General features: G+C 69.2%; 35 protein-coding genes (1 of these 35 only partly in view). 18 read left to right on the top strand and 17 right to left on the bottom strand.

The features are described 5' to 3' along the window. Positions 1-276 precede the first annotated feature (276 nt). The 7 genes from C5F75_RS13145 to C5F75_RS13110 all read left to right on the top strand — a co-directional run bounded on the left by C5F75_RS13145 (position 277) and on the right by C5F75_RS13110 (position 8,659). Positions 277-1,509, top strand: a complete 1,233-nt coding sequence (locus C5F75_RS13145) for an aspartate aminotransferase family protein (protein WP_059573962.1) — start codon at positions 277-279, stop codon at positions 1,507-1,509. A gap of 30 nt (positions 1,510-1,539) precedes the next feature. Then, positions 1,540-2,607 carry an arginine/ornithine succinyltransferase subunit alpha gene (gene aruF, locus C5F75_RS13140; RefSeq protein ID WP_059573961.1) on the top strand — a complete coding sequence of 356 codons (1,068 nt, stop codon included), beginning with the start codon at positions 1,540-1,542 and terminating at the stop codon, positions 2,605-2,607. Next, a complete protein-coding gene (gene astA, locus C5F75_RS13135) occupies positions 2,604-3,635 on the top strand; it encodes an arginine N-succinyltransferase (RefSeq protein WP_059573960.1) in 1,032 nt (343 codons plus the stop codon). The genes aruF and astA overlap by 4 nt, the downstream gene beginning before the upstream one ends. 7 nt (positions 3,636-3,642) lie before the next feature. Next, complete coding sequence (gene astD, locus C5F75_RS13130; RefSeq protein ID WP_059573959.1) at positions 3,643-5,106, top strand: succinylglutamate-semialdehyde dehydrogenase; 1,464 nt, start codon at positions 3,643-3,645, stop codon at positions 5,104-5,106. 14 nt (positions 5,107-5,120) lie between these two features. Beyond that, on the top strand, positions 5,121-6,461 hold the full coding sequence (gene astB, locus C5F75_RS13125) for an N-succinylarginine dihydrolase (protein ID WP_059573958.1): 1,341 nt from the start codon (positions 5,121-5,123) through the stop codon (positions 6,459-6,461). 7 nt (positions 6,462-6,468) lie between these two features. Further along, positions 6,469-7,512: a succinylglutamate desuccinylase gene (gene astE / locus C5F75_RS13120; RefSeq protein ID WP_059573957.1), complete on the top strand. Its 1,044-nt coding sequence runs from the start codon at positions 6,469-6,471 to the stop codon at positions 7,510-7,512. Positions 7,513-7,864: 352 nt separating this feature from the next. Then, positions 7,865-8,659: an ABC transporter substrate-binding protein gene (locus C5F75_RS13110; protein ID WP_059573956.1), complete on the top strand. Its 795-nt coding sequence runs from the start codon at positions 7,865-7,867 to the stop codon at positions 8,657-8,659. A 90-nt stretch (positions 8,660-8,749) separates the two neighbouring features. Here C5F75_RS13110 and C5F75_RS13105 read toward each other — a convergent pair whose 3' ends face one another. Together C5F75_RS13105 and cdpA are read right to left on the bottom strand one after the other, a co-directional pair. Further along, complete coding sequence (locus C5F75_RS13105; RefSeq protein WP_059573955.1) at positions 8,750-10,261, bottom strand: HDOD domain-containing protein; 1,512 nt, start codon at positions 10,259-10,261, stop codon at positions 8,750-8,752. Between the two features lie 27 nt (positions 10,262-10,288). Continuing rightward, the gene (cdpA, locus tag C5F75_RS13100) at positions 10,289-12,031 is read right to left on the bottom strand and encodes a cyclic di-GMP phosphodiesterase CdpA (RefSeq protein ID WP_196485201.1); all 1,743 of its coding nucleotides are present in this window, start codon (positions 12,029-12,031) and stop codon (positions 10,289-10,291) included. Positions 12,032-12,309: 278 nt separating this feature from the next. Between cdpA and C5F75_RS13095 the strand changes: the two genes are divergently transcribed. Then, on the top strand, positions 12,310-12,858 hold the full coding sequence (locus C5F75_RS13095) for a peroxiredoxin (protein WP_059573953.1): 549 nt from the start codon (positions 12,310-12,312) through the stop codon (positions 12,856-12,858). An 85-nt stretch (positions 12,859-12,943) separates the two neighbouring features. On the opposite strand, the gene C5F75_RS13090 is transcribed toward C5F75_RS13095, so the two are convergent. Then, positions 12,944-13,573, bottom strand: coding sequence for an SDR family oxidoreductase (locus C5F75_RS13090; RefSeq protein WP_099316228.1), 630 nt, complete (start codon positions 13,571-13,573; stop codon positions 12,944-12,946). Positions 13,574-13,900: 327 nt separating this feature from the next. Between C5F75_RS13090 and C5F75_RS13085 the strand changes: the two genes are divergently transcribed. Next, complete coding sequence (locus tag C5F75_RS13085; RefSeq protein ID WP_104012338.1) at positions 13,901-15,379, top strand: NYN domain-containing protein; 1,479 nt, start codon at positions 13,901-13,903, stop codon at positions 15,377-15,379. Positions 15,380-15,523: 144 nt separating this feature from the next. Here C5F75_RS13085 and C5F75_RS13080 read toward each other — a convergent pair whose 3' ends face one another. From C5F75_RS13080 to C5F75_RS13045, 8 genes are all read right to left on the bottom strand, one after another. Next, positions 15,524-15,907, bottom strand: a complete 384-nt coding sequence (locus C5F75_RS13080; protein WP_059573950.1) for a VOC family protein — start codon at positions 15,905-15,907, stop codon at positions 15,524-15,526. A gap of 155 nt (positions 15,908-16,062) precedes the next feature. Continuing rightward, on the bottom strand, positions 16,063-19,371 hold the full coding sequence (locus C5F75_RS13075) for an efflux RND transporter permease subunit (protein ID WP_104012337.1): 3,309 nt from the start codon (positions 19,369-19,371) through the stop codon (positions 16,063-16,065). A gap of 3 nt (positions 19,372-19,374) precedes the next feature. Then, positions 19,375-22,488 carry an MdtB/MuxB family multidrug efflux RND transporter permease subunit gene (locus tag C5F75_RS13070; protein ID WP_059644053.1) on the bottom strand — a complete coding sequence of 1,038 codons (3,114 nt, stop codon included), beginning with the start codon at positions 22,486-22,488 and terminating at the stop codon, positions 19,375-19,377. 15 nt (positions 22,489-22,503) lie between these two features. Next, positions 22,504-23,874 carry an MdtA/MuxA family multidrug efflux RND transporter periplasmic adaptor subunit gene (locus tag C5F75_RS13065; protein ID WP_060965788.1) on the bottom strand — a complete coding sequence of 457 codons (1,371 nt, stop codon included), beginning with the start codon at positions 23,872-23,874 and terminating at the stop codon, positions 22,504-22,506. Positions 23,875-24,128: 254 nt separating this feature from the next. Continuing rightward, positions 24,129-24,953, bottom strand: coding sequence for an IclR family transcriptional regulator (locus C5F75_RS13060; protein ID WP_059573946.1), 825 nt, complete (start codon positions 24,951-24,953; stop codon positions 24,129-24,131). Between the two features lie 682 nt (positions 24,954-25,635). Continuing rightward, positions 25,636-27,594 carry a PhoX family protein gene (locus C5F75_RS13055; protein ID WP_060313376.1) on the bottom strand — a complete coding sequence of 653 codons (1,959 nt, stop codon included), beginning with the start codon at positions 27,592-27,594 and terminating at the stop codon, positions 25,636-25,638. A gap of 157 nt (positions 27,595-27,751) precedes the next feature. Further along, positions 27,752-28,945 carry an ammonium transporter gene (locus C5F75_RS13050; protein WP_060313379.1) on the bottom strand — a complete coding sequence of 398 codons (1,194 nt, stop codon included), beginning with the start codon at positions 28,943-28,945 and terminating at the stop codon, positions 27,752-27,754. A gap of 254 nt (positions 28,946-29,199) precedes the next feature. Next, positions 29,200-29,535 (bottom strand): hypothetical protein, encoded by a 336-nt coding sequence (locus C5F75_RS13045; RefSeq protein ID WP_059573943.1) that lies wholly within the window; start codon positions 29,533-29,535, stop codon positions 29,200-29,202. 197 nt (positions 29,536-29,732) lie between these two features. On the opposite strand from C5F75_RS13045, the gene C5F75_RS13040 reads away from it, so the two are divergent. The 4 genes from C5F75_RS13040 to C5F75_RS13025 all read left to right on the top strand — a co-directional run bounded on the left by C5F75_RS13040 (position 29,733) and on the right by C5F75_RS13025 (position 32,190). After that, positions 29,733-30,161 (top strand): hypothetical protein, encoded by a 429-nt coding sequence (locus C5F75_RS13040; protein WP_104012336.1) that lies wholly within the window; start codon positions 29,733-29,735, stop codon positions 30,159-30,161. Between the two features lie 90 nt (positions 30,162-30,251). Then, the gene (locus tag C5F75_RS13035; RefSeq protein ID WP_059573941.1) at positions 30,252-30,707 is read left to right on the top strand and encodes an Rrf2 family transcriptional regulator; all 456 of its coding nucleotides are present in this window, start codon (positions 30,252-30,254) and stop codon (positions 30,705-30,707) included. A gap of 132 nt (positions 30,708-30,839) precedes the next feature. Further along, positions 30,840-31,481: an NAD(P)-dependent oxidoreductase gene (locus tag C5F75_RS13030; protein WP_104012335.1), complete on the top strand. Its 642-nt coding sequence runs from the start codon at positions 30,840-30,842 to the stop codon at positions 31,479-31,481. A gap of 238 nt (positions 31,482-31,719) precedes the next feature. Beyond that, a complete protein-coding gene (locus tag C5F75_RS13025) occupies positions 31,720-32,190 on the top strand; it encodes an Lrp/AsnC family transcriptional regulator (RefSeq protein WP_059573939.1) in 471 nt (156 codons plus the stop codon). Between the two features lie 30 nt (positions 32,191-32,220). Here C5F75_RS13025 and C5F75_RS13020 read toward each other — a convergent pair whose 3' ends face one another. From C5F75_RS13020 to C5F75_RS13010, 3 genes are read right to left on the bottom strand one after another with little or no spacing between them, the layout of a single operon-like run. Continuing rightward, the gene (locus C5F75_RS13020; RefSeq protein WP_104012334.1) at positions 32,221-32,994 is read right to left on the bottom strand and encodes an ABC transporter ATP-binding protein; all 774 of its coding nucleotides are present in this window, start codon (positions 32,992-32,994) and stop codon (positions 32,221-32,223) included. A gap of 4 nt (positions 32,995-32,998) precedes the next feature. Further along, a complete protein-coding gene (locus C5F75_RS13015) occupies positions 32,999-34,693 on the bottom strand; it encodes an ABC transporter permease (protein WP_104012333.1) in 1,695 nt (564 codons plus the stop codon). Continuing rightward, the gene (locus C5F75_RS13010; protein WP_104012341.1) at positions 34,683-35,726 is read right to left on the bottom strand and encodes a Fe(3+) ABC transporter substrate-binding protein; all 1,044 of its coding nucleotides are present in this window, start codon (positions 35,724-35,726) and stop codon (positions 34,683-34,685) included. The genes C5F75_RS13015 and C5F75_RS13010 overlap by 11 nt, the downstream gene beginning before the upstream one ends. Positions 35,727-35,969: 243 nt before the next feature. Here C5F75_RS13010 and C5F75_RS13005 point away from each other — a divergent pair, with 243 nt between their 5' ends. Further along, positions 35,970-36,131 carry a hypothetical protein gene (locus tag C5F75_RS13005; protein ID WP_006476417.1) on the top strand — a complete coding sequence of 54 codons (162 nt, stop codon included), beginning with the start codon at positions 35,970-35,972 and terminating at the stop codon, positions 36,129-36,131. 207 nt (positions 36,132-36,338) lie between these two features. Here C5F75_RS13005 and C5F75_RS12995 read toward each other — a convergent pair whose 3' ends face one another. Further along, positions 36,339-38,630, bottom strand: coding sequence for an FUSC family protein (locus C5F75_RS12995; RefSeq protein WP_059573934.1), 2,292 nt, complete (start codon positions 38,628-38,630; stop codon positions 36,339-36,341). A 182-nt stretch (positions 38,631-38,812) separates the two neighbouring features. Here C5F75_RS12995 and recC point away from each other — a divergent pair, with 182 nt between their 5' ends. From recC to arfB, 4 genes are read left to right on the top strand one after another with little or no spacing between them, the layout of a single operon-like run. After that, the gene (gene recC / locus C5F75_RS12990) at positions 38,813-42,151 is read left to right on the top strand and encodes an exodeoxyribonuclease V subunit gamma (RefSeq protein WP_059573933.1); all 3,339 of its coding nucleotides are present in this window, start codon (positions 38,813-38,815) and stop codon (positions 42,149-42,151) included. Then, entirely contained in the window at positions 42,148-45,855 is a 3,708-nt protein-coding gene (gene recB / locus C5F75_RS12985; protein WP_059573932.1) for an exodeoxyribonuclease V subunit beta, read from the top strand. The genes recC and recB overlap by 4 nt, the downstream gene beginning before the upstream one ends. Next, positions 45,852-48,158 carry an AAA family ATPase gene (locus C5F75_RS12980; protein ID WP_059573931.1) on the top strand — a complete coding sequence of 769 codons (2,307 nt, stop codon included), beginning with the start codon at positions 45,852-45,854 and terminating at the stop codon, positions 48,156-48,158. The genes recB and C5F75_RS12980 overlap by 4 nt, the downstream gene beginning before the upstream one ends. Then, positions 48,155-48,559, top strand: coding sequence for an alternative ribosome rescue aminoacyl-tRNA hydrolase ArfB (gene arfB, locus C5F75_RS12975; protein WP_059573930.1), 405 nt, complete (start codon positions 48,155-48,157; stop codon positions 48,557-48,559). The genes C5F75_RS12980 and arfB overlap by 4 nt, the downstream gene beginning before the upstream one ends. A 52-nt stretch (positions 48,560-48,611) precedes the next feature. Here arfB and C5F75_RS12970 read toward each other — a convergent pair whose 3' ends face one another. Next, positions 48,612-49,892 (bottom strand): sensor domain-containing phosphodiesterase, encoded by a 1,281-nt coding sequence (locus C5F75_RS12970; protein ID WP_059573929.1) that lies wholly within the window; start codon positions 49,890-49,892, stop codon positions 48,612-48,614. A 500-nt stretch (positions 49,893-50,392) separates the two neighbouring features. Further along, positions 50,393-50,581, bottom strand: the 3' portion of a protein-coding gene (locus tag C5F75_RS12960; RefSeq protein ID WP_059573928.1) for a DMT family transporter. It continues 738 nt past the right edge of the window; only the last 189 of its 927 coding nucleotides appear in the window; the start codon falls outside the window, past its right edge — the gene reads right to left on this strand; its stop codon occupies positions 50,393-50,395.

The following is a 50,581-nucleotide window of genomic DNA, read 5'->3' as shown; positions in this document are numbered from 1 at the left end:
CTTTTCTTTGGCAAGACAAAGAAAAGTGACCGCTGCCCCGCGCAGGGGCGACGCTAATAGACCGACACGATCACAGGAATTTCACGACCCCGGAAGCGCCCCCGAGACAGCGAGAAAAAGCCGCAAAATACCGACCCACATCAACCAACCGACCTGCCCGGAAGGGCAAAACCCAAACCTTCCGATAGAACCCGTCGCAATTGCGCAAGACGCTTGCGTCGCCCTTACCTAAACTTGATCCTGTTGAACCCTCTTACGAAACCGAAAGGAACGACCATGACGACCTCGACCGTGACCCGCCAGACATTCGACGAAGTGATGGTGCCGGTATTCTCTCCCGCGCCGTTCGTGCCGGACCGTGCAGAGGGCTCGCGCGTATGGGACACGGCCGGCCGTGAATACATCGACTTCGCGTGCGGCATCGCGGTCACGTCACTCGGCCACGGCCACCCGGAACTGCTGAAGGTGCTGGACGAACAAGGCCGCAAGCTCTGGCACATCGGCAACGGCTACACGAACGAGCCGGTCCTGCGCCTCGCGAAGCGCCTCGAATCGCTGACCTTCGCCGACCGCGCATTCTTCGCGAACTCGGGCGCGGAAGCGAACGAAGCCGCGCTGAAACTCGCGCGCCGCGTCGCCTTCGACCGCCACGGCGCTGATAAAGTCGAAATCGTGTCGTTCGTGCAGTCGTTCCACGGCCGCACGTTCTTCACCGTCAGCGTCGGCGGCCAGCCGAAATACTCGGAAGGCTTCGGCCCCGTGCCGGAAGGCATCAAGCACCTGCCGTTCAACGACATCGAAGCCGCGAAGGCCGCGATCGGCCCGAAAACCTGCGCGGTGATCGTCGAGCCGGTGCAGGGCGAAGGCGGCGTGATTCCCGCCGATCCGGCGTTCCTCAAGGCACTGCGCGAAGCGTGTGACGCGAACGACGCACTGCTGATCTTCGACGAAGTGCAAACGGGCGTCGGCCGCACGGGCCAGTTCTACGCCTACATGGACACGGGCGTCACGCCCGACATCCTGACGACCGCGAAAGCGCTCGGCAACGGCTTCCCGATCGGCGCGATGCTGACGACGAACGAACTGGCCGCGCACTTCAAGGTCGGCGTGCACGGCACGACGTACGGCGGCAACCCGCTCGCATCGGCGATCGCCGACAAGGTCGTCGAACTGATCGGCGACCCGGCCCTGCTCGAAGGCGTGCGCGAACGCAGCGTGCGCCTGAAGGGCGCGCTGGAACGCATCAACGCGCGCTTCGGCATCTTCAAGGACATCCGCGGCAAGGGCCTCCTGGTCGGCGCCGAACTCACCGCCGCATTCGACGGCCGCGCGAAGGACTTCGTCACCGCCGCCGCCGAGCAAGGCCTGATCATGCTGATCGCCGGCCCGAACGTGCTGCGCTTCGTGCCGTCGCTTGTGATCCCGTTCGACCTGCTCGACGAAGGCGTGAAGCGCTTCGAGAAGGCAGTCGAGCAGGTGGTCGCGGCCCAGGAAGCCACCGCGCGCTGATCGGCGCCCCCATCGCAGACAGGAACGACGATGCTATTTGTTCGCCCCGGCAAACTCACGGATCTCGATGCGCTCGCGCACATGGCGCGCACCGCGCAGCCGGTCCTGCACTCGCTGCCGCACGACCGCGCGGCGCTCGAAGCGCGTGTGGCGCTCTCGGAAGATTCGTTTCGCGCGGACGTCGACTTCGCCGGCGAGGAGTTCTACCTCTTCGTACTCGAGGATTCGTCGACCGGCAAGCTGCTCGGCACGGCGAGCATCGTGGCCGCGGCCGGCTACTCGGAACCGTTCTACGCGTTCCGTAACGACGCGCTGATCCACGCGTCGCGCGAGCTGCACGTGAACCGCAAGATCCATGCGCTCACGATGTCGCACGAGCTGACCGGCAAGAGCCGGCTCGCGGGCTTCTACGTCGATCCGTCGCTGCGCGGCGACGCGGCCGCGCACCTGATCTCGCGCGCCCGGATGATGTACATCGCCGCGAACCGCCGCCGCTTCACGCCCGAAGTATTCACGCTGCTGCTCGGCGTGAGCGACGGCAACGGCGCATCGCCGTTCTGGGAAGCGGTGGGCCGCAAGTTCTTCGGCCGCGATTTCACCGACGTCGACATCGCATCGGGCGGCCGCAGCCGCACGTTCATCGCCGAAGTGATGCCGGCCTATCCGCTCTACGTGCCGCTGCTGCCGGAAGCCGCACAGCGCGTGCTCGGCGAGCCGAACGAAACGGCGCTGCTCGCATACGACATCCATCTGGAGGAAGGCTTCGAGCCCGACCGCTTCGTCGACATCTTCGACGCGGGCCCGGTATTGACCGCGCAGGTCGATCGCACCGCGTGCGTGAAGCACGGCGCGGAGCGCGTCGTGCGCGAGGCCGCGCATCAGCAGGGCGACGTCGCGTACCTGGTGTCGACGGGCAGCGGCGAATCGTTCCGCTGCGTGCTGGCCGACCTGCCGGGCGAGACGGCCGACGCGCGGGGCGCCGAGGCGCCGCTGGCCGGCGACGTGCGCGCGGCGCTCGACGTGAAGGAAGGCGATGTCGTGCGCTGCGTGCCGCTGCATCGCCGCGACGATGAAGAATCGAAGGGAGACGCAGCATGATCGTCGTTCGTGTCGTACAAACGGGCGACGTCGACGCGCTCGTGTCGCTCGCGCAGGAAACCGGGCCGGGCCTGACCACGTTCAAGCCCGACCGCGACGCGCTCGCCGCGCGCATCGAACGCTCGCGCCGCACGCTGGAGGGCAAGGCGGCGCCGGGCGAAGCCGGCTACTTCTTCGTGATGGAAGATTCGAAGACGGGCGACATCGCGGGCGTGTGCGGGATCGAGACGCAGGTCGGCCTCGAGCAGCCGTTCTACAACTACCGCGTGAGCACGGTCGTGCACGCGAGCCAGGAGCTCGGCGTGTGGACGCGGATGTCCGCGCTGAACATCTCGCACGACCTGACGGGCTACGCGGAAGTGTGCTCGCTGTTCCTGAGCCCGCGCTATCGCACGGGCGGCGTCGGCGGCCTGCTGTCGCGCTCGCGCTTCATGTTCATCGCGCAGTTCCGCGACCGCTTTCCGGAGCGCATCTGCGCGGAACTGCGCGGCCACTTCGACGAGGACGGTACGTCGCCGTTCTGGCGTGCGGTCGGTTCGCACTTCTACCAGATCGATTTCAACGCGGCCGACTACCTCAGCTCGCACGGCCGCAAGTCGTTCCTCGCGGAACTGATGCCGCGCTACCCGGTGTACGTCGACCTGCTGCCGCAGGACGCGCAGGACGCGGTCGGCCTCACGCACCGCGACACGCTGCCGGCCCGCAAGATGCTCGAGGCCGAAGGGCTGCGTTACCAGAATCACGTCGACATCTTCGACGCGGGCCCCGTGCTCGAATGCCACGTCAACGACCTGCGCACGGTGCGCGAGAGCGTCGTCGTGCCGGTCGCGATCGGCGCGCCGGACGCAACCGACAACGTACCGAAGTCGCTCGTGTCGAACACGTCGCTCGACGATTTCCGCGTCGGCGTCGCGCCGGGCGTGGTCGCGAACGGCGCGTTCGTGCTGTCGGCCGACGATGCCGCCGCGCTCGACGTGAAGGCCGGCGATCCGGTTCGCGTGCTGCCGCTCAAAGTCAAACAGGGATAAACGAATCATGACGGAACTCTTCATCGACGGCGCCTGGGTCGCAGGCTCGGGCCCCGTCTTCGCTTCGCGCAACCCGGGCACCGACGCGATCGCATGGCAGGGCGAAAGCGCGTCGGCGGCCGACGTCGACCGTGCGGTCGCGAGCGCGCGCCGCGCGTTCGCCGGCTGGTCGGCGCTCGACTTCGACGCGCGCTGCGACATCGTCAAGCGTTTCGCCGCGCTGCTCACCGAGCGCAAGGAAGCGATCGCGACCGCGATCGGCCGCGAAACCGGCAAGCCGCTGTGGGAAGCGCGCACCGAAGTCGCGTCGATGGCCGCGAAGGTCGCCATCTCGATCCAGGCCTACCAGGAACGCACCGGCGAGAAGCGCCAGGACATGGCCGACGGCGTCGCGGTGCTGCGTCATCGCGCGCACGGCGTCGTGGCCGTGTTCGGCCCGTACAACTTCCCCGGCCACTTGCCGAACGGTCATATCGTGCCGGCGCTGATCGCCGGCAACACGGTCGTGTTCAAGCCGTCCGAACTCGCACCGGGCGTCGCGCGCGCGACGGTCGAGGTGTGGCGCGAAGCCGGGCTGCCGGCCGGCGTGCTGAACCTCGTGCAGGGCGAGAAGGACACCGGCATCGCGCTCGCGAACCATCGGCAGATCGACGGGCTGTTCTTCACCGGCAGCTCGGATACCGGCACGCTGCTGCACAGGCAGTTCGGCGGCCGGCCGGAAATCGTGCTCGCGCTCGAGATGGGCGGCAACAATCCCCTCGTGATCGGCGAGGTCGAGGACATCGACGCGGCCGTGCATCACACGATCCAGTCGGCGTTCCTGTCGGCCGGCCAGCGCTGCACGTGCGCGCGCCGCATCTTCGTGCCGCAGGGCGCGTTCGGCGACCGCTTCCTCGCACGCTTCGCCGACGTCACGTCGAAGATCACCGCCGACGTGTTCGATGCCGATCCGCAGCCGTTCATGGGCGCGGTGATCTCGGCACGCGCGGCCGCGAAGCTGGTCGACGCGCAGGCGCGCCTGGTCGAGCAGGGCGCGAAGCCGATCATCGCGATGGCGCAGCGCGATCCGCGCCTCGGCTTCGTGAATGCGGCGATCGTCGACGTGACGGGCGTCGCGAACCTGCCCGACGAAGAGCACTTCGGCCCGCTCGCGCAGATCGTCCGCTACGCGACGTTCGACGAAGCGATCGAGCGCGCGAACGACACGGCGTTCGGCCTGTCGGCCGGGCTGCTCGCCGACGACGCGAAGGCATGGGAGCACTTCCGCCGCACGATCCGCGCCGGCATCGTCAACTGGAACCGCCCGACCAACGGCGCATCGTCGGCCGCACCGTTCGGCGGCACGGGCCGCTCGGGCAACCATCGCCCGAGCGCGTACTATGCGGCCGACTATTGCGCGTATCCGATGGCGTCGGTGGAAAGCACGCAACTGACCTTGCCCGCGAGCCTGTCGCCGGGCCTGCATTTCTGATCGAGGGAGCGACGATGAACGCACAAGAAGCCAATTTCGACGGACTCGTCGGCCCGACCCACAACTACGCCGGGCTGTCGTTCGGCAACGTGGCGTCGCTGAACAACGAGAAGTCGGCCGCGAACCCGAAGGCGGCCGCGAAGCAGGGGCTGCGCAAGATGAAGCAGCTCGCGGATCTCGGCTTCGCGCAAGGCGTGCTGCCGCCGCAGGAGCGGCCGTCGCTGCGCCTGTTGCGCGAGCTCGGCTTCTCGGGCAAGGACGCGGACGTGATCGCGAAGGCCGCGAAGCAGGCACCCGAACTGCTCGCCGCGGCGAGCTCGGCGTCGGCGATGTGGACCGCGAACGCGGCCACCGTCAGCCCGTCGGCCGACACGAACGACGGCCGCGTGCACTTCACGCCGGCGAACCTGTGCAGCAAGCTGCATCGCGCGATCGAGCATGAGGCGACGCGCCGCACGCTGTCGACGCTGTTCGCGGACCCCGCGCACTTCGCGGTGCATGAAGCGCTGACGGGCACGCCGGCGCTCGGCGACGAAGGCGCGGCGAACCATACGCGCTTCTGCGCCGAGTACGGCAAGCCGGGCGTCGAATTCTTCGTGTACGGCCGCGCGGAATACCGTCGCGGGCCGGAGCCGAAGCGTTTCCCGGCCCGCCAGACGTTCGAGGCGAGCCGCGCGGTCGCGCATCGCCACGGGCTTGCGGAGGAAGCGACGGTCTACGCGCAGCAGGATCCGGACGTGATCGACGCGGGCGTGTTCCACAACGACGTGATCTCGGTCGGCAACCGCGACACGCTGTTCACGCACGAACGCGCGTTCGTCAACAAGCAGGCGATCTACGACACGCTGACCGCCGCGCTCGACGCGCGCGGCGCGCGCCTGAACGTGATCGAGGTGCCGGACGCGGCCGTGAGCGTGAACGATGCCGTCACGTCCTACCTGTTCAACAGCCAGTTGCTGTCGCGCGCGGACGGCTCGCAGGTGCTCGTCGTGCCGCAGGAATGCCGTGAGAACGCGAAGGTCGCCGCCTACCTCGACCATCTCGCGGCCGGCAACGGCCCGATCCGCGACGTGCTCGTGTTCGACCTGCGCGAAAGCATGAAGAACGGCGGCGGCCCCGCTTGCCTGCGCCTGCGCGTCGTGCTGAACGAAGCGGAGCGCGCGGCCGTCACGTCGAACGTGTGGATCAACGACACGCTGTTCGCGTCGCTCGACGCGTGGATCGACAAGCACTATCGCGATCGCCTCGCACCGGAGGACCTCGCCGATCCGGCGCTGCTCGACGAATCGCGCACGGCGCTCGACGAGCTCACGCAGATCCTGCGCGTCGGTTCGCTGTATGACTTCCAGCGCTGAGGCACGGATGCCGGCCGCCGCGCTGCTCGACGATTTTCTCGCGTTCACGCTGGCGGGAGATGCGCCGGCTGAAACGCACGGCGCCTGCGCGGGCGACGCGGTGCGCTGGCAATGGCTCGGCGACGGGCTGATCGCGTTCGAGCCTGCCGCCGCTGACGCCGCGGCGCGCGCGAGCGTGCTCGTGTCGGCCGGCGTGCACGGCGACGAGACCGCGCCGATCGAGCTGCTGTCGATGCTCGTGCGCGATCTCGCGTCGGGCGCGCTGCCGCTCGCGTGCCGGCTGCTCGTCGTGCTCGGCAACGTGCCGGCGATGCGCGCGGGCGAACGCTATCTCGACGACGACCTGAACCGCCTGTTCGGCGGCCGTCACGCGCAGGCGCCCGCGAGCCGCGAAGCGCCGCGCGCCGCGCGGCTCGAAGCGGCGGCATCCGCCTTCTTCGCGGCGGCGCCGGCGGGCGGCGCGCGCTGGCACATCGACATGCATACGGCGATCCGTGCGTCGGTATTCGAGCAGTTCGCGCTGCTGCCGCACACGGGCACGCCGCCCACGCGCGCGATGGTCGAATGGCTCGGCGATGCGCGCATCGCGGCCGTGCTGCTGCACACCGCGAAGGGCAACACGTATTCGCATTTCACGGCCGAGCAGTGCGGTGCGCTCGCGTGCACGCTGGAGCTCGGCAAGGTGCGGCCGTTCGGCCAGAACGACCTCGCGCGTTTCGCGCCGGCCGATCGTGCGGTGCGCAAGCTCGTGTCGGGCGAGCGGCGTGAAGACGCGGCCGAGGGCGGCCGTCCGCCGCTGCCGCGCGTGTTCACCGTGATCGACCAGATCACGAAGCAGAGCGACGCGCTCGAGCTGTTCGTCGCAGCCGACGTCGCGAACTTCACCGCATTCGCACGCGGCACCGTGCTCGCACGGGACGGCGACTACCGCTACACGGTGACGCACGACGAGGAACGGATCGTGTTTCCGAACCCGACCGTGAAGCCCGGGCTGCGCGCGGGCCTGCTCGTGATCGACACGACGCGCGAGACGCTGGCCGCACTCGTCTGATCGAGGCGCGATCGTGCGGGCCGCGGCGACGCGCGGCGCGCATCGTCCCGCGGCCCCTTCATTTTGGCGATGACGCCCGCCCGCCGCGCAGACGGCGAGTGCGTCGCGCTTGCTGGTTTGCGACACCGTCTTGCAAGTTCGGCGGGTCGCGTGGCGGCCGCCGGGCACGCGGCGCAGCATCGCGCGCCGACGCCCGCTCCGCCATGCCGGGCCGCGCGGATTGGTACAATCGCGGCCTTGCGGCTGTTGCGCCGCATCACGGCGCGGCGTCGGCATTGCCGGTGTCATCCGACCCTGCAATGATGGATGCGCCCGTCGTTTCGGAACATTCGAGTATCGAGGAGAACACCTGATGAAGTTGGATTGGCGTAAAGTGGCCGCGCATGCGGTGGTGGCGGCATCGGCGGTGGCGGCAGGCAGCGCGCTTGCCGGGGATCTGAAGGAGATCCGGTTCGGCGTCGAGGCCTCGTACGCCCCGTTCGAATACAAGACGCCCGACGGCAAGCTGACCGGCTTCGACATCGACATCGGCAACGCGGTGTGCGCGAAGCTGAAGACGAAGTGCGTGTGGGTCGAGAACGACTTCGACGGCCTGATCCCGGCGCTGCAGGCGCGCAAGTTCGACGCGATCAACTCGGACATGACGATCACGGACCAGCGCAAGCACGCGATCGCGTTCACCGATCCGATCTACACGATTCCGAACCAGCTGATCGCGAAGCAGGGCAGCGGCCTGCTGCCGACCCCGCAAGCGCTGAAGGGCAAGCGCGTCGGCGTGCTGCAGGGCACGATCCAGGAAGCGTACGCGAAGAAGAAGTGGGCGCCGGCCGGCGTTGAAGTCGTGCCGTACCAGACGCAGGATCTGGCCTATGCCGACCTGAAGTCGGGCCGTCTCGACGCGACCTTCCAGGATTCGGAAGCCGGCTCGAAGGGCTTCCTGACGAAGCCGCAAGGCCAGGGCTTCGGGTTCGCGGGCGGCACGGTCAGCGACGCCGAGATCCTCGGCTCGGGCGTCGGCTTCGGCCTGCGCAAGAACGACGCGGCGCTGAAGACCGCGCTCGATCAGGCGCTGAAGGAACTGAAGGCCGACGGTACGATCGACAACCTCGCGAAGAAGTACTTCAGCGTGCCCGTCACGCTCAAGTAAGCGTTTCGTGCGCGCACGATGTAAAAAAACCGGCCGCCGATGCGGCCGGTTTGCTTTTCGGCAGCGAAAACGGCAGCGGCGGGCCGGCCGTCAGCCCGGCTGCGCGGCGAAGAACCGCCCCAGCTCGCGTGCGAGCTCGTTGAGCACGGCCATCTCCTGCTGCGAGATCTTGCGCGCGGGCTGCGCGCCGGCCCAGTCGCCGTACAGCAGCGCGACGCTCGTCGCGCCGACGCGTACGGGCAGCAGCACGAATGCGCGCGTGTCGTCGAACGCGTCGAGATACCACGCAGGCAGGCGCTTCACCATCTTCGGCTCCCGTGCCTGCTCGATGAAGATGCCGACCGAATTCGTGATCGCGAGATGGAACACGTCCGGCTCGAAGCGCTCGTCGAAGCGCAGCCGGTCGAGCGCCGTATCGACGCCGGGGCCGAAGCCCAGGCGCGCGGCGAACGTGCCGTCGTCGTGACGCACGAACATCACGGTGCGCGTGAACGCGAGGCCGGCCAGCAGGCTTTCCGACGCGAGCGCGAGCACCGGCGTCAGCACGTGCTCGGACGGCAGCGCACGCAGGTCGGCAAGACCGGCTTCGAGGCATGCCTCGGGTTCGGCCTGCGCGCGCGCGATCGCATCGGCGTTCGCGCGCAGCTCGACGATCTCGCGCATCACCGTGTCGCTCGCTTCCTCGCGCGCGAGCCGCTCGGCGATCTCGACGATCGCCTCGGATTCCATGTCGAGCTCAGCGCCGTAGTGCTGCGCGAGCGCCGCGATGCGCGCGTCGCGCTGCGCGCTGGCAGGCATGACGAGCGCGCCGGCGACGTCGGTCGAACAGCGGCTCACCGCGCGCAGCCAGCGGATGCGCTCTGCCGGGCCGTCGTCGGCGGCCGGGCCCGCGTGGCGGGCGTCGCCGTCTTCGTCGTCGAATGCGTCGGCGTGCGCCGCGTGGTCGCCGTCGGCCATCCCCGCGCGGATCACGTCGGGCAGCCGCCAGCGCGCGGCTGCCTCGAGACCGATCTCGTCGAAGCCGACGCCGAGCACGTCGGTGCAGGCGGCCGATTCGTCGCCGTTCAGTTCGGCCGCGCGGCGGCGGATGCGGTCCCACTCGCTGTCGAGATAGCAGACCACCAGCAGCTTGCCGACCTGGCGCATCAGCGTGCAGACGACGGCCTCCTCGCCCGCGCGCAGTTCGGCGCGCTCGGTGAGCTTGCGCGCGACGCAGCCGGACAGCAGCGCGCGGTTCAGCTCCAGCTTCGCGTCGATGCGCCGCGGCGTGCTCTGATGGAAATGGTCGACGAGCTTGAGCCCGACCACGAGATGGCCGACGGCATCCATGCCGAGCACCATCAGCGCGCGGGTCACGGTGGTGATGTTGCCGCCGAACGCCATGTACATCGCGGAGTTCGCGAGCCGCAGCACTTTCTGCGTGAGTGCGAAATCCGACAGCACGACGCGCACGAGCGCGGTGAAGTCGAGATCGTCGTTCTTCATCGCGGCCATCGTCGCGCGCAGCGATTCCGACAGCAGCGGGAAATCGCCCCGTTCGTTCATCCGCGCCCACAGCTTGTCGAGCAGCGCGGTGCGGGGCAGGTGTTCGGTGATTGACATACGGATCCGTCCGGTTCGCCGCGCGCGTCAGGCGGCGGCGTGCAGGTGCAGCTGCTGCGCCGCGAAGCGCCGCGCGAGCTCCTCGGACGGCAGCGCCTGGCAGACGAGCCAGCCCTGGATGTGATTGCAGCCCATCTCCGTCAGCAGCTCGCGCTGCGCCTCGGTCTCGACGCCCTCGGCGACGAGCTCGAGATCGAGTGTCTGCGCGAGGCCGACCACCGCCGACACGATCGCGCGGTCGTTGCGCGACGTCAGCAGGTTCTCGACGAAACTGCGGTCGATCTTCAGCTTCGCGAGCGGGAAGCGCTGCAGATAGGCAAGGCTCGAATAGCCGGTGCCGAAATCGTCGATCGCGAAGCGGATGCCGAGATCGGTCAGCTCCTCGAGCAGCATTTTCGCGTGCGCGGGATCGTGCATCAGCAGGCTTTCGGTGATTTCGAGCACGATACGGCGCGGGTCGATGCCGGTCAGCGCGATCGCCTCGCGCACGCTCTGCGTGAAGCGCGGGTCGCGGAACTGCTGCGGCGACACGTTGACCGCCACGTATTGCAGCGCGAGCCCCTGGCCGTCCCAGGCGACGAGCTGCATGCACGCGGCCTTCAGCACCCAGTTGCCGAGGTAGTTGATCAGGCCGATCGATTCGGCGAGCGGGATGAAGGTGGCCGGCGGCACGAGGCCGTGCACCGGATGGCGCCAGCGGATCAGCGCCTCGACGCCGACCACCGCGCCCGACTGGCTATGGGTGATCGGCTGGAAATGGAGCGAAAACTCGCCGTTGCGCACGCCGTCGTACAGGTCGGCTTCGAGCTTGAGCCGTTCGGCGTCGGCCGGATCGTCGACGGGCGCGTGGAACGCGAGCGCGTTGCCGCCCGAGGCCTTCGCCTGCGCGAGCGCGTGGTCGGCGCGGCGCAGCAGCGGGCTGTGATGCTGCGCCCGATGCGGCGCGGCACGTTCGTCGGGGTAGAGCGCGATGCCGATGCTCGCGGACAGGTGCACGGTCTGCCCCTGGAATACGTACGGCTCGCGCACGGCGGCCTGCAGCCGGCGCGCGAGCGCGTCGGCTGCATGGCTCGCCTGCGTGCGGTCCGGTGCGCCCAGCACGACCGCGAACTTGTCGCTCGCGACGCGCGCGAGCTGCTCGTTCGGCGTGACGAGCGCCTTCAGCCGCTGCGCGGTTTCGCGCAGCAGCGTGTCGCCCGCGTCGTAGCCGAGCGCGCGGTTGATCCGCTGGTAGTCGTCGAGGTCGAGCAGCAGCAGCGCGGCGCAGGTGCCGTCCTCGTCGGCGGTCTGCTGCGCGCGCATCAGCGCCGGCACGAGCGCGGACAGGTTGTCGAGCCCCGTCATCGGGTCATGGTGCATTTCGTACGTCAGGCGTGCCTCGAGCGCGCGCCACGACGACACGTCGAACGCCGCGATCGCGAAGCCGTCGACGCCGTGGTGGCGGCTCTTGAACGCGCGGACCTCGACGTCCAGCGGGTAGGTGAGCGACTTGACGATGCACATCGTCGCCTTCTCGACCTGGCCGGAGCGTGCGGCGCGGGCGAGCAAGCCTTCGAGCGCCGGGGTATCCTGTTCGGCGATCAGGTCGCGCAGCGTCAGCGTATGCAGGTAGTCGCGGTGGTAGCCGATGAAGCGCAGGCTCGCGTCGGACACGTACAGAAAGCGCAGCTCGCGGTCGACATGGGCGAGGAAATCCACCGTGCCGACCGTCTGTTCCAGCCAGTCGCGCACGGAGTCGTCGCGGCGCGGCGCCACGGCGCGCGCGGGCATCAGCGCGCCGCCCGACCGAGCGAAGCGGCGCAGCGTATGCAAGGCGCTGCGCCAGGAGCCCTTGCGTGACGTCTGTTTCCTGTTGGCTTCCATGTTTCTCGCTGACGTGAAGGGCTGGAACCGGTTGTCCGGAAGGAATAACGGCAGACTGGCAGAAATCTTTAACGGGCCGGCCACGCGCGGCGCTGCCGCGGGTCCGGATCATCGATGCGGTGTTCGGCAGGCGAACGCCCACGTGGCCTACATCGAGGCTGACTTTATAAGAAATGAGGACGCAGATGAAGAGAAAACTGTTGCTGGGCGCCATGGCGGCGCTGGTGGCCGGCCATGCGCTGCTGGCGCAGGCGCAACTGAAGCCGGGCGCCGCGGCGCCCGATTTCACGACGCAGGCGTCGCTGGGCGGCAAGACGTATACGTACTCGCTCGCGGACGCGCTGAAGCAGGGGCCGGTCGTGCTGTATTTCTATCCGGCGGCGTTCACGAAGGGCTGCACGATCGAGGCGCATGCGTTCGCGGACGCGGTCGACCGTTACAAGGCTTACGGCGCGACGGTGATCGGCGTGTCGGCCGACAACATCGACACGCTGACGAAGTTCTCGGTGAGCGAATGCCGCAGCAAGTTCCCGGTAGCGGCCGACCCGGACGCGAAGATCATCCGCGAATACGACGCGAAGCTGCCGGCGCTCGACCGGGCGAACCGCGTGTCCTACGTGATTTCGCCGGAAGGGAAGGTTCTCTACGAATACACGAGCCTGTCGCCCGACAAGCACGTCGAGAACACGCTCGCCGCCGTGAAGGCGTGGGCCGACGCGCATCCGAAGCAGTAGGCGGCTGCCCGCGCGCGTGAAAACGGCCCGTCGTGCGGGCCGCGGGCACGGGAACGCCCGGCCTGTGCGTGGCCGCCCGTTGCCGTTACGCGCGCAGCGCCTGCTCGATCGGCACGCCGCCGCCGACGAAGCCGACGATCTTGCGCGAGATGCCGAGCTTGATCGCCTCGATCGCGGCCCATGCAACGTCCTGGCGCGACACGGGCGGCGCGGGATCGAGCCACGTGTCGGTCAGCGCGATCTTGCCGACGCCCGGATCGTCCGTGAGCGGGCCCGGGCGCAGGATCACGTAGTCGACGCCCGACGCGATCACGCGGTCGTCGCCTTCGCGCTTCATCTGCGAATAGTGGCGCAGCGCGTCGGGCCCGTGCTCCGGCCGGTATGCGGACAGCGAGCTGACGACCACGAGCTTCTGCACGTTGAACGCGAGCGCGTAGTCGGCCGCGCGGGCGACCGCGTCGCGGTCGATCTGCTCCTCTTCGGCCGCGCCCTCGGATTCGGCGGAGCCGGCCGCGTAGATCACGTGCGTGATGCCCTGGAAGGCGTGCGAGAAATCGTTCGTCAGATCGGCCTCGACGACCCGTGCGCCCGCCAGCGCATAGCCGTGCCGGCGCACGAGCGCCGTGACCTCGAACTCCGGCTGCTTGAGCAGCAGATCCGCGCAGGCCTGGCCCGTTCGTCCGGTCGCGCCAATCAGCAGTACCTTCGTCGTCATGAAACCGCTCCTTGCTCGATGCGTCATCCGTGCAGATAGGGACGGACGACCGATAACTCAAGTGTAATGTCGAATCGGCCCGGCGGTGGGGGCGTAATAAGGGGCGTACCGGCGCGGGCGTACTGGCTGCGGGCGTACCGGCGTGGGCGACCGGCTGCGGGCGTACCGGCTGCGGGCGTACCGGCTGCGGGCGTACCGGCACGACGCATGCCGGCGTGCATTCATTCGCCCGGATGCGGGAATGACGCGCCGACCGGCTATCATGTGCGCGATGCATTTTTCGCCGCTACGCGTGAATAACGCGTCGGCCCACCGGTTGGAGTACACATGGCATTACCCTTGGACAACGTCAGCATGGCCGTGTTCTGCGACTTCGAGAACGTCGCGCTCGGCGTGCGCGACGCGAAGTACGAGAAATTCGACATCAAGCCCGTGCTGGAGCGCCTGCTGCTGAAAGGCAGCATCGTCGTGAAGAAGGCCTATTGCGACTGGGATCGCTACAAGGGCTTCAAGGCGTCGATGCACGAGGCGAGCTTCGAGCTGATCGAGATTCCGCACGTGCGCCAGTCGGGCAAGAATTCGGCCGACATCCGGCTCGTCGTGGACGCGCTCGACCTCTGCTACACGAAGTCGCACGTCGATACGTTCGTGATCATCAGCGGCGATTCGGATTTTTCCCCGCTCGTGTCGAAGCTGCGCGAAAACGCGAAGAAGGTGATCGGCGTCGGCGTGAAGAAATCGACGTCGGACCTGCTGGTCGCGAACTGCGACGAATTCATCTTCTACGACGATCTGGTGCGCGAGCAGCAGCGTGCGCTCGCGAAGCGCGAACAGCAGCAGCGCGCGGGCAACGGCGGCGCGAAGCGGCCCGACGAGCCGTCGCGCAAGCACGACATGGAGGCGCGCAAGGCCGAGGCGATCGCGCTGGCGGTCGAGACGTTCGACGCGCTCGCGTCGGAGCGCGACGACGTCGGCAAGATCTGGGCGTCGGTGCTCAAGAGCGCGATCAAGCGCCGCAAGCCGGATTTCAACGAGTCGTACTATGGGTTCCGTGCGTTCGGCAACCTGCTCGACGAGGCGCAGGCGCGCGGCCTGCTCGAAGTGGGGCGCGACGACAAGTCCGGCGCGTTCGTGTCGCGGGCCCGCCAGTCGGCCGCGGAGCACGCCGTGGCGGCCGACCACGCACCCGCCCAGCACGGCCGGCGCCCGGCGGAGCCGGTGCAGGCCGAGCGCGAGCCGCGCCATCACCGCGGACGCGGGCGGCACGGCGAGCCGGTTGGCGAGCCATTCGGCTCGCCCTTCGTGCAGGATAACGAGCCGGTCGAGACGGCGGTCGAATTCACCGAAGCGGACGAAGCCGATGTGACCGTCGGCGAAGCCGCGGCCGCGCACGGCGAACCGGCGGGCGGGCACGATGATGCGAAGACCGCACGCAAGCGTGCTCGCAAGACCCCCGCGAAGAAGGCCGGTACGAAGAAGGGCGGCGACGGCAAGAGCGCCGGCCGGCAGGCGGCGGTGCAGGAAAGCGAGGCCCCGCAGCGCGACGCGAAGCACGGCGGCGGCAAGCATGCCGAAGCGATGCATCGCGACGCGGAACATGACGACGGGCGAGCCGCCGGCGCGGCGCCGGCACGCGGTGAAACCGGCGGCGGTGCCGTCGCGCAGCCCGCGCACGATGCTCCCGTACACGCCGAACCGATCGCAGCGGTCGCTGACGCGCCGGCCCCGGCCAAGCCGAAGAAGCCGGCCCGCAAGGCGGCGCCGCGCGCGCGGCGGCCGCGCAAGACGGCCGAGGCTGCCGAGTAAGGACCTGCCTGATGAAGCGCGATCCGTCGCGCCGCCGCGAAGTGCGGGCCGGATGGGGCGCAGGCACAGGCCGCGCGTTCGCATGAAGCAGTGCGGTTGCGAGGCCCGCCGCCCCGTGGCCGGCGCGATGCCGGCCTTCTTCCACTAACCGTTCAGCGCATACGGTCGCGTCATCACTTCGAGGAAGTGGCCGTCCGGATCGTCGAAGTACACGCCGCGTCCGCCGTTGTGGCGGTAGATGTCGTCGGCTTGCCGCTTCGCCGGATCGGCCCAGTGCGGCAACCCGCGTTCGCGGATGCGCGCGAGCACGCGATCGAAGCTGGCTTCGTCGATCAGGAACGCGTAATGCTGCGACCGGATCTCCCCCGCCTGTTCGTAAAAATCGAGCGACACGCCGTTGTCGAGCGCGACGACCAGCATCGCGCCGAACGGCGTCGGCGGCGGCAATTCCAGCAACTCGGTGAGGAAGCGGCTCGACGCATGCTTGTCGCGGCACCAGACGATCGTATGGTTGAGCTGGACGTTCATGGCGAGATTCCGGGACGGGAACGAGGTGGGCATGGATACACGATAGCCGATCGCGGCCGGCAAACAAGTCCGGCCACCACGTCCGGCCACCAAGTCCTGCAATCAAACCCGGCAATCAAGCGCAAAAGACGGCCGCCCGAGGGCGGCCGCTTTCGTCACTCGCCGGCGACGGCCGGCCCGCCGCTGTTGCCGCGGCGATTGCGCCGCTTTTCGGCCCACACGCGCAGCCGATCCATGTACAGGTAGACGACCGGCGTCGTATAGAGCGTCAGCACTTGCGACATGATCAGGCCGCCGGCGATCGCGATCCCGAGCGGCGCGCGCAGCTCGGCGCCGTCGCCGCTGCCGAACGCGAGCGGCAGCGCGCCGAGCAGCGCCGCCATCGTCGTCATCATGATCGGGCGGAAGCGCAGCAGGCACGCCTCGTGGATCGCGTCGAACGACGACTTCCCGTTGTTGCGCGTCTGGTCGATCGCGAAGTCGACCATCATGATCGCGTTCTTCTTCACGATGCCGATCAGCAGGATCACGCCGATCAGCGCGATGATGCTGAACTCGGTCTTGAACAGCAGCAGCGCGAGCAGCGCGCCGACGCCGGCCGACGGCAGCGTCGACAGGATCGTGATCGGGTGGATGTAGCTCTCGTACAGGATCCCGAGCACGATGTAGACGGCCAGCAGCGCCGCGAGGATCAGGATCGGCTGATCGTTCATCGACTGCTGGAACGCCTGTGCGGTGCCCTGGAAGCTGCCGACGATCGTCGGCGGCACGCCGACCTCCGCCATCGTCTGATAGATGATCTGCGTCGCCTGCGACAGCGACACGCCCGGCGGCAGGTTGAACGAGATCGTCGTCGCGACGAACAGCCCCTGGTGGTTGACCGACAGCGGCGTCGTGCTCGGCCCGAACGTCGCGATCGCCGACAGCGGGATCATCGTCGATTTCGACGTCGACACCGACGCGCCCGACGACGCGCTCGACTTGCCGCTCGCCGCGATCGCGTTGAGCGCCTGGTTGCGCGCGGAGTCGGACGCGATCGCCGCGGCGCTCTGCGCGGCCGTGCCGGCGCTCGACGTGCCGGCCGAGGTCGCGACGAAGGTGCCCGCGGCCGCGTTGGTGGTCTGCGAGCCGTTCGCGCTGCCGCCCGACGTGCTGATCCACACCTGGTTCAGCATCTCCGGGCTCTGCCAGTATTTCGGCGCGACTTCCATCACGACGTGGTACTGGTTCAGCGGGTTGTAGATCGTCGAGACCTGCCGCTGGCCGAACGCGTCGTACAGCGTGTTGTCGATCTGCGCGGGCTTGATGCCGAACCGCGCGGCCGTCGCGCGGTCGATCGTCACCATCGCCTCGAGGCCGCCTTGTTGCTGGTCGGAGTTCACGTCGGTCAGCTCGGGGCGCTTCTGCAGCGCCTCGGTCAGGATCGGCCCCCACTTGTACAGGTCGGCGCTCGAATCGCCGAGCAGCGTGAACTGGTACTGCGCGTTGCTCTGCCGGCCGCCGACGCGGATGTCCTGCGCCGCCTGCAGGAACGTGCGCGCGCCCGCGACGTCCGCCAGCCGCGGGCGCAACTGCTGGATCACCTGGTCGGCCGACAGCTTGCGCTCGGTGCGGTCCTTGAGCGTGACGAACATGAAGCCCGAGTTGGTCTGCGTGCCGCCGGTGAAGCCCGCGACGCTCTTCACGTTCGGGTTGCCCTGCACGATCCGCATCATCTCGGAGAACTTCAGCTTCATCGCCTGGAACGACGTCGACTGGTCGGCCTGGATGCCGCCGATCATCAGCCCGGTGTCCTGCTGCGGGAAGAAGCCCTTCGGCACGACGACGTACAGGTAGACGTTCAGCCCGATCGTCGCGAACAGCGTCAGCAGGATCAACAGCGGCCGGCGCAGCGCCCACGACAGCGAGCGCTCGTAGCCGCGCTGCATGCGCGTGAAACCGCGTTCGAGGAAGCGCCCGAAGCGGCCCTCGCGTTGCGGGTTGTGCTGGTCGGGCAGCAGGCGCGCGCACATCATCGGCGTGAGCGTGAGCGACACCGCGAGCGACACGGCGATCGCGAGCGACAGCGTCAGCGCGAACTCGCGGAACAGGCGCCCGACGATCCCGCCCATCAGCAGGATCGGCAGGAATACCGCGACGAGCGAGATGCTCATCGACAGCACCGTGAAGCCGACTTCGCGCGCGCCGTCGAACGCGGCCTGCATCCGCGACTTGCCGTTCTCGATGTGCCGCGAGATGTTCTCGAGCACGACGATCGCATCGTCGACGACGAAGCCGGTCGCGACGATCAGCGCCATCAGCGACAGGTTGTCGATCGAGAAGCCGAGCAGGTACATCGCGCCGAACGTGCCGACGATCGAGATCGGCACGGCGACGCTCGGGATCAGCGTCGCGCGCCAGTTGCGCAGGAACAGGAACACGACCATCACGACGAGGCTGATCGCGATCAGCAGCGTGTGCTCGGTGTCCCTCAGCGACGCGCGGATGGTGGTCGAGCGGTCGAGCACCGGCGTGACCGTGATGTCGGCGGGCAGCGACGCGGTGAGCTGCGGCAGCGCCGCGCGCACGCGGTCGATCGTCTCGATGATGTTCGCGCCGGGCGAGCGGTAGAGGATCACGAGCACCGCGCGCTTGCCGTTCGACAATCCGAGGTTGCGCAGGTCCTCGACCGAATCGACGACGTCGGACAGGTCGGACAGCCGCACGGCCGAGCCGTTGCGGTAGGCGACCACGAGATCGCGATACTGCGACGCCTGGGACGCCTGGTCGTTCGTGTAGAGCTGGAAGCGCTGCGGGCCGAACTCGATCGCGCCCTTCGGCGCGTTGGCGTTCGCGGAGGCCAGCGCCGCGCGCACGTCCTCGAGGCCGATCCCGTAGTGGAACAGCGATTGCGGTTCGAGCTCGACGCGCACGGCCGGGTTCGCGGAGCCGCTCACGGAGACCTGGCCGATCCCGTCGATCTGCGACAGCGACTGCTGCAGCACCGTCGACGCGGCGTCGTACACCTTCGCCGGCGACGCCGTCTCCGACGTCAGCGACACGACCATGATCGGCGAATCGGCCGGGTTGACCTTGCGGTAGGTCGGATTGCTCTTCAGCGCGGCGGGCAGGTCGGCGCGCGCCGCGTTGATCGCGGCCTGCACGTCGCGCGCGGCGCCGTCGATGTCGCGGTTCAGGCCGAACTGCAGGATGATCCGCGCATTGCCGACCGTGCTCGTCGACGTCATTTCGGAGACGTCCGCGATCGAGCCGAGGTGCCGCTCGAGCGGGCTCGTCACGCTGGTCGCGACCGTCTCCGGGCTCGCGCCCGGCAGCGACGCCTGCACCGAGATCGTCGGGAAGTCCACCTGCGGCAGTGGCGACACCGGCAGCCTGATGAACGCGAACAGGCCCGCGAGCGCGACGCCGAGCGCGAGCAGCGTCGTCGCGACGGGGCGGGTGATGAAGGGACGCGACAGGTTCATCGCTTACACGTCCGTGCGCGTGCCGGCGTCGGGGCCGTGGCGTTCGAACCAGCCGCGCATGCGGCGCGCGAGCGAGTCGAAGCCGAGGTAGATCACGGGCGTCGTGAACAGCGTCAGCACCTGCGACACGATCAGGCCGCCGGCGATCGCGATCCCGAGCGGCTGGCGCAGCTCGGAGCCCGCGCCGGAGCCGACGATCAGCGGCACCGCGCCGAGCAGCGCGGCGAGCGTCGTCATCAGGATCGGCCGGAAGCGCAGCAGGCACGCCTGGTAGATCGCCTCGCGCGGCGGCTTGCCTTCGACGCGTTCGGCCTCGAGCGCGAAGTCGATCATCATGATCGCGTTCTTCTTGACGATGCCGATCAGCAGCACGATGCCGATGATCCCGATGATGTCGAGGTCGTGCCCGGTGATCATCAGCGCGAGCAGCGCGCCGACGCCGGCCGACGGCAGCGTCGACAGGATCGTGATCGGGTGGATGTAGCTCTCGTACAGCACGCCGAGCACGATGTACATCGTGACGACCGCCGCGAGGATCAGGAACAGCTGGTTCGACAGCGACGCCTGGAACGCGAGCGCCGCGCCCTGGAAGCGCGTCTGGAACGAGCCGGGCAGGCCGATGTCCTTCTCGGCGGCCTCGATCGCCTTGACCGCTTCGCCGAGCGACGCGCCCGGCGCGAGGTTGAACGAGATCGTCGTCGACGGGAACTGCGACAGGTGCGCGACCAGCAGCGGCGACGGCCGCTCGTGGAACGACGCGATCGACGCCAGCGGCACCTGGCCGCCGCCGGCCGACGGCAGGTAGATGTCGTTCAGCGATTGCGCGTAGTGCTGCTCCTTCGGCTCCGATTCGAGAATCACGCGGTACTGGTTCGATTGCGTGAAGATCGTCGACACGATGCGCTGGCCGAACGCGTCGTACAGCGCGTTGTCGACGGTTGCCGGCGTGATGCCGAAGCGCGCGGCGCTCGCGCGGTCGATCTCGATGTACACCGACTGGCCGTTGCTCTGCAGGTCGGTCGCGACGTCGGCGAGCGACGGCTCCTGCTGCAGCCGCGCGACGAGTTTCGGCACCCAGGTCGCGAATTCTTCCGAATTCGGGCTCGTCAGCATGAACTGGTATTGCGTCGGGCTGACCGTCGAGTCGATCGTCAGGTCCTGCACCGGCTGCATGAACAGCGAAATGCCGGTGACGTTCGCGACGCGCTGCTGCAGGCCGCGGATGATCTGCGCGGCCGTTTCGCCGCGTTCGTCGCGCGCCTTCAGGTTGATCAGCATCCGCCCGCTGTTCAGCGTGATGTTGCTGCCGTCGACGCCGATGAACGACGTGAGGCTGGCGACGTTCGGGTCCTTCAGGATCTCGGCCGCGAGCGCCTGCTGGCGTTCGGCCATCGCGCCGTACGAGATCGACTGCGGCGCCTGCGTGATCGCCTGGATCACGCCGGTGTCCTGCGCGGGGAAGAAGCCCTTCGGCACGAACACATAGAGCAGCGCGGTCAGCCCGAGCGTCAGCAGCGCGACGACGAGCGTCGAGCGCTGGCGGTTCAGCACCCATTCGAGCGCGACCGCGTAGCGCGCGATCACCCAGTCGATCGCGCGGTGCACGCGTGCCTCGAAGCGATGGCTCTCGGGCGGCGGCGAATGGCGCAGCAGCTTCGCGCACATCATCGGCACGAGCGTGAGCGACACGATCGCCGAGATCACGATCGTCACCGCGAGCGTGATCGCGAATTCGTGGAAGAGGCGCCCGACCACGTCGCCCATGAACAGCAGCGGGATCAGCACCGCGATCAGCGAGACCGTCAGCGAGATGATCGTGAAGCCGATCTGCCGCGAGCCCTTCAGCGCGGCCTCGAGCCCCGATTCGCCTTCCTCGACGTAGCGCGCGATGTTCTCGATCATCACGATCGCGTCGTCGACGACGAAGCCGGTCGCGATCGTGAGCGCCATCAGCGACAGGTTGTTCAGCGAGAAGCCGGCCATGTACATCACCGCGAGCGTGCCGATCAGCGACAGCGGCACCGACAGGCTCGGGATGATCGTCGCGTAGACGTTCGCGAGGAACAGGTACATCACCAGCACGACGAGCGCGACCGCGAGCAGCAGCTCGAACTGCACGTCGCGCACGGCCGCGCGGATCATCGTCGTGCGGTCGGTGACGATCTCGACGTCGAGCGCGGCCGGCAGCGTTTCCTGCAGCTTCGGCAACTGCGCCTTGATCGCGTCGACCGTCTGGATCACGTTCGCGCCCGGCTGGCGCTGCACGTTCAGGATGATCGCCGGGTCCGCATTCACCCACGCGCCGAGCTTGGTGTTCTCCGAGCCGGCGACGACCGTCGCGACGTCGGTCAGCATCACCGGGCGGCCGTTCTTGTACGCGACGACCGCGCTGTTGTACTGGTCGGCGCTCGTCAACTGGTCGTTCGCGTTGATCGTGTATGCGCGCGTCGGGCCGTCGAAGTTGCCCTTCGGCGTGTTGACGTTCAGGTTCGAGATCGTCGTGCGCAGGTCGTCGAGGTTCATCCCGTACTGCGCGAGCGCGGTCGGGTTCGCCTGGATCCGCACGGCCGGCCGGTTGCCGCCCGACAGGCTCACGAGGCCGACGCCGGCGATCTGCGAGATCTTCATCGCGAGGCGCGTGTCGGCGAGGTCCTGCACCTGCGTGAGCGGCAGCGTCTTCGACTTGACGGCGAGCGTGAGCACCGGCGCATCGGCCGGGTTCACCTTCGCGTAGATCGGCGGGGCCGGGAGGTCGGACGGCAGCAGATTGCCGGCCGCATTGATCGCGGCCTGCACTTCCTGTTCGGCGATGTCGAGCGGCAGGTCGAGCGAGAACTGCAGCGTGATCACCGACGCGCCGGCCGAGCTTTGCGACGACATCTGGTTCAGCGACGGCATCTGCCCGAACTGGCGTTCGAGCGGCGCGGTGACCGACGACGTCATCACTTCCGGGCTCGCGCCCGGGTAGAAGGTCTGGACCTGGATCGTCGGGTAGTCGACCTCGGGCAGCGCGGCGAGCGGCAGGAAGCGCAGCGCCACGAGGCCGGCCAGCATGATCGCCGCCATCAGGAGGGCGGTGCCGACCGGCCGGAGAATGAAGAGGCGGGATGGATTCATCGAGCGGCCCGCGCGTTACTGGGCCGCGGGGGCCGCTGCCTGCGACGCGCCGTGCTTGTGTCCGCCGCGATGGCCTGCTGCACCGGACGCAGCCGATGCGCCCGACGCCGCGCCGGCGCCGCGCGCGCCCGACGCGCCTTTCGGCTTGTCGGCCGGAATCGAGATCTTCGAGCCTTCGCGCAGGCGGTCCGAGCCGTCGGTCACCACGCGTTCGCCGAGCGCCACGCCGCTGACGATGCTCGTGCGTTCGCCGTCGACCGGGCCGACCGTGACCTTGCGCACCGTCACCGTGTTGTCGGGTTTCACGACGTAGACGAACTGGCCGATCGAGCCCGTGAGCACGGCGGAGGTCGGCACGATGATCGCGTTGCGCAGCACGTCGACGAGCAGCCGCGTGTTCACGAACTGATTCGGGAACAGCATGCCTTCCTTGTTGTCGAAATTCGCGCGCAGCTTGACCGTACCGGTGCTCGTGTCGATCTGGTTGTCGAGCGTCGCGAGCGAGCCCGTCTCGAGCGGCACCGTGTTGTTGCGGTTGTAGGCGGTGACCGACAGCTTCCGGCCCGCGTTCATCTGCTTGAGGATCTGCGGCAGGTTGTCTTCCGACGTCGTGAAGATCACGCTCATCGGCTGCAACTGCGTGATCACGACGATGCCGTTGGTGTCCCCCGGCGTCACGTAGTTGCCGGGGTCGACCTGGCGCAGGCCGACGCGGCCCGAGACCGGCGCCGTGATGCGCGCATACGTCAGGTTGAGTTTCGCGGAATCGATCGCGGCCTGGTCGGTCTTCACCGCGCCTTCGTACTGCTTGACGAGCGACGCCTGCGTATCGACGGTTTGCGACGCGATCGAATCCTGCGACAGCAGCGTCTGGTAGCGCTTCAGGTCGAGGCGGGCCGTCGCGAGCAGCGCCGCGTCGCGCGCATGCGTGCCTTCGGCGTTCTCGAGCGCGACCTGATACGGGCGCGGGTCGATCTGCGCGAGCACGTCGCCTTTCTTGACGATCTGGCCTTCCTGGAACGACACCGATTGCAGGTAGCCCGACAGTTGCGTCTTGACCGTCACGTTCGCGAGCGGCGTGACGGTGCCGAGCGCGGACAGCACGATCGGCATCTCGCCCTGCGTCGCGGTGGCGACCTGCACCGGCTGCGGAACGTTCGCCATCGCGGCGGGGCCGCCGCGGCCGCGATGGCCGCCCGCGGCGCTCGCGCCCATGCCTTTCGCCGTGCTGCCTGCCGCCGGCGTGCGGTTCCACGGGTGCCACCACAGCAGGCCGCCGATGACGACGGCCGCCACGGTGCCGATCAGCAACGTGCGGCGCGGGCGCCGGGCGGCGGCGGGCGCGGGGTCTTTCGAAGGGGGCGTGGGCTTTTGTTCGTTATCCATCGTGTTCTGTCAGGAAGACGGCGCGGCGGGCCGGAAATCGGACTGCTCGGCTGCGCGTGGGCGTGCGGAAGACGCGACGGGGCGGCCCGGCTCGGTCCGGGGCCCCGCCGATCCGCACGGGAAAGAGCGGTGCGCACCGCGAGTGCGGCGCGACGATGGGCATGATCCTACGTGCCGTCCCCGTTACAGTCCAGCGGTCTATCTTTCAACGGGTTACGGTCGTTACAGAACGCGACACGGCGATGACGAAACGATTACACGCCGACGCGCCGGGCCGGCGCGCCGCCGATCTCGCGCGTGATTTTCGCGATGCATTCCTGCAGCGCGGGCACGACGTGTTCCCGCAGCCATTCGGGCGGACACTGGTGCGACGCGCCGCCGCAATTCACCGAATAGCGCTGACCCGACGGGCCGACGAAACCGGCCGCGACCGCGTTCAGCCCCTCGCGCCATTCGCCGATCGCGATCGCGTGGCCGTCGCGCATCGCTTCGTCGAGCGCGGGCGTCAGGCGGGCGGACACGTGCGGCCAGTCGTCGCCGGCGGTGGTGCGCAGCGACTCGAGCAGCAGGCGGCGCTCGTCGTCCTCGAGCGCGGCCAGATACGCGCGGCCCACGGCCGTGCGCGCGATGTCCATCCGCGAGCCGATCTCGAGGCGCGTGACGAGCACGGCCGAGCGCGGGCGGATCACGTCGATCGCGACCATGTCGAGCCGGTCGCGCACCGCGAGGTGCACGGACAGCGACGTGCGTTCGGCCAGTTCGATCATGAACGGCCGCGAACGCGCGCGGATGTCGAAGTTGCGCAGGAAGCCGTGGCTCAGTTCGAGCACCGACGCGGTGAGCACGAAGCGCTCGCTGTCGGGCAACTGAAACAGGAAGCCGGCGCTGACGAGTGTGGCGGTGATGCGCGAGACGGTCGGCTTCGGGATGCCGGTCAATTCGGTCAGCTCGCGGTTGCTGACGGGCGCGTCGGCAGCCGCGATGCGGCGCAGCACGGCGAGGCCGCGGGCGAGGGCGGTGATTTCGTCGGGCGACGATTCACGGTCCCGCGACGCGGGAGAGGTTACAGGTGTCGACACGAGGGATTCTCTCTAATTCCGAAACTCGATTTCAATTTTGTTGGTATTGTAGGACTATTGTCAAAGCATGCATGTTCCGCGGGAGAACCGGTCACTGGATGGGATTTTACGGGTTCACCCTTGGTTTATTAGGAAAACGCTCAAATGAGCGTTGCCGGAAAGTGCATGAACCGGTGCAAATACCGCTTGACTTGTCGGGCGGAAACGGAAAGAATGTCTCACGTTTTCGAAACGTCGTTTCAAGAGTTTAACCGGCAACGATGTTTCGCGCAGTCTCTCAGGTTCTAGCACGGCCCTCGGAATGGCTAGAACTTTTTTAGCGCCACGGTCTCCGTGGCGCTTTTTTTTGCCTGTCTTTCCGACCGTCCGCCCGGACGCGTCAGGCCCGTATTATCCTCCGATCGCCGCAAACGCCTGTCCACGGTCGCATCGCGCCCGCCTGCACGCGCGATGCGCGCCGCGCTCGCGCTCGCTTCACGCAAAAAAAAAGCGCGATGCCCGCAGTGGGCATCGCGCATGAAACGGCGTGGAGCGCCGACGAATGAACGGTGATCGAAGAAAGAACGCCCGGTCCGGGAGGCCGGGTCACGGACGCCCGGTCAGGGACGCCCGGTTAGGGACGCCCGGTTAGGGACGCCCGGTCAGGGCGCCCTGCAACGCGCAATGTCCCCGCGCGCCACGGTCAGCCCTTCGCGAGCTTGATGCTGGTCTGCTCGGCCGTCAGGTAACCGACGCTGGCGCCGAAGCGGTCCTTGTAGTTCGCGCGCACGAGCGGGTCGAGCGTCGGCTTGACCTTGTCGTGCAGCGGCGATTCCCAGTCGCCCGCGTGCTGGAAGTTGCTCATGATGTAGGTCCAGCCGTTGATCTCGTCGACCGCGTGCAGGCCCGTCGATTCGGCGCCGGCCGGGCACGACAGCACGCGCGCGAGCGATTTCGTGTCGACGTTGTAGGCCCACAGGAAGTTGTTCACGTGCATGCCCGAGTCTTCACCGATGAACAGCGTGCGCAGCTTTTCGGAGAACTTCAGGTTGTCCGGATTCGCGATCTTGTCCGGGTTCGCGAGGTTGCCGAGCGCGTCGGCCGCGGCGAGATCCTCGCCGACGAGCGCGGCCGGCGCGCCCATGTCGACCGGCACCCATTCGCTGTCGATCGCGCCGCCCGTCGTGTCGCGCTGGCCTGCCTTCAGGTTCAGCGCGTAGACAGCGCCCGCGGCGATCTTCTTGTCGAGCGCGACGTCGCGCGACACCGCGTTGCCCTTGACCATCGACGTCTCGATCCGCGACATCGCCGTGTAGACGATCTTGTCCTTCGCGTTCACGGTCGTGCCTTCGAGCTTCGTGAACGCCATGCTGCCGCCGAGCAGCGCCGCGTAGCGGTGCGTCTCGAGGAACGCGGCCGCCTTTTCCATCCCCGGCTTCACGCGCATCCAGTTGAACTTGCCGCCGAAGTGGATCTTCGTGTAGCTCGCATCGTTCGGGTCGACGGTCACCAGGTCCATGATGTCCGACGCCTTCAGCGTGTTCGCGAGCGCTTCGATCTCGCTGCTGGTCGCGTGGCCGATCCTGATCCACGTGAGCGTCGCGGTGCCGGCGCCGGCCGACGACGTCTGCGTCCACTTCGCGACGTACAGCGTGCCGGCCGACAGGTCGGCCGCCTTGTCGGCGACGAACATGAACAGGCCGCCGTTGGTCGCGTCGTCGCCCATCATCACGGTGCGCTGGTCCGGCATCACCTGGATCAGCTCGTGCGAGATGCGGCCGAGGCAGTAGTGCTTCTTCACGGTGCCCGTGCCGTCCGGATTCACGGTGATCTCGGGCAGGTGACCGTAGTGATAGGGGTTCGCCTTCGTCTCGTCGCCGAACGTGTTCTTGCTGAACGCCTTGAACTGCGCGTCGGTCGCGGCCTTCGTCGCGTCCGGCTCGTATTCCTCGCTCGACAGGTGCGTGCCCCACGGCGACAGGCTCGCGCCGCACGTGATCCACAGGCCGTGTGCGCTCGACGTGTCGACGTTGTGATACTTCACGAGCTTCAGCGCGCCGGTGGCCGGGTCCTGGTCGAGCGTGAGCACGGCGATCGGCGACGGCAGCTGGCCGTACTGCGACGCGCTCGCCTGGTCGCGCGTCGTGTATTCGAACTGCACGACCGCGAACACCGTGTTGCCCTTCACGCCGGGCACGTTTGCGTTCTTCAGCGTCAGCAGCGAGCTGCCGTCCGGGCAGTCGGAATAGAACTGGCGCTCCTTGCCGGCCACCGAGCGATCGATGATCGGCTGGTTGTTGATGTCGTAGTAGCCGCCCGCGAGCGTCGTGCCGCCCTTGCCGTCCGGCACCATGTCGCCCGTCACGAAGAACGGCTTGTACGCGAGCTTGAAGTTGCGCGACGAGCCGTCCGAGAACGACACCGACAGCGTCGAGCCGACCGTCGTCGTCGCCATCGCGGCCGCGTTGTCGAGCGTCGGCGCGGCCATCGCCGAGAAGGCCGCCGACGTATAGGCGGCGGCGACCGGCGTCGACGCGGGATCGTCGTCGCCGCCGCAACCCGTCAGCAGGGCCGGCAGCGCGAGGCCGGAAAGGGGAAGCATCGGCGCGCCGGCGAGGATCTTCAGGGCCTGACGACGGGAAGCATTGGGCAACGCGGGCATGTGGAGTCCAGTTTCGGTTGTTGGAAGAATGGCCTTCGCGAAGCGCGGGCGACAAGCTTCGCGAAGGCGTATTGAAAACTGGACGGAAGTGTAAGGACGCTAGATGAAAGTTTTTTGAATCGAAAACGTAATGGCGCGTCGAGTGTGCGTCGGCAGGTCAATCGCGCTCGGGCGTGGCCGAGATGCGGTGGATCGACAGGTCGGCGCCGTCGAATTCCGCTTCGCGATCGAGACGCAGGCCGACGGTCGCCTTCAGCGCGCCGTAGACGAGCGTGCCGCCCGCGGTCGCGATCGCGATGCCGCCGAGCGTGCCGACGAGCTGCGACAGGAACGACACGCCGCCGAGCCCGCCGAGCGCGGGCAGCCCGAACACGCCGGCCGCGAGGCCGCCGAGCGCGCCGCACATCCCGTGCAGCGGCCAGACGCCGAGCACGTCGTCGATGCGCCAGCGGTTCTGCACGCAGGTGAACATCGCGACGAACAGCGCACCGGCCGCGGCGCCCGTGACCAGCGCGCCGATCGGGTGCATCACGTCGGAGCCCGCGCAGACCGCGACGAGGCCCGCGAGCGGCCCGTTGTACGTGAAGCCCGGGTCGTTGCGGCCGGCCACCCACGCCGCGAGCGTGCCGCCGACCATCGCCATCAGCGAGTTCACCGCGACGAGGCCGCTGATCTTGTCGAGCGTCTGCGCGCTCATCACGTTGAAGCCGAACCAGCCGACCGCGAGCACCCATGCGCCGAGCGCGAGGAACGGGATGTTCGACGGCGGGTGCGCGGCGATCCGCCCGTCCTTCGCATAGCGGCCGTGGCGCGCGCCGAGCAGCAGCACGGCCGGCAGCGCGACCCAGCCGCCGAACGCATGCACGACGACCGAGCCCGCGAAGTCGTGGAACGGCGCACCGAATGCGTGCGCGAGCCAGGCCTGCACGCCGAAGCGCTCGTTCCACGCGATCCCTTCGAAGAACGGATAGATGAAGCCGACGATGATCAGCGTCGCGACGAGCTGCGGATTGAACTTCGCGCGCTCCGCGATGCCGCCGGACACGATCGCCGGGATCGCCGCGGCGAACGTCAGCAGGAAGAAGAACCGCACGAGCGCGTAGCCGTTGTGCTGCGACAGCGAGCCGATGTCGTCGAAGAATTCGACGCCGTACGCGATCGTGTAGCCGACGAGGAAATACGCGAGCGTCGACACCGAGAAGTCGACCAGGATCTTCACGAGCGCGTTGACCTGGTTCTTCTTGCGGACCGTGCCGAGTTCGAGAAAGGCGAAGCCCGCGTGCATCGCGAGCACCATGACGGCGCCGATCAACAGGAACAGTGTGTCGACGCCGGATTTCAGACCATCCATGCCGTGGCTTCCTTGCGCAAAAAACGGGCGAGGAATGCAAGTATCGAGCCAAGCTGGTGAATGACTGCGTGAAATTGGTGCCCGGGTACCGTGCGATGCGGCATGCCGGTGAATCGTGCACGGGATCGGGGCGTGGCCGCCGGCCGCCGATCGGTTCGCCGGATGCGCGTTTGTGGTGCGATTATGACGAAATTGGTGCGTACGCCGAATGAAGCGGTGCGCGGCGTGCGCCGCTCGCGCACCGATCTGGCGCGTCAGTGGCGCGCGAACAGCACGGGCGGCCGGCGCAGCCGCAGCGCGCACGCCGACCAGTAGAGGGCGACGGCCGACAGCCCGATCGCGGCGACTGCGAGCGCCGCGAAGCCCGCGAGCGACTGGCCGTCGCCATCGGCGCCGAGAATGCCTCGCGCGACGATCAGCGCGGCCGTCCAGAAACCGATCACGGCCTGGGTGAGCAGGCGCGCGGACGCGATGCGGCGTGGGCGTCCCGATTCGGCGAGACGACGCGCCGACGGCGCGCGCAGGCAGAGGAACAGGGTGGCGGCAAGCAGCGCGGCCAGGACGATGAACCAATCGATGAGGAAAGCCATGGCGAGGAAAAAGGGGGCACGTACGAAGTGAATTGAGGCGTGCCCACTTTAGAGGCGTGGCGCCTGCGATTGAATCAGACGAATCCGAAATTGAAAGGCATTTTTAACAACGGGTCGTCATTGGGCCTGTTCCACAGGCGGTATCATCGACACCGGTCCAACCATGAGGTCGCGCCGCGCGCGGCCGGAGATTGCTGATGAACATGAAGACATCGCGGGCGCGTCGCGTGCCCGGGTCCGTGCTGGCGGCCGTGGCCGCCGGTGCGCTGCTGTTGCTCGCGGGCTGCGAGAAGTCCGGCACGTCGGCCGCGCAACCCGATACGGCCGCGAGCGCGGCCGCCGATGCCGCCAACAACGCGGCCAAGGCGCTCGACCAGGTGGCGAGCAGCGTCAATCAACAGATCAACGCGGCGAAGGCCGGCATCGCGTCCGCGGCGTCGGCCGTGCCGCCGTTGTCCGCGAGCGGCCTCGCGTCGGCTGCGCAGGCGCAGATCGACGCGGCGGCGTCCGCGGTCGTCGCGCATGCGGCTTCCGAAGCGGGCGCGAAGATCGCCGAAGCCGGCAAGAAACTCCAGCAGTGGAGCCAGCAGAGCGCCGCCGGGGCGAAACCCGCGAGCGGCGAATGACGCGGGCTTGCACGATCCGCAAAATGTAATTATCATGGTTACAGATGTCGCCGGTTGCGGGTCGGGCCGGCGTCGCCGAGTGAGTCAGGAATGAATACCAGCAGCCGGTTCGCGTTTGCCGTTCACGTGCTCGCCTTGCTGTCGATGCAGGAAGGCGTGCCGTTGTCGTCCGACGTCATCGCGGGCAGCGTGAATACGAATCCGGCGCTGATTCGCCGGCTGCTGTCGATGCTGGCGGCAGCAGGGCTGACCACGTCGCAACTCGGCGCGGGCGGCGGCGCGCTGCTGGCGCGCGAGCCCGGCGAGATCACGCTGCTCGACGTGTATCGCGCGGTCGACGATGCGCAACTGTTCGCGCTGCACCGCGAGGCGCCGAATCCGGCGTGTCTCGTCGGGCGGCACATCCAGAGCGCGCTGACCGGCTATATCGGCGACGCACAGCGCGCGATGGAAGCGTCGCTCGCCACGCGCACGTTGGTCGACGTGACGACCGACATGCTGGATCGGGAGCAGCGCACGCAGCGGGCGGCGCACGCCGGCGGGTGACCGCGGGCAGGCAGGGCAGGAAGCCGGACGGCGCGTACGCGCGGCGGTCGGCGCAACGGGGGCTTCGCCCCGTTTTTTTCGATCTTATATGTAATTAACTATGTTACATATTTTCTTTTCTGGAGAATCGACATGACGCAACGTTCTTTGAATATCGCGCTGTTCGGCGCCACCGGCATGATCGGCTCGCGCATCGCGGCGGAAGCCGTGCGGCGCGGCCACCGCGTCACCGCGCTGTCGCGCCATCCGGGCGCATCCGGCGACGGCATCACCGCGAAGGCGGCCGACCTGTTCGACGCGGCCAGCATCGCGGCCGCGCTGCCGGGGCATGACGTCGTCGCAAGCGCGTACGGCCCGAAGCAGGAAGATGCGGCGCAGGTCGTCGCGGTCGCGAAGGCGCTGGTCGCCGGCGCGCGTCAGGCCGGTTTGAAGCGGCTCGTCGTGGTGGGCGGCGCCGGTTCGCTCGAAGTCGCGCCGGGCAAGCAGCTCGTCGACACCGAAGGTTTCCCCGAAGCGTACAAGGCGGTCGCGCTCGCGCATCGCGACGCGCTCGACTACCTGAAGACGGTCGCGGATCTCGACTGGACCTTCTTCGCGCCGGCCGCGCTGATCGCGCCGGGCGAGCGCACGGGCACGTTCCGCACGGGCGCCGGCAAGCTGATCGTCGACGCGCAAGGCAACAGCAAGATCTCGGCGGAAGACTACGCGGTCGCGTTCGTCGATGCGCTCGAGCAGGACAGCTTCGTGCGCGAGATCGCGACGGTCGCGTATTGAGCGGCGCGACGGCCGGCGGCGACGTGTGAGCGCCGGCCCGCGCGCGGCAGGCAAGCCGCGACGCGCGGCGATGTCAGGCGACGCCACGCTTCGCGGGTGGCGCCGCCTGTTTCGTTTGGCGCGGTGAGTGCGTGACGGGTCGGTATTTACACCGGTCGACGCGCCCGGACACTTTTCATATTGTTCCCCGTTGGGCAGGATGAATAGAATAAATTTCTATCGACGAGGGAATGGAGAAATGGACGCCATCGATCGCAAGCTGCTGGAGCTGCTGCAGACGGATGCCACGCTGCCGATCGCGGAGCTGGCCCAGCGCGTGAACCTGTCGCAGACGCCGTGCTGGAAGCGCGTGCAGCGGCTGAAGGAAACCGGCGCGATTCGCGCGCAGGTCGCGCTGTGCGATGCGCGCAAGCTCGGCGTGGGCACGACCGTGTTCGTCGCGATCCGCACGAACCAGCACACCGAGGAATGGGCGCAGCGCTTCACGCAGGCGGTGCGCGACATGCCGGAAGTGGTCGAGGTCTACCGGATGAGCGGCGAGACCGATTACCTGCTGCGCGTCGTGGTGGCCGGCATCGACGACTACGACCGCGTCTACAAGCAACTGATTCGCACGGTGCCGCTGTTCGACGTTAGCTCGTCGTTCGCGATGGAGCAGATCAAGTATTCGACCGCGCTGCCCGTGCGCGATCTGGCCGAGCCCGCCTGACGGGCGCGCCGCCGCGCCGGCGGCGCCGCTTCATCGGCCGCGCGCCAGCGCGCGTGCGCGTTCGTCGGCCAGCGCGTCGCGGCGCACGAAATCCGCGACGAACGGGCTGGCCGGATGATGGTGCAGCGCATACGGCGTATCCCATTGCGCAAGGTGGCCGTCCTTCATCACGCCGATCCGGTCGGCGATCGCGAACGCTTCCGCCTGGTTGTGCGTGACGAGGATCGCGGTATGACCCGTGTGCTTCAGGATGTCGCGCAGCTCGAACGCGAGCCGCTCGCGCGTATCGACGTCGAGATTCGAGAACGGCTCGTCGAGCAGCAGCAGTTCCGGCGACGGCGCGAGCGCGCGCGCGAGGGCGACGCGCTGCTGCTGGCCGCCCGACAGTTCGTGCGGATAGGCGTCGCCGGAATCGGCGAGGCCGACGAGGTCGAGCATCTCCGCGACGCGCAGGCGCCGTTCGGCCTTCGGCATGCGCCGCAGGCCGAACGCGACGTTGTCGGCCGCGCTCAGGTGCGGGAACAGCGCGTAATCCTGGAACATCATGCCGATGCGTCGCCGCTCGGGCGGCACGTCGAGCGACGGCGCCGCGACGGGCGTGCCGTCCAGCACGATGCGTCCCATGCGCACGGGCTCGAAGCCGGCGATCGCGCGCAGCACGGTGGTCTTGCCGCAGCCGGACGCGCCGAGCAGGCAGCCGATGTCGCCGCGCGGCAGCGCGAGGCTCAGGCCGTCGACCACGGTGCGGCGGCCTTGCGGCGTGTCGTAGGCGACGCAGAGGTCGTCGAGTTCGAGCAGGTTCACGGTGTCAGGCTCCGATCTTGTGGCGGGTGCGGGCGAGCAGGATCACGGGCACGAGCCCGGCCAGCACGATCGCGAGCGCGGCGACTGCGCCTTCTTCATAGGTGCCGCGCGCGGCTTCCGCATACAGCCAGGTCGCGAGCGTGTCGAAGTTCAGCGGGCGCAGCAGCAGCGTGGCCGGCAATTCCTTCATCGCGTCGACGAACACCAGCAGCGCGCTCGTCGTGAGCGCGGGCCGCAGCAGCGGCAGGTGGACGCGGTGCAGCGTGCCGCCCGCCGTCTCGCCGAGCGAGCGCGCGGCCTGTTCGAGCGATGGCGGAATGCGCGCGAGGCCGGCCTCGATGCCGCCGGCCGGGATCGCGAGGAAACGCACGGTATAGGCGATCACGAGCGCGGTCGCCGACCCCATCAGCAGCAGCGCGTCGCGGCCGAGCGCCGCGCCGAACAGGCGGTCGGCCGCCGCGAACGGCATCAGGAGGCCGATCGCGAGCACGGTGCCCGGCACCGCGTAGCCGAGGCTCGCGATCCGCGCGCACAGGCGGGCAGGGCCTGCCCGGGCGCTGTCGCGCTGCGCGCGGGCGGCCCACGCGACGACGAGCCCGCACGCGAGCGTCGCGGCGGTGGCGGCGGTCGCGATCGTCAGCGTGTTCGCGAGCCCCGTCATCAATTGCGCAGATACGCCGCCGACGAGGTGCAGCCGCTTGGCCGTTTCGACCGCGAGATACGCGGCCGGCGCGCCGAAGCCGAGCAGGACCGGCAGCCAGCCGAGCACCGCGGCGGCGAGCGCGGCCGAGCCGGTCAGGCGGCGCGGCGCGATCGGCCGCATGCGCCGGCCGTGCGCGTAGCGCTGGCGGCGGCGTCCGTAGCGTTCCAGCGCGATCATGCCGACGACGATCGCGAGCATCGCCAGCGCGATCTGCGCGGCGCCGGCGAGATCGGAGCGCGTGATCCACGTCGTATAGACGGACACGGTCAGCGTCTGCACGCCGAGAAATTCCGACGCGCCGATATCGTTCAGCGTTTCGAGCAGCGCGAGGCTCACGCCGACCGCGATCGCCGGCCGTGCAAGCGGCACGACGACGCGCCAGAACGTCGCGACGCGGCCGGCGCCGAGCGTGCGCGCGGCTTCGAGCAGGCTCACGGACTGCGTGACGAACATCGCGCGCGTGCTCAGATAGACGTACGGATACAGCACGAAGCCGAGCACGAAGATCGCGCCGGGCAGCGAGCGCAGGTCGGGCAGGCGGAACTGGCGCGGGCTGTCGAAGCCGAGCAGCCAGCGGATCGCGCCTTGCACGGGGCCGATCGGATGCAGCAGGTCGAGATACGCGAACGCGACGATGTAGGTGGGGACCGCGAGCGGCAGCAGCAGCGCCCAGGTCAGGATCCGGCGGCCGGGGAAATCGTACGCGGTGACGAGCCACGCGCAGCCGGTGCCGACGATCGACACGATCGTGCCGACGCCGGCGAGCAGCAGCAGCGTGTTGACGAGCGCCTGCGGCAGTACGAATTCGGCGAGATGCCGCCAGTGCGCGAGATCGGCGTCGAACGCGGCGGCCACGAGCACCGCGAGCGGCGCCGCGACCGCCGCGGCGATCGCCAGCGCCGCGATCAGCCACAGGCTGCCCGCGCGCGGCCACAGGCGCGCACGCGGACCGTGCGGCTCGCGCACCGCGCGGGCAGGCGATGCGTCAGTTGTCAAAGCCGACCTTGTCGACGAGCTGGCTCGCCTGCTTGCGATGCTTCGCGATATCCGCGAGCGGCAGCGGGTCGACCTTCAGCGTGCCGAAGCTCGCGATCACCGGGTCGAGCTTCACGTTCGCGCGCACCGGGTATTCGTAGTTCGCCTGCGCATACAGCGCCTGCGCTTCGGGCGAGACCAGGTATTCCAGCAGCTTCACCGCATTGGCCTTGTGCGGCGCGTGCTTCGCGACCGTCGCGCCGCTGATGTTCACGTGCGTGCCGCCGCTCTTCGTATTCGCGAACGTCGGACGCACGACCTTGATCGCGTCGCCCCACTTGCGCGCATCGCTGCCGGGTTCCGCATTCTTCATGTGGCCGACGTAGTAGGCGTTCGCGAGGCCGACGTCGCAGATGCCGCCGAGGATGTCGCGTGCGACGTCGCGGTCGCCGCCCGTCGCCTTGCGCGCGAGGTTGGCCTTCACGCCGCGCAGCCACTTTTCGGTCGCGGCTTCGCCGTCATGCGCGATCATCGCCGCGACGAGCGCCGTGTTGTAAGGATGCTGGCCCGACCGGATGCAGACCTTGCCCTTCCATTTCGGATCGGCGAGCTCCTCGTAGCGGAACGCATCGACCTTCAGGTCCTTTTCGACGTACAGCACGCGGTCGCGCAGCGACAGTGCGTACCAGTCGCCGTTCGCGCCGCGCAGGTTCGCGGGAATCGCATCGTCGAGCGCCTTCGAGCGCACCGGCTGCGTGACGCCGCCGTCGACGAGGTCGAGCAGGTTGCCGACGTCGACCGTCATCAGCACGTCGGCCGGCGATTGCGCGCCTTCCGCCTTCACGCGCTCGAGCAGGCCATCCTTCACGAACACCGTGTTGACCTTGACGCCGCTCTGCTTCGTGAACGCGTCGATGAGCGGCTGGATCAGCTTCGGCTCGCGGGTGGTGTACAGGCTCACTTCGTCGGCTGCCTGGGCAAGCGGCGCGAAGGCGGCCGCGGCCAGGACGAGGGCGCCGGCGAGCGGCAGCAGGCGGGTGCGCGGATTCGACATGGAGACTCCGGTGGGGCAGGTGGACGAGGGAGCGTTCCGGGGCGCGCCTGCCGCCCGAGCGACCCGGAACATTACAAAGTGAAAGATTCTGGATTCTAAATCGAAATGGGAATGATTACCAAACGAAAGCTTGCGGAAAGCAGGGGAGAAGCCGGGGACGGAGGCCGGCGAACGGGGCGGCCCGGCGCGGGCGCAAGCGCGTAGAATGCCCGCTTCGAGGAATTTGACGGAGCAGCACCGACCATGAACGATCAGCGCAAGAAGAACCCTGTCCGCAATGTGAGCATCCTGATCGTCGTGGCCGTGCTGCTCGTGATCGGGACGATCCTGTACAACGCGATTTCGCAGAAGCACGCGTACGACGAGGCCCATCCGGCCGAGGCCGCGAGCGCGGCGTCGCACTGACGTGCCGGTGCGCGGCCCGCTCGGGTCGCGCGCGCGGCAGGCGAACGGCGTCGATTCGCGGCTTCCGGTGCGACGGGCGCCGTGCGGAACCGGGTCAGCGGAAGGCGCGCCGAAACCGGCGCGCCGTATCGACAGGTCGGCCGTGCGTCAACGTGACGCGGGCGCGAATTTCGGGCGGATCCGCGCGTAGAACACGGACATCCGCGCTCAGGCGGGCAGCCGGATCACGCTCGCGTCCTTGCGGATCAGCAGCGACGACGCGAGCATCTGCTTGCACTGGTGCGCGAGCACCTTCAGGTCGTGCGTGAGCTCGGCGCCGACCGCATCGGATTTTTCCGCGGACACGACCATCGCATCGAGATCGCGCGTGATCTGCTTCGATGCTTCGAGCTGGTCAGCCGGCGGCGGCTCGCCGGCTTCGGCCTTCTCGAGATTGTCGAGCACGGCGGCCAGGCCGCGCTGCAGCGCGTCGTCGTGGACGAGCCCGCCGTCGGCCGCGCACGCGCTGCGGATCAGCGGCGCCGCCGCCGTGATCTGCGCGCCGAGCACGTGCGTCTGCACGAGCAGGTCGTTCAGTTCGGGCACGAAGCGCTGGTGCGCCTTCGGCTCGATCATCATCCGCTGGAACGCCTGCCCGAGGTTCGCGAACGCGATGTGCACGTCCTTGCGGGCGAGCCGGTAGCGGTAGTCGTCGTCGAGGCTGGCCGCCGGAGATTCGATCGCCGCGGCGACGCCCGCGACGACGGCGGCACCGTCGGCGGCTGGCACCGTCGGCGGCGACATGCCGCGCCCGGCGCGCCACACGGCCTCGAAATACTTGCGGGTGGAGCTCAGCATGTCGGTGACGAGCTTGCCCATCAGCCGGTATTCCCAGTACGGGAACAGCCGGCTCGCGGCGATCGCGATCATGCAGCCCACCACCGTGTCGATCGCGCGCTCGCCGATGATCCGCATGCTGCCCGGCGCGAGCAGGTGGAACATCAGCAGCACGTACGACGACGTGAACACGACACTCGCCGCATAGTTGAACAGCAGCAGGCTGTAGCTCATCACCATCGACCCGAACATGATCGCGATCAGCAGGTGCGTGTCCTTCACCGTGTAGATCAGCGTGACGCTCGCCGCGCAGCCGATCAGCGTACCGACGATACGCGCCGCGTTGCGCTGCTTGGTCAGCGAGTAGCCGGGCTTCAGGATGATGATGGTCGTCATCACGATCCAGTATGCGTTGGTGAGCGGCAGCAGGCGCCCGATCCAGAAGCCGACCGCCACGGCGATCGTCACGCGCAGTGCGTGGCGAAAGCTCGGCGAGCGCATGTTCAGGTTCGAGAAGATCAGCAGCGGCGACAGGCGGCGGCGCTGCAGGAAGCGCGTGAGCGCCTTGTCGATCTTCAGTTCGGTTTGCTGCGGATCGGCGCGGCCCGACAGGTTGCGGCGCATCCGGTCGATCAGGCGCGTCGCGCTCCAGATGCGCCGGAACGTCGCGACCACGGCCGCATAGGCTTCCGCGTGGGTGGCCGCGAAGTTCTTCTTGCGCATCAGCTCGATCTCGTACTCGATCGCGCGCAGCTCGGCCTTCACGCTGATGTGCGAATGCGGCGCGCGGTTTTCGAGCACCGCGAGGCCGACCTCCTCGAGATCGGCCGCGGCCTTGCGGATCAGGTCGCGGTAGAAGATGATCAGGTCCGTTCCGCCGAACGTGTTGCGCACGAGCGGGTAGTCGGTGTGCGCGCCGACGAACAGCTCGTGCAGATCGACGCTGTTGATGAACAGGTTGTACATCGTCGTGCGGCCGGGATCGAGCTTGCCGCGCCGCAGCTTCGGCAGGTTGCGCAGCACGATGTCGCGCGCGGTTTCCTGCGTTTCGACCGCGGTGATCTGCCGGGCGACGAGATTGCGGTAGCACTCGTCGAGATCGGCGTCGAGATCGTAGAACTGCGCGCGCGCGAGCAGGTAGTCGGCGCAGGCGAACAGGCTTTCGGCCAGCGCCTGCTGCTCGATCCGGCGCGCCTGCCACTGCGACACGAGCGTGGCCCAGTACGTGTACCAGAGGCCGCCCGCGAGAATCCAGCCGGCGTTGACGAACGCCTGCAGCGGCGTGAACTTCTCCTCGAGCGTCATCACCATCATGAACAGCGTCGCGAAGCTGATCTGCGGCCAGCGGTTGCCGTAGACGACGATCAGCGACAGCACGAACGTGAGCGGCACGATCGTGAGCCACAGCGCGAAGATGTTCGGTGTCGCGAGGCCGGTGGCGAGCGCCGCCAGGAAACCGATCACGCTGCACGCGAGCATTTCGTTGTGCTTGTACTTGAGCGGGCCCGGCATGTCGACGACGCACGCGCCGAGCGCGCCCGTCGAGATCGTGAAGCCGAGCTCGCGGTTGTGAAACACGATCAGGCACAACACGGCCGGCAGCGACACGCCGACCGCGATGCGCAGGCCGCCGAAAAAGTACTGGCTGTAGAAAAACTTTCTGATTTCGACCGAATAGCGCATCGATGGGCTGAATGGCAGACGAAGACGCCCGGGGGCGGCGTATTGACTGGCGACGAGTCTATCGTATTTCGCGGTTCGCAAAAGCTGGCTTTCCGGCCGAGGTTCGCGGCGGCGGCCCATTTGCTATCCTTGGTGATCCTGTTCGCCCGGCCCCGCCGGTCCGAGGTTCCGACGCCCGCTTCATGCTCCATCTTTTCTATTCGAACCGTCACGAAACGCTGGCCGACGCGCTGCTCGAGGATCTGGCCGCGTTCCCGGCCCGTAACGGCCCGTGGGCGCCGCAACAGGTCATCGTGCCGAGCGCGGCGCTGCGCCGCCGCCTCGAGCTCGACATCGCCGCGCGCAACGGCGTGTGCGCGAACGTCGAGTTCACGTATCTCGCGCAGTGGCTGTGGGCGCAGATCGGCCGCGTGCTGGCGGTGCCCGCGCGTTCGCCGTTCGCGCCCGACCGGCTCGTGTGGCGCTGCTACCGGCTGTTCGCGCAGGCGGCAGGCGACGCGCCGTGGCTCGCGTCGCCGCGGCTGGTCGCGTATCTGTCGGCCTCCGACGATGCGATGCGCTACGAGCTGGCCCATCGCGTCGCGGCCGTGCTCGATCACTACCTGACCTACCGCCCCGAATGGCTGGCCGCGTGGCAGGCCGGCGAGTCGGTGCTCGCGGGCGACGCCGCGCCGCGCGGGATCAGCGACGCCGCGCGCGACGACGAGCGCTGGCAGGCCGCGCTGTGGCGCGCGCTGCTCGCCGAGCTGAGCGACAGCGGCACGCCGCCGGCGCACCGTTTCCTCGTCGAGGCGCGCCATCTCGATGCCGATACGGTCGCGCGCGCCGACTGGCCCGAATCGGTCAGCGTGTTCGCGCTGCCGACGATGCCGCCGCTGCACGTCGCGCTGCTGCGCGAACTGTCGCGCTGGATCGACGTGCGCGTCTACGCGCTGAATCCGTGCCGCGAATTCTGGTTCGACATCGTGACCGCCGCGCACGCCGAGGCGCTCGATGCGGCCGGGCGGCGCGATTACCAGGAAGTCGGCCATCCGCTGCTCGCCGAATGGGGCAGGCAGACGCAGGCGCAACTGCACATGCTGCACGAGCTGACTGAAAGCGCGGCGTCGGGCGATGCGTCGCGTTTCGTCGAGAATCCCGCACCGACGTGGCTCGCGCGCGTGCAGAACGCGATCCTCGAACTGCAGCCGGAGGCCGACATCGGCGGCACGCCGCTCGAGCGCGGGATCGAGGTGCATGTGTGCCACAGCCTCGCGCGCCAGCTCGAGGTGCTGCACGACCGGCTGCTCGCGTGGTTCGACGCCGATGCGAGCCTGCAGCCGTCCGACGTGCTCGTTGCGGTCGCCGATCTCGCCGCGGCCGGGCCGTTGATCGACGCGGTGTTCGGCACCGCAGGCGCCGGCGGCGCGCGGGTGCCGTACCGGATCACCGGCCTGCCGCCGTCGCAGGCGAACCCGGTCGCGCGCGTGCTGCTCGACTGGCTCGCGTTGCCCGAGCGGCAGGTCGGCGCGCCGGAGCTGGTCGAATGGCTGCGCGTGGATGCGGTGGCCGCGCGCTACGACATCGACGCGGCCGCGCTCGAAACGGTGCAGACCTGGCTCGCGGCCGCCGGCGCGCGGCGCGGGCTGTCGCCGCGCGCGAGCGACGACGCGGCCGTGCCCGCGCCGCGCCATACGTTCTCCGATGCGCTCGCGCGGCTCTTTCTCGGCTATGCGATGCCCGAAGGCGCGGCGCCGATCGGTGCATGGCTGCCGATCGAGGCGGCCACGGGCAGCGAGGCCGAACTGCTCGGCCGGCTCGCACGCTTCACCGACGATCTCGACGGCTTCGCGCGGCGGCTCGCGCAGTCGCACACGCCGCGCGGCTGGAGCGAGCTGTTCGCCGACACGCTCGCGCGCTTCTTCGATTCGGGCGCCGCGTATGCCGACGCGCTGGCCGGCGTGCGCGACGCGCTCGACGCGATGCTGGCCGCGATGACGGAAGGCGCGCCCGACGAGGCGCTGCCGGCGGCCGTCGTCCGCGCGGGGCTCACCGCGGCGCTCGACGATCCGGCCCGCGGCGGGGTGCCGTGGGGCGGCGTCACGTTCTCGTCGCTCACGAGCTTGCGCGGGCTGCCGTATCGCATCGTCTGCCTGCTCGGGATGGACGACGGCGTGCTGCCGAGCCTCGCGCGCGCGGACGAATTCGACCTGATGGCCGTGCTGCCGAAGCTGGGCGACCGGCAGCGCCGCGACGACGAGCGCAATCTGTTTCTCGACCTGCTGCTGGCTGCCCGCGACCGGTTGCTGATCGCCTATACGGGCCGCAGCATCCGCGACAATGCGCCGTTGCCGCCCGCCGCGCTCGTCGACGAGTTACTCGATCATCTGGCGATCGTCACGGCGGGGCCCGGCGCCGCCCCGGATGCGGTCGATGCCGCGCGGCGCGCGTTCATCGTCGAGCATCCGCTGCAGCCGTTCGCGGCCGCGTATTTCCAGCCCGGCAGCGAACTCGTTTCGTACGACACCGAGCGGGCGACGCTTGCGTCGCTGCTGGCCGCCGAAGCGTCGCGCGGCGGGCCGCGCGAGCAGCCGTTCTTCGCGCAGCCGCTGCCGGCCGAGCCGGTCGAGCCCGTCGCGTTCAGCGAATTCGAACGTTTCTGGCGGCATCCGGCGCGCGCGTTGCTGCGCGGCCGGCTCGGCATCGTGCTGGCGGACGCGCAGGCCGAACTGCTCGATACCGAGCCGTTCGCGCTGGACTTCGCCGGCAGCGACGCGCTTGCCGAGCGCGTGCTGCCGCTCCTGATCGAAGCGGGCGAGGGCGGCGTGCACGATCACGCGCTGCGCATCGCGGACGCGAGCCCCGAACTGCCCGGCGGCGCGACGGGCGCGGTGTGGCGCGACCAGGCGCTCGGCTCGATGACGCAGCTTGCGTCGAACGTGCGCGGTGCGCTGGCCGGCGGCATCGAGCGGCGGCCGTTCTCGCTCGCCGTCGTGCCGAAATGGCCCGACACCGAACAGGCGCTGTTCGGTGCCGACGACGCGATGCTGGCGGCCGACGCGGTGAGCGCGCCGCTCGAGTTGCACGGCACGCTGAACCGGTTGACACCGGCCGGCCAGGTCATCTACCGCTATGCGCGGCCGAGCGCGCGCGACTACCTGTCCGCGTGGCTCGCGCATCTCGTCTACTGTGCGATCGAGCCCGGCGGCCCGCGCCGCACGCTGTGGTTCGGCAGCGGCGGCGCGTTCGAGCTGACGCCCGTCGCGGCGCCGCTCGAACGGCTCGCGCCGCTGGCCGCGCTGTTCCGCGCGGGGCGGCGCATGCCGCTGCGGTTTTTCCCGCGCAGTGCATGGGCGCGGGTGTCCGACGGCGAGGCCAAGGCCGCGAGCGTGTGGATCAACGAGCGGGTCGTGAGCGAAGCCGACGATCCGGCCATCGCGATCGCGTGGCGCGGCGCGCATCCGTCGCTAGACGAGCCGTTCGGCACGCTCGCGCGGCTCGTGTTCGAGCCGCTCGTCGAACATCTGAAGGAGGTCGCATGAGCGCCGGGGCGCAGCAGCAGGCGCTCGAACTGGACGTATTCGCGTGCCCGCTCGACGGCGTCAACCAGATCGAGGCGTCGGCCGGCACCGGAAAGACCTGGAATATCTGCGCGCTGTACGTGCGCCTGCTGCTCGAAAAGGATCTCGGCGCGGACGAGATCCTCGTCGTGACGTTCACGAAAGCGGCGACGGCCGAGTTGCACGAGCGGATTCGCGGCCGGCTCGCGCAGCTCGCGCATGCGCTCGACACGGGCGACGACGGCGGCGATCCGTTCATCGCGCGCCTGCTGGAGACCACGCTCGGCGACGACGGCGCGCTCGATCCCGAGACGGCCGTGAAGCGGATCCGGCGTGCGCTGCGCGCGTTCGACCAGGCGGCGATCCATACGATCCACGCGTTCTGCCAGCGCGCGCTGCAGGAAGCGCCGTTCGCGGCGGCGATGCCGTTCGCGTTCGACATGGAGGCCGACGATGCGTCGCTGCGCTTCGAACTCGCGGCGGATTTCTGGCGCACGCGTGTCGAACCGGCGGCCGCGCGCTGGCCGGGCTTCGCGACGTGGCTCGTCGAATCGGGCGCCGGCCCGGCCGCGCTCGATGCGCAGCTCGCACGCCGGCTGAAGAAGCCGCTTGCCGCGCTGCGCTGGGATGGCGTGACCGAGCCGGACGAATCGGCCGAAGCGGCCGCGGCCGAATGCTTCGCGGAGGCCGCGCGGATGTGGGCGGCCGAGCGCGACGCGATCGATGCGCTGCTGCGCGCCGCGCAGCCCGCGCTCAATCAGCGCTCGCACAAGCCCGACGCGCTCGCCGATGCGCTCGCCGCGTGGGCGGCGCATTTCGCGCAGGGCGACGCGACGGCCGCGCTGCCGAAAGCCGCGCTGAAGCTCACGCAAACCGCCCTGACCAAGGCGACGAAAAAAGGCGGTGCGACGCCCGCCCACGCGTTCTTCGACGTGGCCGACGCGCTCGAGGCCGCCGTGGCCGCGGCCGAGGCCACGCAGCGCGCGCGCTGGCTCGCGCTGATCGCCGAATGGCTCGACATGGCGCCGCGCGAGCTGGCCGAGCGCAAGCGCACGCGGCGCGTCGTGTCGTTCGACGATCTGCTCGCGAACCTGTATCACGCGCTGCACGCGCATCCGTGGCTCGCCGAGGCGCTGCGCGCACGCTATCCGGCCGCGCTGATCGACGAGTTTCAGGATACCGATCCGCTGCAGTTCGCGATCTTCGACCGGATCTTCGCGCCGGGCGGCCCGCTGTTCCTCGTCGGCGATCCGAAGCAGGCGATCTACAGTTTCCGCGCGGCCGATCTGCATACCTATCTCGCCGCGCGCGCACGGGCGAGCGCGTGCTACACGCTCGCGGTCAACCAGCGCTCGACGCCCGCGATCGTCGACGCGTGCAACCGCTTGTTCATGTCGAATCCGCGCGCGTTCGTGCTCGACGGGCTCGACTATTACGCGGTGCGCGCCGGCACGCGCGTGCGTGCGCCGTTCGTCGACGAAACCGATCCGGGCCCCGCCGGCGATTTCCGGGTGTGGGCGCTGCCGGGCGGCGAACGCACGCTGCTCAAGCGCGATGCGCAGGCGCAGGCCGCCCAGGCGTGCGCGGCGGAGATCGCGCGGCTGATGCGCGGCGCGCGTGAAGGGCGCGTGCGCTTGGGAGACACGCCGTTGTCGCCGGGCGACATCGCGGTGCTCGTGCAGACGCACCGGCAAGGCAGCCTCGTGAAGCGCGTACTCGCGACGTGGGGCATCGGCAGCGTCGAGCTGGCGCAGGCGTCGGTGTTCTTGACCGGCGACGCCGAGCAGCTCGAACGCGTGCTGGCGGCGATCGATGCGCCGGGCGACCTGCGGCGCCTGCGCGCGGCGCTCGCGTCCGACTGGTTCGGGCTCGATGCCGGCGCGCTGTGGCGCATGGAGCAGGGCGACGGCGGCGCGCCACCCGGCGCGCCGGCGGCCGACGGTGCCGACGCGATGAGCTGGGTCGAGCGCTTCTCGCGGTATCGGCTGCTGTGGCGCGAACGCGGTTTCGCGGTGATGTGGCGCACGTTCACGCGCGAGCTGCGGATCGCCGAGCGGCTGATGGCCGGTGCGGACGGCGAGCGCCGCGTGACCGACATCAACCATCTGGCCGAGTTGACGCAGGCCCGTGCATCCGCGCAGCCGGGCATCGCGCCGACGCTGCGCTGGCTCGCCGCGCAACGGCTCGACGGCGGCGGCGAGGAAGCGCAACTGCGGCTCGAATCCGATCGCAATCTCGTGCAGATCGTCACGGTGCACAAGTCGAAGGGGCTCGAATACGCGATCGTGTTCTGTCCGTTCCTGAACGACGGCGGGCTGCGCGAGCCGCCGTCGTCCGCGTTGCCCGATGCGCGCGAGTATCACGACGAGGCGGGCGATGCGGTGCTGCATTACGGATGCGACGACGAAGCGGCCGCGCACGCGGCGCGCCAGGCGCTGCGCGAGCAGGCCGCGGAACGCGCGCGGCTCGTCTACGTGGCGCTCACGCGCGCGGTCTATCGCTGCTATGTCGTCGCCGGGCCCTACCTGTCGTCGCGCTCGACGCGCGAAGCGCGGCGCAGCGTGCTCAACTGGCTCGTCGCGGGGGCCGGCGCTGCGTTCGATGCGTGGCTCGACGAGCCGCCCGACGAAGCCGCGCTCGACGCGGCGTGGCACGCGCTCGCGGGCGGCCCCGTGAGCGTCGCGCCGCTGCCGGTGCCTGCGCGCCGCGAGCGTCTCGAAGCCGGGCACGACGCGTCGCAGATGCTCGCGGCGCGCCATGCGACACGCGTGCTGCGCGATGCGTGGCGGATGGCGAGCTTCAGCTCGCTGACCGCGTCGATGGCGCGGGAGGAGGCGGGCGTCGCGGCCGTGCCCGACGACGAACTGCGGCCCGATCACGATGCGCTTGCGGCGGTGACGCCCGACGGCGAACCGATACTGGCCGATACGGCCTCGGCCGGCCCGCCGGACGACGACATCCTCATGTTCCCGCGCGGCGCGGCGGCCGGCGAATGCCTGCACCGCCTGTTCGAGCTCAGCCGGTTCACCGAGCCCGAGTCGTGGCACACCGCCGCGCTCGGCGCGCTGCACGACCGGCCGGTCGAGGCCGAGCCGGAACTTGCGACGCGCCTGCCGGCGATGATGGCGCGGCTCGTCGACGACGTCGTGCACACCGAGCTCGTGCCGGGCATGCGGCTTGCCGATCTCGATCCGGCGAAGCGGCTCGACGAAATGGGCTTCCTGTTTCCGGCGCCGTCGCTCGACCTGACGGCGCTACGCCGGCTGCTGGTCGCGCACGGCTATCCGGACGTTGCACTGGAGGCGGGTACGCTCGCCGGTTTCATCAAGGGTTTCATCGACATGATCGTCGAACACGACGGCCGTTTCTGGATCGTCGACTGGAAGTCGAATTACCTCGGCACGACGCCGGATGCCTACGGCCCGCGCGCGCTCGACGTCGCGATGGCCGATCACGCGTATCACCTGCAGGCGCTGCTCTATACGGTCGCGCTGCACCGTTACCTGCGTGGCCGCCTGCCCGATTACGACTACGACACGCACATCGCCGGTTACCTGTACCTGTTCGTGCGCGGTGTGCGGCCCGGCTGGCGCAGCGGCGGCGAGCCGGCCGGCGTGCATGCGCGGCGGCCCGCGCGCGCGCTCGTCGACGCACTCGACCGGATGATGGAAGGGAGCCGCGCATGACCGCATCCGACGACATGCTCGAATTCACCGGCGGCCTCGTCGCGCGGCTGCCCGAGCCGGCCGATTTCGGCATCGCGCTCGCGGAAGGCTTCGCGCGCCGCATCGGCGACCTCGCGCGGCGTGCCGGTGCGCCGCCCGCAGCGGCACGCTGGGCGGCGCGCGCCGCGTTCGCGACGAGCCGCGCGACCGCCGGCGGCCACGTGTGCGTCGCGCTTGGCGCGCTCGCGCAGCGCTACGAAGCGCCGCTCGACGAGGTCCGCGCGGCGCTGGCCGCAAGCGGCGTGGTCGCGTTCGGCACGCTCGCGCGCGGCGACGAGCGGCCGCTGATCGTCGACCGGCTCGATCACCTGTACCTGTCGCGCTATTTCGATTACGAACGGCGGCTCGCCGATGCGCTCGTCGCGCAGGCCGGCGTCGCCGCGCCGGACGAACGCCTGTCGCCCGACCGGTTGCGCGACAGTCTCGCCCGTTACTTCGGGCCGGCCACTGGCGAAGTCGACTGGCAGCGCGTCGCGGCGATCGTCGCGCTGACGGGCCGCGTGACGATCGTCAGCGGCGGGCCGGGCACGGGCAAGACGACGACCGTCGTCGGCGTGCTCGCCTGTCTGCTCGACGCGCACCCGGGGCTGCGCATCGCGCTGGCCGCACCGACCGGCAAGGCCGCACAGCGGATGCAGGAGGCGCTGCACGCGCGCGCCGGCGATCTGCCGCCGGAACTCGCCGCGCGCCTGCCCGACACGTCGTACACACTGCATCGGCTGCTGGGCGGCGGTGGAGCAGGCGGTTTCCGGCATCATCGCGACAATCCGTTGCCGTACGATCTGATCGTCGTCGACGAGGCGTCGATGATCGACGTCGCGCTCGCCGCGCATCTGCTCGACGCGCTCGCGCCGGGCGCGCGGCTCGTGTTGCTGGGCGACAAGGATCAACTGGCCGCGGTCGAGGCCGGCGCCGTATTCGCGGAGCTGAGCGCGCGGCCGGCGTTCACGGCCGCGGCGCGCACGCGCATCGCGCAGGCGCTGGGCATCGACGAGGCGGCGTTCGTCGCGGCGTTGCCGGTGCCGGACGAAGCCGCACCGGCTGCGGTTCCGGCCGCGCATCCGGTTTCCGCTTCCGTACGGGCTTCGGCGTCGCCATCGGCGTCCGTACCCGTTTCACGCAAGCCGGCGGCTCGGCCGAAAGTCGATGCGCGACAGGCGTCGCTCTTCGACGACGAACCGCAGGACGACGAAGCGTCGTCGCCCGGCATCGCGCCGCCATCGCACGCGGAGTCGGCACCGGCCGATGTCAGCGTATCGGGCGGCACTGCGCCCGCGTGGATCGAGGCCGACGAACTCGCGTGGCTCGACACCGTCGAGCTGCCGCCGTTCGACACAGCCGATGCGGCGCTCGCGTCGGTGACGGCCGCCGCATCGCCATTGACCGGCGAAGTCGCCGCCGCGTCCGCCGGCACGTCCGCTCCGGCACCGCTCGCGGATTGCGTCGTGTGGCTCGAACGCAATTACCGGTTCGGTCTCGATTCGCCGATCGGACGTCTGTCGCTCGCGATCCGCCGCGGCGATGTGCAGGCGGCGCTCGATGCGCTGCCTGCCGACGACTCGGCCGCCGCGTCGTTTCATGACGATGCGGGCGACACGCTGACGTCGTCGACGGTCGAGCGGCTCGCGCGGCGCTTCGGCGCCTATCTCGACGCATTGCGCGACGCGTTGGCCGCGCCGGTGCCCGATCCGCTGCCGCTGTTCGACGCGCTCAACCGGTTCCGGATTCTGTGCGCGACCCGCGGCGGCTCGCGTGGCGCGGAACACGTCAATGCGCTGGTGGCCGCGCACGTGCGGCACGCGGCGCGCGTGCCGCTCGCGGTCGGCGCGCACTGGTTCACCGGGCGGCCGATCATGGTTACGCGCAACGACTATGCGCTGGGGCTGTTCAACGGCGACATCGGCATTGCGCTGCCCGACGCGCACGGCGTGCTGCGCGTGTGGTTCCGGCGCGCGGACGGCACCGTGCGCGCGGTGTCGCCGGCCGCGTTGCCGCCGCACGAGACGGCGTTCGCGCTGACGGTGCACAAATCGCAGGGCTCGGAATTCGACGAGGCGGCGCTCGTGCTGCCCGCGTCGTTCGGCCGCGTGCTTACGCGCGAGCTCGTTTATACGGCCGTCACGCGCGCCCGCACGCGCGTGCAGGTGATCGGGCCGCGGCGCGTGCTGGCGCAGGCAGTCGCGACGCGCACGCAGCGCGATTCGGGGCTCGCGGCCCGCATCGACGAGGCGCTCGCCCGGCGCCGCATGGAGGTTTCGCGATGATGATCCGCTACACGCTCGATCCGGCCGAGGTCGAATGGACCGCCGTGCGCGCGCAGGGCGCGGGCGGGCAGAACGTGAACAAGGTGTCGAGCGCGATTCATCTGCGCTTCGACATCCGCGCGTCGTCGCTGCCGCCGGTGCTCAAGGAGCGGCTTCTCGCGCTGTCCGACCAGCGCATCACGCGCGACGGCATCGTCGTGATCAAGTCGCAGGAATATCGGACGCAGGAGAAGAACCGCGAGGCGGCGCTCGCGCGGCTCGATACGCTGATCGGCAGCGTCGCGTACACGCCGCGTGCGCGGGTCGCGACGCGGCCGACGCGTGCGTCGAAAGAACGGCGGCTCGAACACAAGTCGCGCCGCAGCGTGGTGAAGTCGGGGCGAGGGAAGGTGGTCGACTGACGAACGACGGGCCGGTGCTCGTCGCGAGCGAAGGTCCGCCGCGCGCGGCCCGCTAGCGCATCACGGTTCCGGCGCTGTCGAGCACGAAATCGACGCAGAACACGACGAGCCGGCTCTGCGCGCGGATCGCGACGGCGGCCGTATAGCAGTCGCGGCCTTCCGTCAGCGAAAAGTGCGGGCCCATCAGCGCGACGCGCCCGGGGGCGGCGATCGCGCGCTGGAAATACGGGCGTCGCGACCAGTTGCTGTGGGTCTCCGGGAACAACGGGGCGAGGCGGGTCGCGCTCGCCTGACTATCGTCGAGCGGGGCGCCGATCGACGGCAGGAACTGTTCGCCCGTCTCGTCCGTGACGAACACGCGACGCGCGGCAGGCACCGCGAATACGCGCTGTGCGGCGTCCTGCAGGTTGCCGCTCGCCGAAAACGCGGCCGCGCCGCCGAGCACGAGGCGTTCGATCGCGTCGAAGCCCGGCTGCCCGGCGGCCACCGGCGTGTGCCGGCGGGCGATGAAGCGCCGCCACGCGGCGTCGAGCATCGCGGGCGCCGCCGCGCTCGCGTGCGCGATCGATGCATCGGGCTGACCGAACCGGAAACCCTGCACGAAATCGATGTCGGCTTCCATCAGCGCCTGCAACGCGTCGTCGCTTTCCACGCCTTCGGCCAGCACCATCGCGCCGGCCTGGTGCAGCATCGACACGAGGTGATGCATGATGCGGCGATCCTCGGCCGAGCTGGTCGAACGCTCGACGAGCGAGCGGTCGAGCTTCACGATGTCGGGTCGCGCCCGCCACACGCGGTCGAAGTTGGAGAAGCCGGTGCCGAAATCGTCGATCGCGATCAGGAAATCGCGATGCTGGATCATGTCGATCGTGCGGGCGAGCGCGGCTTCGTCGCGCGCCGGCTGCTCGACCACTTCCAGCACGATGCGGTTCGGCGGCAGCGCGAAATGCCGGCATAGCGCCTCGACGAACTCGCGCTGCACGAGGCCCGTATCGAGCACGCGCGGCGTCACGTTCAGGAACAGCCAGCCGTCGCCGATGCCCTGCGCGACGAAGTTGGCCGTGTGCAGGCAGCGCGCGAGCCGGTCGAGCAGCAGCGCGTCGGCGTCGCCGCGCGTCTTGTCGAGCAGGGCGGTGGGCGACGCCAGCGCGCCGTTCCCGTCGACGACGCGCAGCAGCGCCTCGTAGCCGACGACGCGCTTGTGCGTGATCGACAGCACGGGCTGGAACACGCTGCGCAAGGTCGTGGTGCGATAGGTGGCGAGCCAGCCGTGGGGTGTCGGCGTGAGGCGTTCGAGCAGGGCGTCGAGCGACAGGTCGCGGGTGGGCTTCATGTCAACGGTGCCCAGGCGGGGGCGGCGGGGTGTCGACACTCCGCCACGCCGATGCAGCCGCATGCGCAGGCGGACGCGAAAGAACGTGGGGCATCGAGACTGCCTTCTGCGGATAAGTGTCCCGAGTGTAACGGGATTGCCGCGGCGCGCGTATCAGGGTAACTCCAGACGCAAACGCTACATCGCGATTCCGGCACGCGGGCGGCGGCGCGGCCGCGGGCGCCGCATGCGTGCGTACGGTGCATGATCGTCGCGAAACGAAGCGCGCCGCGGCCGCGGGCGATCATCCCGCGACAGGGCGTGATCGTGCGTCGTTGCCGCCCGATACGGGAAATCCCGGCGGCCGGCCGCCGCTGTCAGACGAATGAGACGAATGCCGCGCGCCGCGGTGCGATCGGCGGCATGTCGGCCAACCCGCGGCGCGCCGTCATCGGCATTGCCGCGCGGCGGCCACTGGGCTGCGGCCTGCGACGGTCCGTGCGCGCCCGGCGTGCCGATCGTCAGGCCGCTTCGCCGCCGCGGGGCCGGACGCCGGGAATCCGCTTGATCACGCCGGTCGCGAGCGCGGTGCCGACGAGCACGATCGCGCAGCCTTCGATCATCACGGCCGACACGTGTTCGCCGAGGAACAGCGCGCCCCACAGCAGGCCGAACACGGGGATCACGAACGTCACGGTAATCGCGCGGGC

It is taken from the genome of Burkholderia anthinoferrum, assembly GCF_002925705.1.
Lineage (GTDB): Bacteria > Pseudomonadota > Gammaproteobacteria > Burkholderiales > Burkholderiaceae > Burkholderia > Burkholderia semiarida.
This window is presented reverse-complemented; position numbering and strand designations above follow the sequence as displayed.

Coding starts and splice junctions, on each gene's coding strand:
- C5F75_RS13030 (WP_104012335.1), top strand. CDS start 30,840: ATGACGCAACGTTCTTTGAATATCGCGCTGTTCGGCGCCACCGGCATG.
- C5F75_RS13110 (WP_059573956.1), top strand. CDS start 7,865: ATGAAGTTGGATTGGCGTAAAGTGGCCGCGCATGCGGTGGTGGCGGCA.
- C5F75_RS13025 (WP_059573939.1), top strand. CDS start 31,720: ATGGACGCCATCGATCGCAAGCTGCTGGAGCTGCTGCAGACGGATGCC.
- C5F75_RS13040 (WP_104012336.1), top strand. CDS start 29,733: ATGAACATGAAGACATCGCGGGCGCGTCGCGTGCCCGGGTCCGTGCTG.
- C5F75_RS13085 (WP_104012338.1), top strand. CDS start 13,901: ATGGCATTACCCTTGGACAACGTCAGCATGGCCGTGTTCTGCGACTTC.
- C5F75_RS13045 (WP_059573943.1), bottom strand. CDS start 29,535: ATGGCTTTCCTCATCGATTGGTTCATCGTCCTGGCCGCGCTGCTTGCC.
- astB (WP_059573958.1), top strand. CDS start 5,121: ATGAACGCACAAGAAGCCAATTTCGACGGACTCGTCGGCCCGACCCAC.
- astD (WP_059573959.1), top strand. CDS start 3,643: ATGACGGAACTCTTCATCGACGGCGCCTGGGTCGCAGGCTCGGGCCCC.
- C5F75_RS13075 (WP_104012337.1), bottom strand. CDS start 19,371: ATGAACCTGTCGCGTCCCTTCATCACCCGCCCCGTCGCGACGACGCTG.
- C5F75_RS13010 (WP_104012341.1), bottom strand. CDS start 35,726: ATGTCGAATCCGCGCACCCGCCTGCTGCCGCTCGCCGGCGCCCTCGTC.
- C5F75_RS13095 (WP_059573953.1), top strand. CDS start 12,310: ATGAAGAGAAAACTGTTGCTGGGCGCCATGGCGGCGCTGGTGGCCGGC.
- C5F75_RS13055 (WP_060313376.1), bottom strand. CDS start 27,594: ATGCCCGCGTTGCCCAATGCTTCCCGTCGTCAGGCCCTGAAGATCCTC.
- C5F75_RS13065 (WP_060965788.1), bottom strand. CDS start 23,874: ATGGATAACGAACAAAAGCCCACGCCCCCTTCGAAAGACCCCGCGCCC.
- C5F75_RS13105 (WP_059573955.1), bottom strand. CDS start 10,261: ATGTCAATCACCGAACACCTGCCCCGCACCGCGCTGCTCGACAAGCTG.
- C5F75_RS12980 (WP_059573931.1), top strand. CDS start 45,852: ATGACCGCATCCGACGACATGCTCGAATTCACCGGCGGCCTCGTCGCG.
- C5F75_RS13050 (WP_060313379.1), bottom strand. CDS start 28,945: ATGGATGGTCTGAAATCCGGCGTCGACACACTGTTCCTGTTGATCGGC.
- C5F75_RS13090 (WP_099316228.1), bottom strand. CDS start 13,573: ATGACGACGAAGGTACTGCTGATTGGCGCGACCGGACGAACGGGCCAG.
- astA (WP_059573960.1), top strand. CDS start 2,604: ATGATCGTCGTTCGTGTCGTACAAACGGGCGACGTCGACGCGCTCGTG.
- C5F75_RS13145 (WP_059573962.1), top strand. CDS start 277: ATGACGACCTCGACCGTGACCCGCCAGACATTCGACGAAGTGATGGTG.
- C5F75_RS13080 (WP_059573950.1), bottom strand. CDS start 15,907: ATGAACGTCCAGCTCAACCATACGATCGTCTGGTGCCGCGACAAGCAT.
- C5F75_RS13035 (WP_059573941.1), top strand. CDS start 30,252: ATGAATACCAGCAGCCGGTTCGCGTTTGCCGTTCACGTGCTCGCCTTG.
- arfB (WP_059573930.1), top strand. CDS start 48,155: ATGATGATCCGCTACACGCTCGATCCGGCCGAGGTCGAATGGACCGCC.
- aruF (WP_059573961.1), top strand. CDS start 1,540: ATGCTATTTGTTCGCCCCGGCAAACTCACGGATCTCGATGCGCTCGCG.
- cdpA (WP_196485201.1), bottom strand. CDS start 12,031: ATGCCCGCGCGCGCCGTGGCGCCGCGCCGCGACGACTCCGTGCGCGAC.
- astE (WP_059573957.1), top strand. CDS start 6,469: ATGCCGGCCGCCGCGCTGCTCGACGATTTTCTCGCGTTCACGCTGGCG.
- recC (WP_059573933.1), top strand. CDS start 38,813: ATGCTCCATCTTTTCTATTCGAACCGTCACGAAACGCTGGCCGACGCG.
- recB (WP_059573932.1), top strand. CDS start 42,148: ATGAGCGCCGGGGCGCAGCAGCAGGCGCTCGAACTGGACGTATTCGCG.
- C5F75_RS13070 (WP_059644053.1), bottom strand. CDS start 22,488: ATGAATCCATCCCGCCTCTTCATTCTCCGGCCGGTCGGCACCGCCCTC.
- C5F75_RS12995 (WP_059573934.1), bottom strand. CDS start 38,630: ATGCGCTATTCGGTCGAAATCAGAAAGTTTTTCTACAGCCAGTACTTT.
- C5F75_RS13005 (WP_006476417.1), top strand. CDS start 35,970: ATGAACGATCAGCGCAAGAAGAACCCTGTCCGCAATGTGAGCATCCTG.
- C5F75_RS12970 (WP_059573929.1), bottom strand. CDS start 49,892: ATGAAGCCCACCCGCGACCTGTCGCTCGACGCCCTGCTCGAACGCCTC.